48 protein-coding genes and 1 pseudogene (1 of these 49 only partly in view) are annotated in these 41,332 nt (G+C 65.4%); 15 read left to right on the top strand and 34 right to left on the bottom strand.

Annotated elements, in window-relative coordinates; all coding sequences use genetic code 11:
* The 12 genes and pseudogenes from EPD81_RS10695 to EPD81_RS02390 all read right to left on the bottom strand — a co-directional run.
* Window positions 1–385: pseudogene (locus EPD81_RS10695) on the bottom strand (HPr kinase/phosphorylase); the annotation flags it as partial.
* A 9-nt stretch (window positions 386–394) separates the two neighbouring features.
* Window positions 395–847 carry a PTS sugar transporter subunit IIA gene (locus EPD81_RS02440; RefSeq protein WP_142803827.1) on the bottom strand — a complete coding sequence of 151 codons (453 nt, stop codon included), beginning with the start codon at window positions 845–847 and terminating at the stop codon, window positions 395–397.
* 55 nt (window positions 848–902) lie between these two features.
* Window positions 903–1,226 (bottom strand): ribosome hibernation-promoting factor, HPF/YfiA family, encoded by a 324-nt coding sequence (gene hpf, locus EPD81_RS02435; RefSeq protein ID WP_142803826.1) that lies wholly within the window; start codon window positions 1,224–1,226, stop codon window positions 903–905.
* A 21-nt stretch (window positions 1,227–1,247) separates the two neighbouring features.
* Entirely contained in the window at window positions 1,248–2,753 is a 1,506-nt protein-coding gene (locus tag EPD81_RS02430; RefSeq protein WP_142803825.1) for an RNA polymerase factor sigma-54, read from the bottom strand.
* 2 nt (window positions 2,754–2,755) lie between these two features.
* The gene (gene lptB, locus EPD81_RS02425) at window positions 2,756–3,478 is read right to left on the bottom strand and encodes an LPS export ABC transporter ATP-binding protein (protein ID WP_142803824.1); all 723 of its coding nucleotides are present in this window, start codon (window positions 3,476–3,478) and stop codon (window positions 2,756–2,758) included.
* Window positions 3,479–3,485: 7 nt separating this feature from the next.
* Entirely contained in the window at window positions 3,486–3,962 is a 477-nt protein-coding gene (recX, locus tag EPD81_RS02420; RefSeq protein WP_142804243.1) for a recombination regulator RecX, read from the bottom strand.
* A 15-nt stretch (window positions 3,963–3,977) separates the two neighbouring features.
* The gene (gene recA / locus EPD81_RS02415) at window positions 3,978–5,045 is read right to left on the bottom strand and encodes a recombinase RecA (RefSeq protein ID WP_142803823.1); all 1,068 of its coding nucleotides are present in this window, start codon (window positions 5,043–5,045) and stop codon (window positions 3,978–3,980) included.
* A 59-nt stretch (window positions 5,046–5,104) separates the two neighbouring features.
* Complete coding sequence (locus tag EPD81_RS02410; protein WP_255446470.1) at window positions 5,105–5,608, bottom strand: CinA family protein; 504 nt, start codon at window positions 5,606–5,608, stop codon at window positions 5,105–5,107.
* Window positions 5,605–6,108, bottom strand: coding sequence for a phosphatidylglycerophosphatase A (locus tag EPD81_RS02405; RefSeq protein ID WP_142803822.1), 504 nt, complete (start codon window positions 6,106–6,108; stop codon window positions 5,605–5,607). The genes EPD81_RS02410 and EPD81_RS02405 overlap by 4 nt, the downstream gene beginning before the upstream one ends.
* 11 nt (window positions 6,109–6,119) lie before the next feature.
* Window positions 6,120–7,112, bottom strand: coding sequence for a thiamine-phosphate kinase (gene thiL / locus EPD81_RS02400; protein WP_370456496.1), 993 nt, complete (start codon window positions 7,110–7,112; stop codon window positions 6,120–6,122).
* Window positions 7,106–8,116: a threonine-phosphate decarboxylase CobD gene (gene cobD, locus EPD81_RS02395; RefSeq protein WP_142803820.1), complete on the bottom strand. Its 1,011-nt coding sequence runs from the start codon at window positions 8,114–8,116 to the stop codon at window positions 7,106–7,108. The genes thiL and cobD overlap by 7 nt, the downstream gene beginning before the upstream one ends.
* Entirely contained in the window at window positions 8,113–9,030 is a 918-nt protein-coding gene (locus EPD81_RS02390) for a CobD/CbiB family cobalamin biosynthesis protein (RefSeq protein WP_142803819.1), read from the bottom strand. The genes cobD and EPD81_RS02390 overlap by 4 nt, the downstream gene beginning before the upstream one ends.
* A 73-nt stretch (window positions 9,031–9,103) precedes the next feature.
* Between EPD81_RS02390 and EPD81_RS02385 the strand changes: the two genes are divergently transcribed.
* Complete coding sequence (locus EPD81_RS02385; RefSeq protein WP_221929169.1) at window positions 9,104–10,549, top strand: cobyric acid synthase; 1,446 nt, start codon at window positions 9,104–9,106, stop codon at window positions 10,547–10,549.
* Window positions 10,550–10,601: 52 nt separating this feature from the next.
* On the opposite strand, the gene EPD81_RS02380 is transcribed toward EPD81_RS02385, so the two are convergent.
* The 4 genes from EPD81_RS02380 to EPD81_RS02365 all read right to left on the bottom strand — a co-directional run bounded on the left by EPD81_RS02380 (window position 10,602) and on the right by EPD81_RS02365 (window position 13,257).
* Window positions 10,602–11,132: a FlgO family outer membrane protein gene (locus EPD81_RS02380; RefSeq protein WP_142803818.1), complete on the bottom strand. Its 531-nt coding sequence runs from the start codon at window positions 11,130–11,132 to the stop codon at window positions 10,602–10,604.
* Between the two features lie 2 nt (window positions 11,133–11,134).
* Complete coding sequence (locus EPD81_RS02375; RefSeq protein WP_142803817.1) at window positions 11,135–11,680, bottom strand: hypothetical protein; 546 nt, start codon at window positions 11,678–11,680, stop codon at window positions 11,135–11,137.
* A 66-nt stretch (window positions 11,681–11,746) separates the two neighbouring features.
* Window positions 11,747–12,571, bottom strand: coding sequence for an enoyl-CoA hydratase/isomerase family protein (locus EPD81_RS02370; protein WP_142803816.1), 825 nt, complete (start codon window positions 12,569–12,571; stop codon window positions 11,747–11,749).
* Window positions 12,568–13,257 carry a GntR family transcriptional regulator gene (locus EPD81_RS02365; protein WP_142803815.1) on the bottom strand — a complete coding sequence of 230 codons (690 nt, stop codon included), beginning with the start codon at window positions 13,255–13,257 and terminating at the stop codon, window positions 12,568–12,570. Before EPD81_RS02365 ends, EPD81_RS02370 begins: the two co-directional genes overlap by 4 nt.
* 139 nt (window positions 13,258–13,396) lie before the next feature.
* Here EPD81_RS02365 and scpA point away from each other — a divergent pair, with 139 nt between their 5' ends.
* The 10 genes from scpA (at window position 13,397) to EPD81_RS02315 (ending at window position 22,664) form a co-directional block, all read left to right on the top strand.
* The gene (gene scpA / locus EPD81_RS02360; RefSeq protein WP_142803814.1) at window positions 13,397–15,562 is read left to right on the top strand and encodes a methylmalonyl-CoA mutase; all 2,166 of its coding nucleotides are present in this window, start codon (window positions 13,397–13,399) and stop codon (window positions 15,560–15,562) included.
* A 3-nt stretch (window positions 15,563–15,565) separates the two neighbouring features.
* Window positions 15,566–16,597, top strand: a complete 1,032-nt coding sequence (gene meaB, locus EPD81_RS02355) for a methylmalonyl Co-A mutase-associated GTPase MeaB (protein ID WP_142803813.1) — start codon at window positions 15,566–15,568, stop codon at window positions 16,595–16,597.
* A gap of 9 nt (window positions 16,598–16,606) precedes the next feature.
* A complete protein-coding gene (locus EPD81_RS02350; RefSeq protein ID WP_142803812.1) occupies window positions 16,607–18,139 on the top strand; it encodes an acyl-CoA carboxylase subunit beta in 1,533 nt (510 codons plus the stop codon).
* A 43-nt stretch (window positions 18,140–18,182) separates the two neighbouring features.
* Entirely contained in the window at window positions 18,183–20,180 is a 1,998-nt protein-coding gene (gene accC, locus EPD81_RS02345) for an acetyl-CoA carboxylase biotin carboxylase subunit (protein ID WP_142803811.1), read from the top strand.
* Window positions 20,181–20,315: 135 nt separating this feature from the next.
* Complete coding sequence (locus EPD81_RS02340) at window positions 20,316–20,555, top strand: ribbon-helix-helix domain-containing protein (protein WP_142803810.1); 240 nt, start codon at window positions 20,316–20,318, stop codon at window positions 20,553–20,555.
* Window positions 20,555–20,980, top strand: a complete 426-nt coding sequence (locus EPD81_RS02335) for a putative toxin-antitoxin system toxin component, PIN family (RefSeq protein ID WP_142803809.1) — start codon at window positions 20,555–20,557, stop codon at window positions 20,978–20,980. The genes EPD81_RS02340 and EPD81_RS02335 overlap by 1 nt, the downstream gene beginning before the upstream one ends.
* 75 nt (window positions 20,981–21,055) lie before the next feature.
* Window positions 21,056–21,331, top strand: a complete 276-nt coding sequence (locus EPD81_RS02330; protein ID WP_028873967.1) for a DUF1778 domain-containing protein — start codon at window positions 21,056–21,058, stop codon at window positions 21,329–21,331.
* Window positions 21,332–21,832 carry a GNAT family N-acetyltransferase gene (locus EPD81_RS02325; RefSeq protein ID WP_142803808.1) on the top strand — a complete coding sequence of 167 codons (501 nt, stop codon included), beginning with the start codon at window positions 21,332–21,334 and terminating at the stop codon, window positions 21,830–21,832.
* A gap of 137 nt (window positions 21,833–21,969) precedes the next feature.
* Window positions 21,970–22,194, top strand: coding sequence for an AbrB/MazE/SpoVT family DNA-binding domain-containing protein (locus EPD81_RS02320; protein ID WP_142803807.1), 225 nt, complete (start codon window positions 21,970–21,972; stop codon window positions 22,192–22,194).
* Window positions 22,191–22,664 carry a putative toxin-antitoxin system toxin component, PIN family gene (locus EPD81_RS02315; RefSeq protein ID WP_185955323.1) on the top strand — a complete coding sequence of 158 codons (474 nt, stop codon included), beginning with the start codon at window positions 22,191–22,193 and terminating at the stop codon, window positions 22,662–22,664. Before EPD81_RS02320 ends, EPD81_RS02315 begins: the two co-directional genes overlap by 4 nt.
* Before the next feature lie 147 nt (window positions 22,665–22,811).
* On the opposite strand, the gene EPD81_RS02310 is transcribed toward EPD81_RS02315, so the two are convergent.
* The 16 genes from EPD81_RS02310 to ybgC all read right to left on the bottom strand — a co-directional run bounded on the left by EPD81_RS02310 (window position 22,812) and on the right by ybgC (window position 36,423).
* Window positions 22,812–23,102 carry a hypothetical protein gene (locus EPD81_RS02310; protein WP_142803806.1) on the bottom strand — a complete coding sequence of 97 codons (291 nt, stop codon included), beginning with the start codon at window positions 23,100–23,102 and terminating at the stop codon, window positions 22,812–22,814.
* 167 nt (window positions 23,103–23,269) lie between these two features.
* On the bottom strand, window positions 23,270–24,409 hold the full coding sequence (locus EPD81_RS02305; RefSeq protein ID WP_221929168.1) for an ISNCY family transposase: 1,140 nt from the start codon (window positions 24,407–24,409) through the stop codon (window positions 23,270–23,272).
* A gap of 81 nt (window positions 24,410–24,490) precedes the next feature.
* Window positions 24,491–24,871 carry a hypothetical protein gene (locus EPD81_RS02300; protein WP_142803804.1) on the bottom strand — a complete coding sequence of 127 codons (381 nt, stop codon included), beginning with the start codon at window positions 24,869–24,871 and terminating at the stop codon, window positions 24,491–24,493.
* 92 nt (window positions 24,872–24,963) lie between these two features.
* Window positions 24,964–26,256, bottom strand: a complete 1,293-nt coding sequence (locus EPD81_RS02295; protein WP_142803803.1) for a glycosyltransferase family 4 protein — start codon at window positions 26,254–26,256, stop codon at window positions 24,964–24,966.
* A gap of 141 nt (window positions 26,257–26,397) precedes the next feature.
* Window positions 26,398–26,889, bottom strand: a complete 492-nt coding sequence (locus EPD81_RS02290; protein ID WP_142804239.1) for a VOC family protein — start codon at window positions 26,887–26,889, stop codon at window positions 26,398–26,400.
* A gap of 60 nt (window positions 26,890–26,949) precedes the next feature.
* Window positions 26,950–27,663, bottom strand: a complete 714-nt coding sequence (locus tag EPD81_RS02285) for a response regulator transcription factor (protein WP_142803802.1) — start codon at window positions 27,661–27,663, stop codon at window positions 26,950–26,952.
* Entirely contained in the window at window positions 27,660–29,735 is a 2,076-nt protein-coding gene (locus tag EPD81_RS02280) for a PAS-domain containing protein (RefSeq protein ID WP_142803801.1), read from the bottom strand. Before EPD81_RS02280 ends, EPD81_RS02285 begins: the two co-directional genes overlap by 4 nt.
* Window positions 29,736–29,809: 74 nt before the next feature.
* A complete protein-coding gene (gene queC / locus EPD81_RS02275) occupies window positions 29,810–30,493 on the bottom strand; it encodes a 7-cyano-7-deazaguanine synthase QueC (RefSeq protein WP_142803800.1) in 684 nt (227 codons plus the stop codon).
* Between the two features lie 40 nt (window positions 30,494–30,533).
* Window positions 30,534–31,184, bottom strand: coding sequence for a 7-carboxy-7-deazaguanine synthase QueE (queE, locus tag EPD81_RS02270; RefSeq protein WP_142803799.1), 651 nt, complete (start codon window positions 31,182–31,184; stop codon window positions 30,534–30,536).
* The gene (ybgF, locus tag EPD81_RS02265) at window positions 31,181–31,945 is read right to left on the bottom strand and encodes a tol-pal system protein YbgF (RefSeq protein ID WP_142803798.1); all 765 of its coding nucleotides are present in this window, start codon (window positions 31,943–31,945) and stop codon (window positions 31,181–31,183) included. Before ybgF ends, queE begins: the two co-directional genes overlap by 4 nt.
* Before the next feature lie 14 nt (window positions 31,946–31,959).
* The gene (gene pal / locus EPD81_RS02260) at window positions 31,960–32,484 is read right to left on the bottom strand and encodes a peptidoglycan-associated lipoprotein Pal (RefSeq protein ID WP_142803797.1); all 525 of its coding nucleotides are present in this window, start codon (window positions 32,482–32,484) and stop codon (window positions 31,960–31,962) included.
* 52 nt (window positions 32,485–32,536) lie between these two features.
* Window positions 32,537–33,829 (bottom strand): Tol-Pal system beta propeller repeat protein TolB, encoded by a 1,293-nt coding sequence (gene tolB, locus EPD81_RS02255; protein ID WP_142803796.1) that lies wholly within the window; start codon window positions 33,827–33,829, stop codon window positions 32,537–32,539.
* 71 nt (window positions 33,830–33,900) lie between these two features.
* Window positions 33,901–34,851, bottom strand: a complete 951-nt coding sequence (locus tag EPD81_RS02250) for an energy transducer TonB (protein WP_142803795.1) — start codon at window positions 34,849–34,851, stop codon at window positions 33,901–33,903.
* A 7-nt stretch (window positions 34,852–34,858) separates the two neighbouring features.
* Window positions 34,859–35,293: an ExbD/TolR family protein gene (locus EPD81_RS02245; RefSeq protein WP_142803794.1), complete on the bottom strand. Its 435-nt coding sequence runs from the start codon at window positions 35,291–35,293 to the stop codon at window positions 34,859–34,861.
* Between the two features lie 16 nt (window positions 35,294–35,309).
* On the bottom strand, window positions 35,310–35,984 hold the full coding sequence (gene tolQ / locus EPD81_RS02240; protein ID WP_142803793.1) for a protein TolQ: 675 nt from the start codon (window positions 35,982–35,984) through the stop codon (window positions 35,310–35,312).
* 19 nt (window positions 35,985–36,003) lie between these two features.
* Window positions 36,004–36,423: a tol-pal system-associated acyl-CoA thioesterase gene (gene ybgC, locus EPD81_RS02235; protein WP_142803792.1), complete on the bottom strand. Its 420-nt coding sequence runs from the start codon at window positions 36,421–36,423 to the stop codon at window positions 36,004–36,006.
* Between the two features lie 173 nt (window positions 36,424–36,596).
* Between ybgC and EPD81_RS02230 the strand changes: the two genes are divergently transcribed.
* From EPD81_RS02230 to EPD81_RS02215, 4 genes are read left to right on the top strand one after another with little or no spacing between them, the layout of a single operon-like run.
* On the top strand, window positions 36,597–37,661 hold the full coding sequence (locus tag EPD81_RS02230; RefSeq protein WP_142803791.1) for an STAS domain-containing protein: 1,065 nt from the start codon (window positions 36,597–36,599) through the stop codon (window positions 37,659–37,661).
* Window positions 37,662–37,674: 13 nt separating this feature from the next.
* The gene (gene hslV / locus EPD81_RS02225; RefSeq protein WP_142803790.1) at window positions 37,675–38,211 is read left to right on the top strand and encodes an ATP-dependent protease subunit HslV; all 537 of its coding nucleotides are present in this window, start codon (window positions 37,675–37,677) and stop codon (window positions 38,209–38,211) included.
* The gene (hslU, locus tag EPD81_RS02220; protein ID WP_142803789.1) at window positions 38,208–39,533 is read left to right on the top strand and encodes an ATP-dependent protease ATPase subunit HslU; all 1,326 of its coding nucleotides are present in this window, start codon (window positions 38,208–38,210) and stop codon (window positions 39,531–39,533) included. The genes hslV and hslU overlap by 4 nt, the downstream gene beginning before the upstream one ends.
* Before the next feature lie 9 nt (window positions 39,534–39,542).
* Complete coding sequence (locus EPD81_RS02215; protein WP_142803788.1) at window positions 39,543–40,451, top strand: AEC family transporter; 909 nt, start codon at window positions 39,543–39,545, stop codon at window positions 40,449–40,451.
* A 144-nt stretch (window positions 40,452–40,595) separates the two neighbouring features.
* Here EPD81_RS02215 and ruvA read toward each other — a convergent pair whose 3' ends face one another.
* Both ruvA and EPD81_RS02205 read right to left on the bottom strand, forming a co-directional pair.
* Window positions 40,596–41,210, bottom strand: a complete 615-nt coding sequence (gene ruvA / locus EPD81_RS02210; protein WP_142803787.1) for a Holliday junction branch migration protein RuvA — start codon at window positions 41,208–41,210, stop codon at window positions 40,596–40,598.
* A protein-coding gene (locus EPD81_RS02205) for a prenyltransferase (protein ID WP_142803786.1) crosses the window boundary here: on the bottom strand, window positions 41,207–41,332 show its final stretch. It continues 816 nt past the right edge of the window; only the last 126 of its 942 coding nucleotides appear in the window; its start codon lies beyond the right edge, outside the window — the gene reads right to left on this strand; the stop codon is at window positions 41,207–41,209. The genes ruvA and EPD81_RS02205 overlap by 4 nt, the downstream gene beginning before the upstream one ends.

Below are 41,332 nucleotides of genomic sequence, written 5' to 3'. Positions count from 1 at the left end.
GGTGGTGTCGCAGGCGGTCGATGACTTCGGCCGATGGGCGCTCGGTGGTGAAGAGTGCCACGTCGTGCGTGCGGCATAGGGCTACGAGGATGGGCGGGGGGGTGCAGCCGTCGGCGACGATGAGGGCGGGGGGTTTGGCGGTGAAGATTTCCTCGAGGTGGCGGGCGATGCGCTTTTGTCCGAGGCGTCGGGCCCAGGTCATCTCGGCGGCGCCGATGATCTGGACGCGCCCCGGGTGGATGAGGTTGAGGTGGCCGACGAGGTCGGCCGGCCATAGGCGCTCGTCGAGGACGGCGAGGGTGCGTTCGAGCGAGCCGGTGACGTGGGTGAGGTGCAGTTCGGGGTCGATCGCCTCGATGACGGCACGCAGCGAGGTCTCTCTCATCTCGCGGGTTCAGCCATCGGCGCCGGTCAGCAGACCAAGGGCGGATTCCGGATCGGAAACGGTCATGAGCGCCTGACGTACGTCCGGGTCGCTGAAACGTTCGGCGAGCTGGGAGAGGATTTGCAGGTGTTCTTCGGTGGCCTGCTCGGGTACGAGGAGGACGAACATGAACCGTACGGGACGACCGTCGCAGGCGTCGAACGGCACGGGGGTGGCGAGCCGCACGAAGGCGCCACGGGGGGCGGCGAGGCCTTTGAGTCGGCCGTGCGGGATGGCCACGCCCTCGCCAATGCCGGTCGAACCCAGCCGTTCGCGCTCGGCGAGCGCCGCCTGCACCTTGGCCGGGTCGAGCCCGTCGCGTGCGAAGAGCAGGGCGGCGGCTCCCAGGGCCTGCTGCTTGTCGGCGGCGGGGATGTCGAGGGCGATGTGCTCGACGTCGAGGAGGCTGGCAATGAGGTTCATGGCCGAGTCGAGGGTGAGGGCACCAGGGTGGCGGCTGGGGCCACCCCAGGGACGGTCACTCGCCTTGAGCGGCCGGGGCGGCCGGCTGGTGGTGGTTGGTGACGATTTCCTTGTGCTTGCGCACTTGACGGTCGAGTTTGTCGATCATCGCGTCGATGGCGGCGTAGAGGTCGGCCGGATCGGTGGCTTCGGCGAAGAAGTCTTTGCCCTTGACGTGTACGGTGACTTCGGCCTTGTGGGTGTTGCGCTCGACACGCAGGATGATCTGCGCCGAGGTGGCGTGGTCGAAGTGCCGCAGCACCCGTTCGACTTTTTCCGTGACATAGTCGTGCAGCGCGGGGGTGACTTCGACGTGATGGCCGGTGATGGTGAAGTTCATCGCACACTCCTGTGGTGGTGATTACAAGGCTTTGCGCCGGTTCGCCGGCGGGATTTGCATCTGCTCGCGGTATTTTGCCACGGTTCGGCGGGCGATGGGGATACCTTCTGCCGCAAGTAGCTCGGCGAGGCGGGTGTCCGACAGCGGTTTTGTCCGGTTTTCACGTTCGATCAGGGCTCGCAGCCGGGCCTTGATGGCGGTGGCCGAGGCGATTTCACCGTCTTCACCGGCGATGCCGCCGCCGAAGAAGTGGCGGAATTCGAAGACGCCCCGTGGGCACTGCAGGTATTTGCCCTGAGTGACGCGCGAGATGGTGGATTCGTGCAGTTCGAGCGCTTCGGCGAGCGTGCGCAGGGTGAGCGGCTTCATGGCGGCTTCGCCGTGCTCGAAGAAGTCTTGCTGGCGCTCGACGATCTCCTGGGCGACGCGCAGGATGGTGCGGCCGCGCTGTTCGAGCTGGCGGATGAGGTTCTTCGCTTCGGCGAGCCGCTCGCGCAGGGATTCGGTGCCGTCGCGCCGCTCGCTGAGGATCTGGGCGTAGCGCTGGTTGAGGGTGAGCCGGGGGGCGACGGCCGGGTTGAGCTCGGCTTGCCAGCGGCCGTCGCGCCGGCGCACGATGACGTCGGGGATGACGTAGGGGGGTGGTTCGCCGCCGATGCGGCTGCCCGGGTGGGGGTCGAGGGCGGCGATGAGGACGAGCGCCTCGCGCAGCAAGACGTCGTCGCAGGCGTATTGGCGCTTGAGGGCGGTGTAGTCTTTGCGGGCGAGCGGTTCGAGCGCTTCGCTCACCAGCCGTTCGGCCAGGCGCCGTGCCGGCGTATCGGGGCGTTCGCGCAGTTGTAGCCGCAGGCATTCGCCGAGATCCCGCGCCCCGACCCCGGGGGGATCGAAACTTTGGATGAGCTTGAGGGCGATCTCGAGGTCTTCACGGCCGACTTCGAGTTCGGGCGGGATGCTGGCGAGCAGTTCGTCGAGGTCTTCGTGCAGGTAACCGTCGTCGTCGAGCGCTTCGATCATGAAGGCGACGAGGGCCCGGTCGCGTTCGGCGAGCGGCGTGAGCGCGGCCTGTTCGTGCAGGTAGTGGTGCAGATCGGTGGCGGCGGCGTGCCACTCGGTGAAGTCGGGCGCCTCGTCGTCGTCGCGCGCGGGGCGGGCGTCCTGCCACAGGAGCTCGTCGTCGAAGGATTCGGTGTCGTTGGCGCTCGTTTGTTCTTCGGGCGCGGACTGGAGGGCGTCTTCGGTGTGCTCGTGCGCTTCGCCGGGCGACTCCGCGCTGGGACGCTCGAGGAGTTGCGCCTGCCAGTCGTCGGATTCATTGCCTTCGTTGGTTGCGATGGGAAGCGTTTCTTCGGGGGATTCTTCGTCGGTCTCCGCCACTTCGAGGAGGGGGTTCGCCTGCAGGGCTTCTTCGAGGGTCTGCTGCAGTTCGACGGCCGACAGCGTCAGGAGCTTGAGCGCCTGCGCCATCTGCGGGGAGAGGGCGAGCGTGGTGCTGGCACGAAGGTGTAGGCGGGGCTCGAGGCTCATGGCTACAGGCGGAAATGTTCGCCGAGATAGACGCGGCGCACGTGCGGGTCGTCGATGATCTCCTCGGGGCGGCCCGAGGCGATGACCCGGCCGTCGGCGAGGATGGAGGCGCGGTTGCAGATGCCGAGCGTTTCACGCACGTTGTGGTCGGTGATGAGTACGCTGATGCCGCGCTCTTGCAGGAACCGCACGATGCGCTGGATCTCGATCACGGCGATGGGATCGACGCCGGCGAAGGGTTCGTCGAGCAGGATGATCTTCGGGTCGGTGGCGAGCGCCCGGGCGATTTCGAGGCGGCGCCGTTCGCCGCCGGAGAGCGACACCGAGGGCTGATCGGCCAGATGCGCGATTCCGAGTTCGGCGAGCAGTTCGTCTTCTTTCTGCCGAATCTCCTCTTTGGGTAGCCCCCGCAGTTCGAGTACGGCACGCACGTTTTCCCGCACCGACAGGCGGCGGAAGATGCTCGCTTCCTGCGGCAGGTAAGAGAGGCCATGCCGGGCGCGGCGGTGGATGGGCTCGTGGGTGACGTCCTGACCGTCGAGCTCGATCTTGCCGTCGTCGGCGCGCACGAGCCCGACGATCATGTAGAAACAGGTGGTCTTGCCCGCCCCGTTGGGACCGAGCAGCCCCACGATCTCGCCGGCTTCGACGGTGAGATCGACCGAGGCGACGACGGTGCGTTTGCCGTAGGTTTTGCGCAGGCGTTCGACGTGCAGCAGCGACATGGAGGACTCAGGGTTCGGTGTCAGGGAAAGGTTCGGTGAAGTCTTCGGGCGGGTCGCGCAGCAGCCGGGTGACGAGGGACGGGGAGAATCCGCGGCCGGCGAGAAATCGTGCCTGCCGGGCCCATTCCCTGGCGTCGGCGGGCGGCGTGCCGAAGCGTTTGCGCCACAGGGCGGCGGCGCGCTCGGCTTCGCTCGATTCGGCTTCCAGCGCGTCGAGGACGTCGTCGATGAGGGCGTCGTCCAGCCCGCGCTCGCGCAGCCGCAGCTCCAGAAGGCGCCGGCCGCTGCGCTCGGCCCGGGCGGCGACGAAGGCGCGGGCGCAGCGCTCGTCGGACAGGAGTCCCGTGCGCTCGAGGCGGGCGAGCGCCTCTGCGATTTCCTCGGGCGTGCCGTGGGGGGCGAGCTTGCGCGCGAGCTCGGCGCGGCTGTGTTCGCGGCGCGCGAGCAGCCGCAGCGCTCTTTGCCACACGCTCGGCCCGCTCATCGCCATGACGTAGGCTTATTCGGCCGCCGGAGCGGCAAGGGCGGATTCGCTCGGGGCGGCGCTGGGCGCGGCGGATGCGATCTCGGGCAGCGGGGGCAAGCCCACCTTGGCCCGGATCTGATTCTCGATGCGCCGCGCGAGCTCGGGGCGCTGGCGCAGGAATTCGCGCGCGTTGTCCTTGCCCTGACCGATCTTCTCGCCCTCGTAGGCGTACCAGGAGCCGGATTTGTCGATGAGCTTGTGCTCCACGCCCAGGTCGATGATCTCTCCCTCACGCGAGATGCCCTCGCCGTAGAGGATGTCGAACATCGCTTCGCGGAAGGGTGGGGCGACCTTGTTCTTGACGACCTTGACGCGGGTCTCGGAGCCGACGACCTCGTCGGCTTTCTTGATCGTGCCGGTCTTGCGGATGTCGAGCCGCACCGAGGAATAGAACTTGAGCGCGTTGCCGCCGGTGGTGGTTTCGGGGTTGCCGAACATGACGCCGATCTTCATGCGGATCTGGTTGATGAAGATGACGAGCGTGTTGGTCTTGTTGATGCTGGCGGTGAGCTTCCTCAGCGCCTGGCTCATGAGCCGCGCTTGCAGGCCGGGGAGCGAGTCGCCCATTTCCCCCTCGATCTCGGCTTTGGGGGTGAGCGCGGCCACCGAGTCGATCACCACGATGTCGACCCCGCCCGAGCGCACCAGCATGTCGGCGATCTCGAGCGCCTGCTCGCCGGTGTCGGGCTGCGACACGAGGAGATCGTCGATATCGACGCCCAGCTTCTTCGCATACTGTACGTCGAGGGCGTGTTCGGCGTCGATGAAGGCGGCCACGCCGCCGAGTTTCTGCATTTCGGCGATCACGTGCAGCGTGAGGGTGGTCTTGCCCGAGGATTCGGGGCCGTAGATCTCCACCACCCGCCCGCGCGGCAGCCCGCCGATGCCCAGCGCGATGTCCAGCCCGAGCGAGCCGGTGGAGACGGTCTGGATGTCGCGCACCACTTGGGCGTCGCCCATGCGCATCACCGAGCCTTTGCCGAACTGTTTGTCGATCTGCGCGAGCGCCGCCTGCAGCGCCTTGAGTTTGTTGTCGTCCATCGAAAATTCCTTGGCTGGCAAGTACGAAAACGCTTCGACCGATTATGGCACAGGATGGTTCAGGGGTGGCACAGGGCGATGGCACCGGAGAGCGCCGTGCGCACGGCCTGGGCGCGCACGGCGATGCGGTCGCCAGCGAAGTGGCGCCGTTCGCTGCGTACCCGCGGCCGGGTCCGATCCCAGGCCCAGCCGAAACAGACGGTACCCACGGGCTTGTCCGGCGTGCCGCCGTCGGGCCCGGCGATACCGGTAATGGACAAGGCCAGCTCGGCCTGGCTGTGCGTGAGTGCACCGAGCGCCATTTCGCGCGCCACGGCTTCCGACACGGCCCCGTGGCGTTCGAGGGTGAGGGGGTCGACGCCGAGCACTTCGATCTTGGCGGCATTGGAGTAGGTGACGAAACCGCGTTCGAACCAGCCGGAGCTGCCGGCGATCGCCGTGATCGCTTCGGCGACGGCCCCGCCGGTACAGGATTCGGCGGTGGCGAGCATCCAGCCGCGGGCAGCAAGCAGCATGCCCAACTCCCGGGCGAGCCGTCCCAGCGGATCTTCGGGGTGGATCACGCGCCTTCTCCCAGGAAGTGCACCGCAAGGGCGAGCACGAGCAGTACGTAGCCGGCGGCGGCCAGATCGTCGATCATGATGCCCAAGCCACCGCGGAAGCGCCGCTCCAGGGTGGCGATGGGTTCGGGTTTGGCGATGTCGAACAGGCGAAAGAGCGCCACGCCCGCCGCCTGCCAGGCAAGCCCCGGCGGGCAGAAGAAGAGTACGAGCCAGACGGCGATCATCTCGTCCCAGACCACGGCGCCGGGATCCTTGGTGCCCAGCGCCTTGGCCGTACGGTCACAGGCGATGACGCCGGCAAGGAAAAAGGAGGTGAGCAGCAGCAGGAAGAGCCCCTCGGAGACCGGGGCGCGCAGCAGGGGGTAGAGCGCCCAGGCAAGGAGCGAACCGACCGTGCCCGGAGCCCGGGGAGAGAGACCCGCCCCGAATCCGAGCGCGATGAAGTGCGCCGGATGCTGGAGGAGGAAGGCGACGGAGGGGCGTGTGCGCTCGGCGGACATGGGCGCTCCTTTCATGGGCGGAAATGATCATAGCCCAAAACTTCGGGCAGGGTACGCCGCTCATCGGGCTCGATGAGCACGATGGGCGGTTGCTCCGTTGATACGATCCGCCCGATGCGGGAAAGCGGCAGGTCGAGTTCCCTGCCGAGAAGGATGATTCGGTCGCGTGATCCCGGCGCGGCGGTGAAGAGGAGTTCGTAGTCGTCGCCACCGGCGAGCAAGGCGGTCCGTGCCCGCTCCGGCGGCGCCCCGCCGGCGATGAGCGGGGCGAGCGGCAGTCTGGCCACCTCGATCTCGGCCGTGAGGAGGGGCGGTGCCGAGCGTTCGAGGAGGTGCCGGAGGTCGCCGAGCAATCCGTCCGAGACGTCGAGCATCGCGTGCGCGAGTCGCCGCAAGCGGCGTCCCAAGGCAAGGCGCGGTTCGGGACGATCGAGCGCGGCGCGCCATTCACCGGCGCCGGGCAAGTTCGGCGAGAGTTCCCCGAATCGCACGGCGAGACCCAAGGCAGCGCGTCCGGGTTGTCCGCTCACCCAAACGTCGTCCCCTTCGCGCGCGCCGCTGCGCAATATCGCCTCGCCCGCCGGTACCCGCCCGAGCGCCGTGATCGTGATCGCCCGTGGGCCGCGGGTGGTGTCCCCGCCGACGAGCCGGGCGCCGTGCCGCCGGGCGCAGGCGAAGAGCCCCCGGGCGAAAGCCGTGAGCCAGGCTTCATCGGCCTCGGGCAGAGTGAGCGCGAGCAGGAACCCCGTGGGGACGGCGCCCATGGCCGCCAGATCGGAGAGGTTCACCGCCAGCGCTTTCCAGCCGAGCGCTTCCGGATCGGTTCCGGCCAGGAAGTGCCGCCCTTCGACCAGGGTGTCGCAGGTGATCGCCGTCTCCCAGCCGTTTTCCTCGACGAGCAGCGCCGCGTCGTCGCCGATGCCCAGCCGCAGCCAAGGCGGGGTGGGTTCGTGCGCGGCGGGATCGGCGAAGAAATGCTCGATCAGGGCGAATTCGTTCATGATGAAATCCTTGAAGTCTCGGCGATTGCTTCGAGGAGCGCCGCCCGCAGCCGCTCTGACTGGGCCGCGTCGGCGGGCAGTCCGAAGCGCAACCCCGGCGGGTCGTCGAAACGGCGCACCAGGATGGCGCGGCGCTCGAGCGCCGCGGCGAGCGTCGGTGCCCGCGGCGTCTCGACCCAGGCAAAAAGGGCGGTGCGACCGCTCACTTCGAGACCGGATCTTTCCAGCATTGTCGCCAGGGCAAGCGAGGCAGCGGCAAGACGCTCGCGCTGCCGTTCCTGCCAAGCGGAATCGGCGAGCGCGAGCCGGGCCGCCCAACGCGCCGGATGGCTCACCGCCCACGGGTCGAGCAAGGCGGCGAGGCGCTCGTGCAGCAGTTCGGGGGCGAAGACGAGGCCGAAGCGCAGACCCGCGAGCCCCCAGAATTTGCCCAGCGAACGCAAGACGACGAGGCCGGGCGACCCGGTCTCGGTCACGAGGCTGCCCTCTTCGCCCGGTTCGAGGAAAGCTTCGTCCACGATCAACCAGCCGCCGCGCCCGGCGAGCCGCTGATGCCATGCGTAGAGGTTCTGGGAGGGAAAGCGCGCCCCGGTGGGGTTGTTCGGATGGACGAGCACCAGCGCGTCGACTTCGTCGAGCCGTGTGTCGATCTCGTCGGTGGCGGGGGCGCAGCGCACGAGGCAGTGCGCGCGCCAGGCATGGGCATGCTCGCCGTAGCTGGGATGCGGCACCAGCACGCGGCGCACGTCGGGCAAGAGGGCCGGCAGGCGGGAAATGGCCGCCTGGGTGCCGGGTACCGCCAGGGCGGGGCGGCCGAAGACGGCATGCACGAGTTCATCGAGCCCGTCGTCCTCTTCCGGCAGGCGCCGCCAGACTTCCTCGGGGACCGGCGGCAGGGGGTAGGACCAGGGGCTGATGCCGGTGGAGAGGTCGAGCCAGCACTCGGGCGGCAGACCGTGGCGACGCGCCGCCTCGCGCAGGCGCCCGCCGTGTACCGGTCGGCTCATCGCGCACCTCCCGCCAGGGTGAGGAGCGCGAGCAGGAGCAGCCAGCTCCAGACGGCCCGTTCGACGAGTTCCATGGCGGCGGCCACGCTGGCCGCGCCCGGCGCGGGGCCTTCGCCGAGCAGGGGGCGCTCGTGCCGCGTTCCGCCATAAGAGGCTTCGCCGCCCAGAGTGACGCCCAGCGCGCCGGCGCCGCTCGCCATCACTGGGCCGGCGTTGGGGCTCTCCCACTGCGGGGCTTGGCGACGCCAGCACCGCAACGCCGCCGTCGTGCGTCCGCCCAGGGCATAGAGGAGCGCCGTGACCCGTGCGCTCGGCCAGCCGAGCGCGTCGTCGATGCGGGCGGCGCACTTGCCGAAACGCTCGTAGCGCGGCGTGCGATAGCCCCACATGGCATCGAGCGTGTTGGCCAGGCGATGCAGCACCACGCCGGGCGCGCCGAGCAGCGCGAACCACACCAGCGGGGCGAGCACGGCGTCGTGGCCGTTTTCCAGCGCCGATTCCGTGGCAGCGCGCGCCACCTCTTCGCCCGTCATTGCCGCCGTGTCCCGGCTCACAAGGAAGGCCACCCGCGCCCGGGCGGTGGGCAGATCTGCGGCGGCGAGCGCGTCGCGCACCGGTTCGAGGTGCTCGCGCAGGCTGCGTGCCCCGAGGGCGAGCGCCAGGCAGCCGACCGCGAGCGCTTCTTCGACGAAGGGATGCACTCGCCCCAAAGCGGCGACGAACCCCACCCAGGGCAGCACCGCCAGCGCCCAGGCGAGCATTCCTGCACCCACGCCCTCGCCGAGGTGCCGGCGCACGAAGGTTTCGAGCGCGGCAGCCCAGCGGCCGAAGCCGACGAGCGGGTGCCGGCGCGGCGGCTCGCCGAGCAACCGATCGAGCGCGAGCGCGAGCACGGTGGCCAAAAGGACGGACATGGAAGGGGAGCCGGGCAGAGATCGGACGAAGTCGCCCATTATAATCGGGCGCTTTCCGGCCGCGGAGGCGAGCATGGCGCACGCGTTGATGATCCAGGGGACCACGTCGGATGCCGGCAAGAGCACGCTGGTGGCAGGATTGTGCCGCCTGCTCGCGCGTGCCGGCGTGCGTGTGGCCCCGTTCAAGCCGCAGAACATGGCCAACAACGCCGCCGTGACGGCCGACGGCGGCGAGATCGGGCGCGCCCAGGCGCTGCAGGCGTTCGCCGCCGGACTCGAACCTCGGGTGGATTTCAACCCGGTCTTGCTCAAGCCTACCACCGACATCGGCGCCCAGGTCGTGATCCACGGGAGGGCGGTGCATACCCTGTCGGCGCGGGATTATCACGCCTACAAGCCGGTGGCGCTACGGGCGGTGCTCGAATCCTGGGCGCGACTGCAGGAGGAATTCGAGTGGATCCTCGTCGAGGGCGCGGGCAGTCCGGCGGAGGTGAATCTGCGCGCGCGCGACATCGCCAACATGGGGTTCGCCGAAGCGGTCGACATCCCGGTGGCGCTGGTGGCCGACATCGACCGCGGCGGCGTCTTCGCCCAGATCGTCGGCACGCTCGAATGTCTCTCGCCGAGCGAGCGTGCGCGCATGCGCGGTTTCGTCATCAACCGCTTTCGCGGGGACCTCTCGCTCCTTGCACCGGGCCTGCAGTGGCTGGAGGAGCGTACCGGCAAACCGGTCTTCGGCGTGCTGCCGCATTTGGGGAAGCTCGCGCTGGAGGCCGAGGACGGCCTCGCGCCGGCGGAGCGCGCCGAAGGCGCGCGGCTGCGGGTGGCGGCGATCGCCTGGCCGCGCGTGAGCAATCACACCGACCTCGACGCCTGGCGCCTGCACCCCGAGGTCAACTTCCACTGGTGGCACGGCGGTCCCTGGCCCGGAGCCGACCTGGTGGTGTTGCCCGGCTCCAAGGCGGTGCAGGCGGATCTGGCTTGGTTCGAATCCCATGGCGGCCCGGCGCTGCTGCGCCGACATCTGCGCTACGGCGGCAAGCTCATCGGCCTGTGCGGAGGGTTTCAGATGCTGGGTGAGTGGCTCGACGACCCTTTGGGATTGGAAGGTGCGCCGGGCGGCCGGCCCGGCCTGGGGTTGCTCTCCTTGCGCACGCGGCTAGATTCCCGGAAGGTGCTGCGCCGCTGTCGCGGGCGGCTTGCTGCCACACTGGGCGGTGCGGAGGTCGAAGGCTACGAGATTCACCTCGGCGTGAGCGAAGGGCCGGCGCTCGCGCATCCTGCCGTGATCGGCGAGGACGGCGTTCCCGACGGGGCGATCGGGGAAGACGGGCAGATCCTCGGCACTTACTGGCACGGACTCTTCGACTCGGGCCCCGCCTTCGCCGCGCTCGCGCACTGGGCCGGGGCGGCGCTATCCACCGAGGATGCGGTGCAACGGCGCGAAGCGGCGATCGAACGCTTGGCCGCGGCGATCGAGGCGCACTGCGACTGGCGGCGGATGCTGGGCGTGTCCTGAAGTTGATGCGAAAACGCCGCCCTTCGGGCGGCGTTTCTTCGTCCGCTCGAACTCAGCGCAACAGGCTTTTCACGTTGCTGTCCATGGGGACGATGGTGTCCTGAGCCGCGAGCACCTGACCCGTGCCCGGATTGATCGCCTTGACGCTCAGATAGACGGCTTCCTTGGCCGGTGCATAGGTGCCGACCACGACGAGGCGGGCGTCGTGGTCGCGGGCGATCTGGTCGACTTCGCGCGCGAGCATGAGCTCGCCCGTGTCGCGCTTGACGAAGACGGCCGTGCGCAGTTTGAGCTCGGTGACGACGAAGCCGCGCTGCACGAAGCGGTTGGCGACTTGCTCGGTGAGCGTGCGCCCCAAGGTGGTGGAGCGATCGAGTGCATCGACGTCGACGAAGGTGGCGAAGAGCACGGGGCCGGCGCGCAGATCGGGCGGGAGTTGGTCGATCAGGGTGTCGGCCGTCTCATAGGCTTTGTTGATGATTACGGCGGGATCGGCCTTGGGTAGGGGTGGGAGGGTCTCGGTGGCACAAGCGGACAGGGCGAGGGCGCCGGAGAACATGAGGATCGAGAGCGAATGCCGCATGGTCAGTCTCCTTGCACCGTCAGCCAAGTGGGTTCGTACGAGGGGTTGGAAGAGGCCATTTTGGCGTAGAGCTCGGGGCTGGTGATGTAATAGACGTCGGAGATACGGGCGAGATAGCGGTCACCGCGCCGCGCCGATGCCGTGACCATCACTTCGACCTCGGGAGCGGTGGAGAGCTTGGCGTAGCGGCTGTCGAGGTCGATCTCGATGTCGGCCGGCCCTTGCTGGGCGACGTTCCAGCCGCGCCCGACGAGATAGCTGACGAAGGCTTCGCGGAAGGCGGCATCGAAGGTCGAGGAGTAGGCTGCCGGGTGCACGTAGAGGGTGTCGCACAGGGCGGCTTGCGGCGTGCAGGCATTGTCCCGGATCATCATGACGCTCAGCCGCTCGGCCAGGCTCGTGGCCACCGTTTGCCATTGCCGTACTGCCTGGATTTTTTGCTGCGGTTCTTGGGCGAAATCGGTGGGAAGCGGTGCGCCGGGGTTGGTGCAGCCGCCGAGCAGGACGGCACCCAGCGCGGCGGCGATGGGCAGGGGATCGAAGCGCATGATGCTATCTCCTGGGAATGACAAGGGCGATTCCATGATCTTAGCGTGAAGCGGATGCGAACGCAATCAATGTTCGTCGGGATTTCCTTCGTTCTCGCTTTGGCCGTGGCGTCCGAAACACGGTGGCCGTTTCTCCAGGAAGGCACTGAGCCCTTCGCGGTAGTCGGGATCGTCGAGGAAGGCCAGCCCGGTGCGTTTTTCTTCCTCGGATAGCGGCGTGCACCGTCGTAGGCGGCGCAGCCAATATTTGTGCATTCGCGCCACGCGCGGTGCTCCGGTGGCGATGCGTCGCGCCACGGCCAGCGCCTCTTTGAGCGCCCGACCGTCCTCGACGCAGTGATGCAGCACGCCGAGTCGCCACATGCGATCGGCATCGAGCACGGCCCCTTCGAGCAGCATCTGCGCGAGCAGACCTTCCGGCAGACGCTCGTGCAGCAGGGCGAGTTCGCCGGGGTACATCCAGAAGCCGAGCCGGGCGATGGGGGCACCGAAGCGGGCGCCGTGTCCGGCCACGCGCAGATCGCATAGCGCGGCGATCTCCAGCCCGCCGCCGATACAGGGGCCCTCGATCGCCGCGATCACCGGCAGCGGGCACTCGGCGATCGCGCGCAGCGCCCGTCCGACTTTGCCTTCGTGGTAGTCGAGCGCCGAGGCGAGGTCGGCGCGGACGCGGGGGAATTCTTCCAGATCGCCCCCGGCGGCGAAGGCGTTGCCTGCACCCGTGAGGATCACGCTGCGCCAGGGAAGATTTTCGGCGGTGAGTTCGAGAAAGAGATCGCCCAGCGCCTGCCACAGGGCGGCATCGAGCGCATTGCGTTTTCCCGGATTCTCGAGGGTGACGACCAGGCAGGCCGATTCGGGGTGTGGGGTCGTGTGCAGGGTTCCGCTCATGAGGATTCTTCAGTATCTAGGGTGGGGGTGGCATCGCGGCGCAGGTGGGCGATCGCCTCGCGTCCGGAGCGCAGATGCTCGCGCATGCACCGTTCGGCGGCCGCGGCCTCGCCCTCGAGCAGGGCGGCGAGCAGCTCGCGGTGTTCCTGCAGGCTGCGTTCCAGGCGCCCTTCGTCGTAGAGCGAATGGTGACGGCTCAACCGTATCTTTTGACGCAGATCTTGGATCGTGCTCGACAGGAAAGGGTTGTTCGCGAGCCGCAAGACTTCGGCGTGGAACGCCTGGTTCGCCTCGAAGAATTCGTCGATCGCGCCGGGGTGTGCCGTTTCCTCCAGACGCTGGTGTAGTCGCCGTAGCCGCTGGGCAGCTCCTTCGTCCAACCGCTCGGCGGCGCGGCGCGCGGCGTGCCCCTCGAGCACCGCGAGTACGTCGAAGATCGCATCCAGCTCCGAGGCGGAGATCTGACTGACGAAAGCGCCGCGCCGCGGGATCAGGGTCACCAGCCCCTCGGCGGCGAGCACTTTCAGGGCCTCGCGCAAGGGGGTACGCGAAATCCCGTATTCGGCCGCCAGGCCCAGCTCGTCGATCGGCTGTCCCGGTGGTAATTCGTGCGCGAAAATGCGCTGACGCAGCCTCTCGGCCACTTCCTGGTAAAGTGCTTGGGGCGCGATGCGTTGTGGAGTCATCGGCGAGGGCTCCCAGGGGCTTCCATAATTATGGATTACATATTATATTTTCTGTTTTCGTTTTTTTTGTCTCCTCAGCTGAAGCTCGCCGTCTCGCTGGCGCGAAGGCGCAGCCATCATCCTCGTCGAGGGTCGTTTCATGTCCAAATCCGCACCTAGCTATCCCAAACCCGATCTCGAAGCCTGGAAAAAAGCCGCGGCCAAGCAGGCGCCCGACGGCGACTTGAGCCGGCTCGACTGGCACACGCCCGAAGGCATCGTCGTTCATCCCCTCTATGTGCGCGCCGATCTCGACCGCCTGCCGCACGCCGACACGCTGCCCGGGTTCGAGCCCTTCATCCGCGGGCCGCAGCCGACGATGTATACGGTCAAACCCTGGACCATCCGCCAGTACGCGGGCTTTTCCACGGCCGAGGAATCGAACGCCTTCTACAAGAAGACGCTCGCCGGCGGCGGGCAGGGCATCTCGGTAGCCTTCGATCTGGCCACGCACCGCGGTTACGATTCCGACAATCCCCGCGTGATCGGCGACGTCGGCAAGGCGGGGGTGGCGATCGACTCGGTCGAGGACATGAAGATCCTTTTCGACGGTATACCGCTCGACAAGGTCTCGGTGTCCATGACCATGAACGGGGCGGTGCTGCCGGTACTCGCCGGCTACGTCGTGGCCGCCGAGGAGCAGGGGGTGCGGCAGGATCAGCTCTCGGGCACAATCCAGAACGACATCCTCAAAGAATTCATGGTGCGCAACACCTATATCTACCCGCCCGAGCCGTCGATGCGCATCGTCGCCGACATCATCGCCTACACGGCCGAGCACATGCCCAAGTTCAACTCCATCTCGATCTCGGGCTACCACATCCAGGAGGCGGGGGCCACGCAGGCGCTCGAGCTCGCCTTCACCCTGGCCGACGGCATGGAATACGTGCGCACCGCCATGAAGCGCGGCCTGGACATCGACAAGTTCGCCGGGCGGCTGTCGTTCTTCTTCGCCATTGGCATGAACTTCTACCTCGAGATCGCCAAGCTGCGCGCGGCGCGCTACCTGTGGTGGCGCATCATGAAGGAGTTCGGCGCCAAGAATCCGCGCTCGATGATGCTGCGCACCCACTGCCAGACCTCCGGCTGGTCGCTCACCGCCCAGGATCCCTACAACAACATCATCCGCACCACGATCGAGGCCATGGCCGCGGTCTTCGGCGGCACGCAGTCGCTGCACACCAACGCGCTCGACGAGGCGATCGCGCTGCCCACCGAGTTCTCGGCCCGCATCGCCCGTAACACGCAGCTCATCTTGCAGGAAGAGACCCACATCACCAACGTCATCGACCCCTGGGCCGGCTCCTACATGATGGAGACGCTCACGCAGGAGATGATCGACAAGGCCTGGGCCATCATCGAAGAAGTCGAAGCGATGGGCGGCATGACCAAGGCGGTCGAATCCGGCTGGGCGAAGATGAAGATCGAGGAGTGCGCCGCCGAGAAGCAGGCGCGCATCGACGCCGGGCTCGACGTGATCGTGGGTGTGAACAAATACCGTCTGGAGAAGGAAGACCACCCTATCGAGGTGCTGGAGATCGACAACCGCGCCGTGCGCGAGAAGCAGATCGAGCGGCTGAAGAAACTGCGCGCCGAGCGCGATCCAGTGCGCGTGCAGCAGGCGCTCGAGGCCCTCACGCGCTGTGCCGCCACGGGCGAAGGAAACCTGCTCGCCCTCGCGATCGAAGCGGTGCGCGCCCGCGCCACCGTGGGGGAAGTGTCCGATGCCCTGGAGAAAGTGTGGGGCCGCTATCAGGCCAACCCGCAGACGGTCACCGGCGTCTATGGCGCCGTGGTCGAAGGACGGGAGGAGTGGCGTATGCTCAAGGACGAGATCGAGCGCTTCATCGAGGAAGAGGGCCGTCGCCCGCGCATCATGATCGCCAAGCTCGGCCAGGATGGGCACGACCGGGGGGCCAAGGTGGTCGCCTCCGCTTTTGCCGATCTCGGGTTCGACATCGACATCGGTCCCATGTTCCAGACACCCGAAGAGGCGGCGCGCCACGCGGTGGAGAACGACGTCCACGCCGTGGGGGTGTCGACGCTCGCTGCCGGCCACAAGACCTTGGTGCCCGCGCTCATCGACGAGCTCAAGCGCCTGGGGGCCGAGGACATCATCGTCTTCGTCGGCGGGGTCATTCCGTCGCAGGATTACGATTTCCTCTATGCGGCCGGCGCCAAGGGCATCTTCGGGCCGGGCACGCCCATTCCCGAAGCGGCGCGTCAGGTACTCGCGGCGATCCGTGCCGCCCGTGGCCGAGGGTGAGCCGTGTCGCAGCAGGAAGCGGTACCGGAGCGTTTTGACGGGCAGCCCGAACTCGGCGAGGAGGATCGCGCCCTCGTCGAAGGCGTGCTCGACCGCCAGCTACGGCCGCTCGCCAAGGCGATCACCCTCATCGAATCGAGCCGGCCCGATCATCAGCGTCGGGCCGAGGCCGTGCTGCAGGCGTTGCTGCCGTACACGGGCGGGGCGCTGCGCCTGGGTATCTCCGGCGTGCCGGGGGTGGGCAAGTCGACCTTCATCGAGGCGCTCGGCCTCTATCTCATCGAGCGCGGGCATCGCGTCGCCGTGCTCGCCGTCGATCCTTCCTCCAGCGTCTCGGGCGGCTCCATCCTGGGCGACAAGACGCGCATGGAGCGCCTGAGTCGCGATCCGCGCGCCTTCATCCGCCCCAGCCCTTCGGCGGGCAGCCTCGGGGGCGTGGCCGAGAAGACGCGCGAGACGATGCTGGTGTGCGAGGCGGCGGGGTTCGACGTCGTCATCGTCGAAACCGTGGGCGTGGGGCAATCGGAGACGGCGGTCGCCAACATGACCGACATGTTCGTCCTGCTGCAGCTGCCCAACGCTGGCGACGATCTCCAGGGCATCAAGAAGGGGATCATGGAGCTCGCCGACCTCATCGTCATCAACAAGGCCGACGCCGATTCGGCCGCGGCGATGCGGGCCAAGGCCCAGCTCGAGACGGCGTTGCACATGCTGCGCCCGACGCATCCCGACTGGCGCGTGCCGGTGCTGCTCGTGTCGGCGCTCAAGCGCGAGGGGCTCGATCGCTTCTGGGAGACGGTGCTCGCCTTTCGCGACACGATGCAGAAAAACGGAGCACTTGCCGAAAAACGCCGCCGTCAGGCGCTCGCCTGGATGTGGGAACGGATCGACGCCGAACTCAAGCGCCGTTTCCGACAACACCCTGCCGTGCGCACGATGCTGCCGGCGATCGAACGGGACGTGGAGAGCGGGCGGCTTGCGCCGGTGGTTGCGGCGCGGCGCCTGCTCGATGCGAGCCAGACCATCAGTCAGTGAGGATAAACCATGCAGGACATCATCCGTCGATTGGAAGAGCAACGCGCCCGCGCCCGGCTGGGCGGCGGCGAGCGGCGTATCGCCGCCCAGCACGCCAAGGGCAAGCTCACCGCGCGCGAGCGCATCGAGGTGCTGCTCGACGAGGGCAGCTTCGAAGAGTGGGACATGTTCAAGGAGCACCGCTGCACCGATTTCGGGATGGACGAGGAGCACATCCCCGGTGACGGCGTGGTGACCGGCTACGGCACCATCAACGGCCGGCTCGTCTTCGTCTTCAGCCAGGACTTCACCGTCTTCGGCGGGTCGCTGTCGGAAGCGCACGCCGAGAAGATCTGCAAGATCATGGATCAGGCGATGAAGGTCGGCGCTCCCGTGATCGGTCTGAACGACTCGGGCGGGGCGCGCATCCAGGAAGGGGTGGCCTCGCTCGGCGGCTATGCAGACGTGTTCCAGAGAAACGTGCTCGCCTCCGGCGTGATCCCGCAGATCTCCATGATCATGGGGCCGTGCGCGGGCGGCGCGGTCTATTCGCCGGCGATGACCGACTTCATCTTCATGGTGAAGGACACCTCCTACATGTTCGTCACCGGTCCGGACGTGGTCAAGACCGTCACGCACGAAGAAGTCACGGCCGAAGAGCTCGGCGGCGCGATCACCCACACCACGCGCTCGGGCGTGGCCGATGCGGCCTTCGAGAACGACATCGAGGCGCTCTTGCAGCTGCGCCGCTTCTTCGACTTCCTGCCGCTCAACAACCGCGAGAAACCGCCGGTGCGTCCCACCAGCGACGTGGCCGAGCGCATGGAACCCTCGCTCGACACCCTCGTGCCCGACAACCCCAACCAACCCTACGACATCAAGGAGCTCATCCTCAAGGTGGTCGATGAGGGGGACTTCTTCGAGATCCAGCCCGACTACGCCAAGAACATCGTCGTCGGCTTCGGGCGCATGGAAGGCAAAACCGTCGGGTTCGTGGCCAACCAGCCCATGGTGCTCGCCGGCTGCCTCGACATCAAATCCTCGATCAAGGCGGCGCGTTTCGTGCGCTTCTGCGATGCCTTCAATATCCCCATCGTCACCTTCGTCGACGTGCCCGGTTTTCTCCCCGGTACGGCCCAGGAATACGGCGGCATCATCAAGCACGGCGCCAAGCTCCTCTATGCCTATGCCGAAGCCACGGTGCCCAAGATCACCGTCATCACCCGCAAAGCCTATGGCGGTGCCTACGACGTGATGGCCTCCAAGCACCTGCGCGGCGACGTCAACTTCGCCTGGCCCACCGCCGAGATCGCGGTCATGGGGCCGAAGGGCGCGGTCGAGATCATCTTCCGCGACGAGAAGAACGACCCCGAGAAGATCGCGGCCCGCGAAGCGGAATACCGCGAGAAGTTCGCCAACCCCTTCGTGGCGGCGCGGCGCGGCTACATCGACGACGTCATCATGCCGCACGCCACGCGCAAGCGCATCTGCCGCTCGCTGGCCATGCTCGAGGACAAGAAACTCGAAAACCCCTGGCGCAAGCACGGCAACATCCCGCTGTGAGGCGGCACGCCAACGGTTCATCGCAATGAGGGAAAACACCACCATGTTCAAAAAGATTCTGATCGCCAACCGGGGTGAAATCGCCTGCCGGGTGATCAAGACCGCGCGCAAGATGGGAATCGCCACCGTGGCGGTCTATTCCGAGGCCGACCGGCGCGCGCTGCACGTGCAGCTCGCCGACGAGGCGGTATGCATCGGCCCGGCGCCTTCCAAGGAATCCTACCTGGCGATGGACAAAATCATCGCCGTGTGCAAACAGACCGGCGCCGAGGCGGTCCATCCCGGTTACGGCTTTCTCTCCGAAAACGAGGAATTCGCCCGTCGGCTCGAAGAAGAAGGCATCGTCTTCATCGGCCCGAAACACACCGCGATCGCCGCGATGGGCGACAAGATCGCCTCGAAGAAGCTCGCCATGCAGGCCGGCGTCAATACCATTCCCGGTTACAACGATCCGATCGAATCGGCAGAGGAGGCGGTGCGCATCGCCCGCGATATCGGCTACCCGGTGATGATCAAGGCTTCGGCCGGCGGCGGGGGCAAGGGGCTGCGCGTGGCCTACGACGACGCCCAGTGCCGCGAAGGGTTCGAATCCTGCCGCAACGAGGCGCGCAACGCCTTCGGAGACGATCGCGTCTTCATCGAGAAGTTCGTCGAGGAGCCGCGCCACATCGAGATCCAGGTCTTCGGCGACGCCTATGGCAACTACGTCTATCTCTTCGAGCGCGAATGCTCGGTGCAACGTCGCCACCAGAAAGTCGTGGAAGAGGCGCCCAGCCCCTTCATCGACCCCGACACCCGCCGCGCCATGGGTGAGCAGGCGGTGGCGCTCGCGCGCGCGGTCCAGTACCAGTCCGCCGGCACGGTGGAATTCGTCGTCGGCAAGGACAAGTCCTTCTACTTCCTCGAAATGAACACGCGGCTACAGGTCGAGCACCCGGTCACCGAGATGATCACCGGGCTCGATCTGGTCGAGTGGATGATTCGCATCGCCGCTGGCGAGAAACTGCCGCTGTCGCAATCCGAGCTGCGCATCGACGGTTGGGCGATGGAATGCCGCATCAACGCCGAGGATCCTTTCCGCGGATTCCTGCCTTCCACCGGGCGCTTGGTGAAGTTCCGTCCGCCCGCCGAAGTGTCGGGCCAAGTGCGCGTCGACACCGGCGTCTATGAAGGCGGCGAAATCTCGATGTACTACGACTCGATGATCGCCAAGCTCATCGTGCACGGGCGCGACCGGCTGGAGGCGATCGAGCGAATGCAGGAGGCACTCGACGCCTTCGTCATCCGCGGCATCCACTCGAACATCCCCTTCCAGGCGGCGCTCATGCAGCATCCGCGCTTCCGCGAGGGGCGGCTCACCACCGGTTTCATTGCCGAGGAGTTTCCTGACGGATTTACGCCGGAGATGGTGCCGCACGAAGACCCCTTGATGCTGCGCCTCATCCTCGCGGCGGTCGAACACAAGCTGCGCCTGCGTAACGCCCACCTCTCGGGTCAGATGAACGGCCATCGCTACACGCCCTCGCCGAACTACCAGGTGATCGACGCGCAGGGTGCCACGGCGGCCACGGTCGAGGAACTCTCGGACACCCGCTTCGTGGTGCGCTCGGGTGATCGGGTGCTGCAGATCGACTTCGACCCGCGCTGGCGCCTGGGCGAGATCGTGCTCCAGGTGCGCATCGGCGATGCGCCGATGACGGTGCAGCTCGAACGCGAGGGCATCCTCTACGTCCTGCGCCACCACGGCGCCGAGCTGCGTGCCCGCGTTCTGCCGGCCCACATCGCCGCTCTCTGGTCGCTGATGCCGGTCAAGACGCCGCCCGACATGTCCAAATTCCTCCTCTCGCCCATGCCGGGGCTGCTGCGTGAGATCGCGGTCGCCGAAGGGCAGGAGGTCAAGGCCGGGGAGAAACTCGCCGTGATCGAGGCGATGAAGATGGAGAACATCCTGCGCGCCGAGCAGGACGGCAAAGTGAAGAAAATCGTCGCCAAACCGGGCGCCAGCCTGGCGGTGGACGAAGTGATCCTCGAATTCGAGTGATCCTCCTCCCTCGCGAGGGTGAAGAGAAAGAGCCGGCCTCTGGGGGTCGGCTTTTTGCTTTCTGGCAACCATTGCGGGGATTCTTCTCAAGGTGTATAAACACCTATGTGCTCAAACACTGATTTGGAGGGCATCATGAATACCGTGCGTTGGAACATCACCGTGTCGTCGGACGTCGATCAATCCGTGCGCATGTTCCTTGCCGCACAAGGCGGCGGGCGCAAGGGCGATCTGTCGCGCTTCATCGAGGAAGCCGTGCGCGCCTATCTCCTGGAGCGCGCCGTCGAGCAGGCCAAGGCCGCTGCTTCTGGCATGGGCGAGGCCGATCTCGACGATCTCATCGACGAGGCGGTACAGTGGGCACGTGAGCACTGATGCGTGTCATCCTGGACACCAACGTTTTGCTCGGTGCGCTGATCTCTCCACACGGTCCGCCCGACATCATATATCGCGCCTGGCGTGCGGCGCGTTTCGAACTGGTGACCTCGAGGGCGCAGCTCGACGAGCTGCGGCGTGTGAGCCGCTACCCGAAGCTCAAGACCATCCTGCCTGCGCACCGCATCGGCACGATGCTCAACAACATGCAGCATGCCATCGTTCTGGAAGTGCTGCCGACCTTGCCGGAAAACCTCGAGGCGAACGATCCGAACGATACCTTCCTGCTGGCGATGGCCCTCGCCGGTGCGGCCGACTACCTGGTAACCGGCGACCGCCGCGCCGGGCTGTTGCAACGCGGCAGCATCGGCCGGGCGCGTATCGTCACGCCGACGACTTTCGCATTGGCAATCCTAAACCGTTGAAGTATTCTGTTTTGGGCTTGAATTGTGCGCACAAATGGCGCACAATTTAGTGCCAAGTGCCATCAGGAGTCGACCATGACAACCCTTGCCAAAAATACCCGGTTGCACATCCGCTGCGATCAGGAAATGCGTCGCTTGCTCGACAAGGCGGCTGCGTATGCGCATATGAGCGTGTCGGAGTTCGTGCTCAGGAACGCGATCGAGCAAGCCAAGTCGGTCGTGCAGGCGCACGAAAGCATCACCTTGTCTCAGGATGATTTCGCTGCGTTTCTCGATGCGTTGGATACGCAGCCCCAAGCCAATGCGGCACTGCAGCGCGCATTCGCCCGTCACGCCGAGCACGTGAAGTAAATGGCTTATTCCATTCGCGCGCTCGACGGCGATGCACGGACGGCTGATTTCGCTTGTGGTGAGAAAGCGCTCGACGAATACCTGCAGCGCTACGCCAGTCAGGACATCAAGCGTGGCGTGGCACGGGTTTTTGTAGCGAGCCCGGCCGCGCAACCCCGGGTGGTTGCCGGTTTCTACACGCTCAGTGCCGCCAGCATCGCCGCTGAGACGCTGCCCGAGAAGTGGCGTAAAAAACTGCCCCGTTACCCCGTGCCTGTGGCATTACTCGGCCGTTTGGCCGTGGGCCAGCAGTTTCAGGGACAGGGACTCGGTTCGATCCTGCTGGCCGATGCGTGCAAGCGCGTTGCGGCCGCCAGCAAAACCCTCGCGGTGGCTGCCCTCGTCGTCGACGCCAAGTCGCCCAAAGCGGCTGCGTTCTACCAGCACTTCGGTTTCATTGAACTTCCCGGCCAGCCCGGCCGCTGGATGCTGCCGCGCGCACACTTTGCGGGGTTCGCTTGAGTTGTCACCAGGGTCGGTGACGATCCAGTAAATAAGTGGGTGTCCCTTTGGTGACAGGGTGCCTTTTTGTTGGGGTGGCATCGGCCTGAAAACTCGCTAAAATTTGATTTCTTACTTCATTACTTTCGGAGATTGTCATGCTGACCAAGCGCACGAGCAAGAACCAGGTCACCTTGCCCAAGGCCATCGTCCAGACCGTGGGCGAGGCCGACTACTACGACGTCACGGTTCAGGACGGCAAGATCGTGCTGACGCCGGTTCGCCTGCAGCAGGCCGACGCGGTACGCGCCAAGTTGGAGGAACTGGGCATCACGCAAGATGACGTGGCTGAGGCCATCGCCTGGGCGAGAAAGCGCACATGAGCAGTATCCCGCGCGTTATCCTCGACACCAACTGCCTGGTTTCGGCCCTGATCTTCTCGCGGGGTAAGTTTGCTTGGCTGCGCGAGGCATGGCAGGCCAAGCACTTCATCGCGTTGGCCAGTCGCGACACGGTCAGCGAACTGCTGCATGTCCTTGCCTACCCCAAGTTCAATCTGAGTCAGGACGAGCAAGAAACGTTACTGGCTGAATTTCTGCCGTTCGTGGAAACCGTTAAGGTCGAGGCAAGGCCCGGGGGGTTGCCGGAGATTCGTGATCCCGACGATGTGATCTTCCTGGCGCTCGCCGCCGTGGCTCAGGCTGATGCACTGGTCAGTGGCGACAGCGACATTCAGGCGGTCAGAGGCCAGTTTCACATTCCCATCTTCACGGTGGCTGAGTTCGCCGACTGGCTGCAGGCCCACCACCAGCTGTTCGCCAAAAAGAGCGGTCGCCGCCGTCCAAGTCGGTGACCTTGGGGCTGGAAACCAGCTCGTGCAAATAAGTGCAAATAAGTGGGTGTCCCTTTGTGTGTGTCTTGGAAGCCACTGGCGGGCTTTGCCTCCAATTTTCTGCCGGCTTCGTCCCGGCGCACTGGGTGTCCCTTTGTTTCGCCGCGGTCAGACCTGCAGATGGCTGAGAATAGTTTCCACGTCATCGTTGCTCAGCCGATCAACAAGAGCAAGCTTCAAACCGAGCCCATTCAGTGATGTACCAAAAACTATCCCTCGTTTCTCGTCCGGGTCAATCCAGAATCGGTCGTGCAAGTCAGTCTGGACACGGTCATCAAAACTGACTGATGCCCGTGCTGAAGCCACAGCCAGCTGAAGTTGATGCTTTACCTGGGACTGACCATTACCATTGGTATAGGTAATTATTTCTTCAAGCTCATCACCAAGCCAGCCAATCATCTTCGCAAAGCGACTGGATACCGATGCCAGATCGTTGCTGTGTTGTCAACAAATAGAACTGTCCGGTTTCGTAGCACATAAACTGTCCGCTTTTTCGAGCCGGGGTGGGAAGGCGTGAAGGGCGTAGCCCGGAGCGCCTTCCCACCCCGGAAGGCGCCGCGGCGGACCTACGCGACGACCTGTAGTTCGGGGGGTTGCAGCTGACCGTCCGCCGTGTAGCGCGCGAGCCTTCGCGGGCCATGGAAGATCGCCAACCGTCCGTCCAGGTAGCGATGCACCCGCACCTTGACCTTCACGTAGTGCATGCGATAGCGATCCGGCGGGATTTGCAACTTCAGCCCCTCGAACGCGACACAATTGTCCTTGCCCACCACCCGCTCGTAGTGCTCACACAGGAAGTCGTCGAGCTCATCCCCGACCCAGGCCACGAAGGCCGATCCTTCCTCCTGTGCCGGCTGCATGAACTCGGCGTTGAACGCGGGCATATAGACCTCCTTCAGGTAGCGATTGGCTGAGGCCATGTCGGTGATCCCGGCCGCGGCCAGCTCCTTGGGCAGCCGGTCTTGATGCGTGCGAAACATCCGCTCCGAGCGCCCTCGCGCCTCCGGGGAATAGGCCGGGATCATCTCGATGCCCAGTCGCGCCATGGCCTGCCCGAACTGGGTGAGATGGACCTTGTCCACCTTGCCGCCCGCCTGCGGCGTGTGCCAGTAGTGGCTGCCCCGATCGGTGTAGAGCGCCGAGAACAAGCCGCGCGCCTCGATCACTTCCTTGACACCGCGCAATGACGAGGCCGTCCCTTCTTCCTCGACGAAGAACATCGAGTAGTGCTCGTTGGTGGCATCGTCCATAGTGACGATCAAATCCCAATACTGCCCAGGCACCCATTCGTGCCGCGAGCCGTCCTGATGCAACAGCATCCCCGGCCAAGCGGCGCGTTCCCGCCGCTTGCGGTGCTTGCCCCGGCCCGGGGCCTTCTCAACCACCCCGGCCTCCTGCAACCGGTTCTTCACCCAGGTGTAGCTGCGCTTGCCGCCCTCGCGCTGGTACCAGGCGTGAAAGTGCTTGACGTTCCAGCCCATATGCCGACTACGGTAGCGCTCCACCAGCGCCATCACTTCATCGACCGGCGCCTTGCGGTGCGAGACCTGCGTCAGACGCCGATCAACCAAGCCCTCCAACCCCTCCTCTTCGTAGCGGGCGATGTAGCGCCGAAATGTCCGGTCACACACCCCCAGGAGCCTGGCCGCCTCTTCCTGCGTCAGCCGACCCGACTGCCAGCCCTCGTACGCTTCCTCAAACCGCATCTTCCGTACCTCCTGTAGCAACTGCGTCCGTCTCATTAGGCACCTCCTTCCATACCTAATGAAAACCGGACAAACCTCGTGCTACAAGTCCGGACAGTTTATTTGTTCGCTACATGCCAGATCGTTGCTGTTGCCATACAAGTAAGGATCAACAATAATCAAACGTCGCGCGCCTGCGAGGGATCGGACGAACTTTTCAATTACTTTCTCAAGTTCGTCGACATTCATTCTTGGTGTCGTTATGTCCTCCATAGCAAAGGAGGTTATGAAGAGTGATGTTAATCCATGCTCATAGATATAATCGGCAATCTCGTGGCGAAAGTAATGAACAGGTAGAGCTATCTGCGCCACTTCAAAGTACTCGAAAAGTCCCATTTTGCGCAGTGCTTCTTGAAAATCCCTGTATGTGGCACCGGTCCCTGGCTTTCCGGAGACAGAAATCACGACAGAATCTTTCTGCATTTTTCATCTCTTTCTAAAGGCCCTGGGCATCGACAATGCCCTTGAGGAAAATCCCCCGCCCCTCTGGCGAAGGACGGGGGAAGGTTAGCACATCAGCCACCCGCCGGAGCGGGGGCAGAAAGAAACGGGTGTCCTCTCGTTCTACCCAGGTCTCGCACCCACGCCATCTGCTTGGGCAGGCAGACCGTGGCCAGATCGTAGTGCGCCTGGGCAAATGCCCGCGCATTTGCGCCCAGTCTTTGCCGCGCCGCCGGATCGTCGAGCAGGGCGCACACTTCGTTTGCGAGCCCCTCGAGGTCGAAGAAATCCACCAGCCGGCCGGTGTCGCCGTGGCGGATCGCCTCGCGCACCGGGGCGGTGTCGCTTGCCACGATCGCGCAGCCCACGCTCATCGCTTCCAGCAGGCTCCAGGAGAGCACGAAGGGGTAGGTGAGATAGACATGGACGGAAGAGAGCTGCAAGAGCGCCACGAACTGGGGATAGGGGATGTTGCCGAGGAAATGCACCCGCGCCCAGTCGGCGTCGGGCAGCTGCGGACGCACTTCTTCGAAGAAGATTTCGCGCCAGGTGCGTTTGCCGCCATAACGCGCCGGGTCGGGCCGGGCGCCGTAGCTCACGTCGTTGCCGCCCACGAGGAAGACCCGCGCCTTGGGGCGGCGGCGCAGGATGGCAGGCAGCGCCCGCATGAAGACGTGGTAGCCGCGATAGGGTTCGAGATTGCGATTGACGAAGGTGATGACTTCATCGCTGCGGGTCAGGGTGAGCTCGCCGTTGACCGTCAGGCGCACCTGCGGGTTGGGCACGAGGGTGCGGGTGTCGATGCCGTCGTGCACCTCGGTGATCCTGTCGCGAAAGCGCGGCGGAAAGGTGCTCGCCTGCCAGTGCGTGGGGCTGATGCCGGCATCGGCCACCTCGAAGTGCATGAGGTTGTTGAGATTCTTCAAACGGATGCGGCAGACTTCGCCCGGGTCGGTGGCGGGAAACTCGGGATCGAAGCCGACGTCGGTGCCTTGCGGATGGTAGTAGAACTCGCAATAGAGCCCCAGTTTGACCTGCGGCCAGACGTCCTTGAGAAAGAGGCTCTCGCCCCAACCGGGGTGGGCGATGATCACGTCGGGCGTAAAGCCCTGGGCTTTCAGCTGCAACGCGGCGCGAAAACACGCCTCGCCCCGGATCACCTTGGTCTCGAAGTCCGATACCCACGGGTGCACGCCCGGCGTGGTGCCGCGCGTCACGCCATAGGGAATGAGCCGCACCCCTTGCCATTGGCGCACGGGCACTTGCGGCATCGTCATCGCCACCACTTCGTGCCCCTGCCGCGCGAGCGCCGGGGCGAGGTGCTTGAACTGGCCGGGGAAATGCCGCTGGATGAAGAGCAGTTTCATGCGACGATCCGTAGCCGTCCGGGTTTGAGGAACCTGGCGCGCGTGCACACGCGCGCTAGACCCGTGCGCTGGAGGGCGACCCAGGGGTAAAAAATGGGTGTCCCTTGGTTCCTGCCAGCACTCGACAGCTTCCAGACAAAATCAGCGTGCCGCAGCGGCGATCGTCGCGTACGCTTCGATCACTTCCGGCGGAGCCTGGACGAGCTCGATGAGCACGCCTTCGCCGCTCACGGGGAATTCGTCGTTGCCCTTGGGGTGGATGAAGCAGATGTCGTAGCCGGCCGCGCCGCGGCGAATGCCGCCGGGGGCGAAGCGCACGCCATGCGCCGAGAGCCACTCGACCGCCTTGGGTAGGTCGTCGACCCACAACCCGACGTGGTTGAGTGGGGTGGCGTGCACTGCCGGTTTTTTCTCCGGATCGAGCGGCTGCATCAGATCGACCTCGACCTTGAAGGGGCCCGCGCCCAGGGCGACGATGTCTTCATCCACGTTTTCGCGCTCGGAGCGGAAAGTGCCGGTCACCGGCAGGCCGAAGAGCTCGACCCACAGGCGGGCGAGCCGCGTTTTGTCCAGCGCACCGAGGGCGATCTGCTGAATGCCGAGGATGCGGAATGGGCGGGAAGGATCGTTCATGGTCATGGTATGGGTTCGGTCGCGGGGAAGGAAAAAAAATAATTTTACTCCCAGCGGATTCTACTCCCAGCGCACGGGAGCGGCGAAGAGATAGCCCGCGCCATAGACCGTCTTGATGAGGCGCGGGTCGTGCGGATCGTCGCGCAGCTTGCGCCGTAGCCGGGAGATGCGCACGTCGATGCTGCGATCGTACGATTCGACGGGTCGATTTCCCACGAGACGCTCGCGCGAGAGGATGCGGTTGGGGTGGCTGAGAAAGAGCATCAGCAGCTGCGCCTCGGCGGTGGAGAGCCTCGTGCTGTCTCCTTGCGGATCGGTGAGGGTGTGGCTTGCCGGGTCGTAGCGCCAGCCGGAGAAATGTGCGATGCCCCGTGCCGCGTCGGAGGAGGGGGTGGCGGTCTTCTGATAGCGGCGCAGGATGGAGCGGACCCGGGCCACCAGCTCACGCGGCTCGAAGGGTTTGACGAGATAGTCGTCCGCTCCCAGCTCCAGTCCCAGCACGCGGTCGGCCACGCCTGCGCGGCCGGTGAGAATCAGCACGGCGCAGGGATGCAGGCGTTGCATCTCGGCGATCAGCGCCAGCCCGTCCATGTCCGGTAGCCCCAGGTCGACGATGGCCAATTCCGGCGTACGGGTGCGCACGGCGTCGAGCGCGGCCCGGCCGCTCGCAGCCACGTCACACGCGAAGCCGAATTCGCTCAGGCTGCGACAGATGAGACGGGCGACGTCGGGGTCGTCTTCGACGACGAGCAGATGGGCGTCGGGAGCGTTCATCGGGGCATTCCTGCGGCAAGGCGCTGGGCGGCGACGAGCGCCCGGGAGAGTTGGGCCTGGGTACAGGGTTTGGGCAGGACGATGTAGCCATCCACCGGGGGGCCATCGTCGTGGGCATAGCCCGTGACCAGCACGGTAGGCAGTGCCGATCGTAGCATACGAGCACGGGCGATGAGACGGCGCCCGTCGAGTTCCCCCGGCATGACGGCATCGGTGACGAGGAGTTCGATCTCCTCCACGTGTTCGAGCAATTCCAGCGCTTCGTGCGCGTTGGCCGCTTCCAGCACGGTGTGTCCCAACGCCATGAGCTGCTGGCGCAGGACGTGGCGCACCGGCAGTTCGTCTTCCACCAGCAACACCATGCGGGGAGGAGAGGGCGGGGTCTCGGCCTCTTCCTCTCGGTTTGCTCCTCGAACGTCGGCCGCTGCCGGTGCCAGGGGTAGGGCAAAGGAGAAGGTCGTGCCGCGGCCGGGTTCGCTGCGTACCTGGATGTCGCCACCGGACTGACGTACGAAGCCATAGACCATCGCCAGCCCCAGGCCGCTTCCCTGGCCGAACGGCTTGGTGGTGTAGAACGGCTCGAAGACACGGGTCAGTTGCTCTGGGGCCATCCCGCATCCCGTGTCGCTGACGTCGAAGCGCACATAGTCGCCGACGGGGATGTCGGAGGCCACGCCTTCATCGCGGTGCCAGGGGCGGACTCGGATCGTCAGTGTGCCGCCGCGCTCGGCCATGGCGTCGCGGGCGTTCAAGGCGAGATTGAGGAGCGCATTCTCGAGCTGATGCGCGTCGGCGTAGGCGTAAAGAGGAGCCGAGGGGAGGTCGAGCACGATGGCGATGGTCTCCCCCAGGGTGCGCTCGAGGATCACACCCATGGAGCGTACCAGCTCGCCGACTTCGACCGCCTGCGGTGCGAGCGGCTGCGAGCGTGCGAAGGTGAGCAGGCGGCGGATGAGCGCCACGCCCCGGGTGCTCGCCGCGAGGGCCGGTTCCAGGTATTCGCGTACGGCGCTGGAGTCGCCGAGATAGCGTTTGAGTCCTTCGAGGTTGCCGATGAGGGTGGTGAGGAGGTTGTTGAAATCATGCGCGACCCCACCCGTGAGCTGCCCGATCGCTTCCATCTTCTGCGCCTGGATGAGGGCGTTCTGATGTGCTTTCTGCTCGGTGATGTCGATCGAGAGCACGAAGAAACCCACGACCGCGCCATGCTCGTCGCATTCAGGCACGACGGTGCTACGGGCATGGACCAGCCGGCCCTGGGCGTTGCGGCGGGCGTATTCGTAGCTGACGGTCTCGCCGGCGTGGGCGCGGGTCAAGTGGGCCGCGATCTGGGTGTAGGTGTCGGGTCCGGTGATTTCGGCCACTGGGCGGCCCACGATCTCGTCCTGTTCGAGACCGAACCATTCGGCGTAGACCCGGTTGGCGAAACGGTAGCGCTCGTCGGCATCCAGATAGGCCACCATGGCCGGGATCGAGTCGAGGATGAGTCGCAGACGCTCTTCCGAGCGGCGCAAGGCCTCGGCGGTCTGATCGAGTTCGACCTGGGCGGCGCGCAGCTCTTCGTTGGCCCGCGCGAGCGCCGTCGTGCGCTCGGCTACCCGGGCTTCCAAGGTCTGGTTCTGCTCTTCGATGAGGCGCTCGTAGCGCCGCTGCTCGGTGATGTCGGTCCACAGCGACACGAACCCGAGGTTGGGGATGGGCACGCCGCGTACCGCCAGGATGCGGCCGTTGGGGCGTTCGCGTTCGAAATAGTGCGGCTGGAAGGCGCGCGCGGCCATCACCCGTTCGGCCACCAGGCGCTCAATGTCGCCCTCGCCGTATTCGCCGCGCTCGGCGTTGAAACGGGCGAAGGCTTCGAAAGGCGTGCCTTCATGGACGAGGTTTTCGGGGAAATCGAGCAGACGCTGCATGGCCCGGTTCCAGGCCACGAGTTTGGGGGTGGCATCGAATACAGCGATCGCCTGGTCGAGTAGGTCGAGCCCGGCGAGCAGCAGGTCGAGCCGGCGCCGATCGCCGGGACCGACGAGGCTGGAAGCAGTGGGCAGTTCCGGTGGAGTAGGAGTACGGGCCATCGTGCGCTAGACCGTGCGGTTTGGTGTCAATGCTACGACGATCGCCGCGTGTTTGCCAAGCAACGACCGTGTCCTTAGCGATAAGGGGTCGGATCCGGGACCCCCGCTTTGGCGAACCCTTGGGCGCGCAGCCGGCAGGCATCGCAGCGGCCGCAGGCACGCCCCGCTTCATCGGCTTGGTAGCAGGAAACGGTGAGGGAATAATCCACGCCGAGTTCCAGCCCGCGGCGGATGATCTCGGCTTTCGAGAGCCGCATGAGCGGGGTGTGGACGCGAAAACGCGCCCCTTCGACCCCGGCCTTGGTGGCGACGTTGGCCAGTGCCTCGAAGGCGGCGATGAATTCCGGCCGACAGTCGGGATAGCCGGAATAGTCCACGGCATTGACCCCAATGAAGATGTCGTAAGCCCCGATCACCTCGGCCCAGGCGAGCGCCACCGACAGGAGCACGGTGTTGCGCGCTGGCACATAAGTGACGGGAATGCCTTCGCTCGGTGTCTCGGGCACGGCGATCGCCGCATCCGTGAGCGCCGAGCCGCCAAATACGCCCAGATCGACCCGGGCGACGCGGTGCTCGACGGCGCCCAATGCTTGGGCCACGCGCGCCGCGGCCGCGAGTTCCGCGTCGTGCCGCTGGCCGTAGGCCACCGACAGGGCATAGGGACGAAAGCCTTCGGTGCGGGCGATGGCGAGCACCGTGCTCGAGTCGAGCCCGCCGGAGAGCAGCACCACGGCGTTGCGGGAGGGGACATCATTCATCACAGGGGTCCTCGCTCAAGAGGCGATGGGCGATGAGGCGTTACTTGCCGCGCGTGTCGCCCCAAAGAATTTTGTGCAATTGCAGCTGGAAACGCACCGGCAGGCGGTCGGCCAGGATCCACTCGGCCAGCAGCGCGGGCGGCAGCGACCCGGCTACCGGTGAGAAGAGCACGGTGGCACGGCGGGCGAGCCCGTGGCGCTCGAGCACATCCTTGGCCCACTCATAGTCGGTGCGGTCGGCGAGCACGAACTTCACCTCGTCGTGCGCGCGCAGGTGTTGGAGGTTGTCCCACAGGTTCTTGTCGGCTTCGCCCGAACCGGGGGCTTTGAGATCCATCACGCAGCGCACGCGGGGGTCGAGTCCGACGATGGAGATCGCCCCGCTCGTCTCGAGCGAGACGCGATGCCCCGCATCGAGTAGCGCCGTGAGCAGCTCGTGGCAGGCCGGCTGTGCCAGAGGCTCTCCGCCGGTGACGCAGACTTCGGATAGCCCCAGGGCGCCCACCCGCTCGAGGATTTCGTCGATCGAGAGACGATCGCCGCCGCTGAAGGCGTAGGTCGTGTCGCACCAATGGCAGCGTAGAGGACAGCCGGTGAGGCGCACGAAGACGGTAGGCACGCCCACCGTCGTCGATTCTCCCTGAATGGAGGCGAAGATCTCGCTGACCCGCAGACGATCTCGCGTTTTCATCGCCCCAGACGTTGGCGGGCAACTTGACCCGCCGGGGTATTGGGATGACGTTCCACGAGACGCTTGAGCATGTCGATGGAGCCGACTTCATCGCCCATGCCTTGCAGAGCATTGGCTAGCCCCAGCATGGCGTCTGGGGCGAGCTCGTGTTTGGGGTGATCGAACACCACGCGGGCGAAATGGCGGCGTGCGGTCTCGTATTCCTTGAGCTGTAAAGCAGCCGTGCCGGCCCAGAAATGCGCTTGAGGAATCTGCGGATCGTTGGGATGTTGGCGCAGGAAGTCCTGGAATGCCGCAAGCGCTCCTTTGGCGTCCCTCGACTGGAGTTTTCCGAGGGCTGCATCGAAATCGGCTTTCGCATTGCCAGACGAGGCGGGGGCGCCTTGGGTGGTGGGCTGGGCAGGCGGAGTGGCGGCGGGCGCGGCCGATCCCGTGGCGCCGGCACCCAGGGCCGTGAGACGGGCATCGAGATCGAGATAAAAATCCCTCTGCCGTTTTTCGATCTGTTCGAGTTTGTATTGCAGCTCTTCGATGCGGCCGGTGAGGCGGCGCATCTCTTCACGCAAGCGCTCGAGGTCGTTGCTCTGGGTAACTTGCGCGCGCGCCAGGTTGTCGACGCGCTCGCCGAGGGTCTGCACCTGTTGGCGTAACTCGGCCACCCCCTGCCGCGCCTGATCGTCGGAGAAGATCGCGAATGCCGGACGGCAAAAAGCCGCCGAGGCGATAAGGACGTAGAGCAGCCAGACAGGGGGCTTGGGCATCGAACGCGCCTCCGTCAAAATTCACCCGAATATAGAATGTCGGCACGACGGTTTTGCGCGTAGCATTCTTCGGTGCGATCGGTGCAGATGGGCTTCTCCTCGCCCAGGCTCACCGCTTCGACCTGATCTTCGCGCGCACCGAAGGTCAGCAGTGCGTTCTTGACCGCCTCGGCGCGTTTTTGACCCAGCGCCAAGTTGTACTCACGGCTACCGCGCTCGTCGGCGTTGCCCTGGATCAGGACTTTGAAATCCGGGTTTTGCGCGAGGAAGCGACCATGGGCCTGCACCAGCGACTGGAACTCCGGCTTGACGACGTAGCTGTCGAAGTCGAAGTAGATGCTGCGCTTGGACAGGGGGCTGTTGGGGTCGCGCAGGGCGGCCAGTGCGGCGCTGCGTGGGGAGGTCGGCGTCACCGTGGTCACGGCGCCCACGTTGCGGTCTTCGACGCTTCCCGTGCCTTCTTCCACGGTGCCGGTCGAGGAACAGGCCGAAAGGATGATCCCGAGACAAAAGACCGCGGGAGTGAGTAGTTTTTTCATTTGTTTCACGGTTCCTGTGCAATGGTTGAAAAGGGAACGAACACAAAGGACCTCAGCGCGGTAGCGGCCCCCAGGCCGGTTCCCGCACGTCGGCTCCCTCGGCCGAGAGGCGAAGGCGAACTTTGCCATCGGTCGAGACGGCGAAGAGGGATCCTCGTCCGCCGAATTCTGAAGCATAGACGATCATGCGTCCGTTGGGCGCGAACGAAGGCGATTCGTCGCGCGTGGAATCGGAGAGGATGAGCTGCTGGCGCGTTTGCAGGTCGAGGAGCGCCACCTGATAACGCCCTTGGTTGCGCGTGACGAAGGTGAGCAGCTTGCCGTCGGACGAGACGTCGGGGCTGACGTTGTATTCGCCTTCGAACGTGATTCGTTCGGCCGCGCCGCCGCTCGCCGGCATGCGGTAGATCTGGGGCGAGCCGCCGCGATCGGAGGTGAAATAGATATGGCGGCCGTCGGGGGAAAAGACCGGTTCGGTGTCGATGGCATGGCTGCGCGACAGACGGACGGGCGTGCCACCCATGACCGGTACGAGGTAGATCTGGGAGATGCCGTCGCGAGTGAGCGCCAGGGCGATGCTTTGCCCATCGGGAGAAAAGGCCGGTGCGGAGTTCGAGCCCTTGAAATTGGCCACCACGCGGCGCTGGCCGGTGGCGAGCTCATGCACGTATACGATTGGTTTCTTCGCCTCGAACGAGACGTAGGCCACCTTGGTGCCGTCAGGGCTCCAGGTCGGCGAGATGATTGGTTCCTGCGAGATGAGCGCCGGGACCGAGTTGCTGCCGTCGGCCTCACTGATGCGAAGTTCGTATCGATTCCCCTGTTTGACGACGTAGGCGAGCCGTGAGGCGAAGTAGCCGGGGATTCCGGTGAGCTTTTCATAGACGAAGTCGGCGATGCGGTGCGCGGTGGCCCGGGTTTGCGAGGGGGTGAAGCGGTAAAGGATGCCGCCGAGATCGGCCTGGCGCCGCGTGTCGAATACCCGCACCCGAACCTCGTATTGACCCGCGCCCAGGACGGTAGCGCTACCGGCGAGCACGGCATCGGCGCCGCGCGCGGCGAGGTTGGCATAATCTGGGATCTGATCCTCGGGCAGCCGTAGGAGGCCGACATCGACCAACTGGAAGATGCCGCTCTTGGCGAGATCCTGACCGACGATCTGGGAAATCGGGGTCGGCAAGAGCTCTTCACCGGCCAAATAGGGGATGGCGATGGGAATGCGTTGACCGCCGGCGCCGGTGATTTCGACGGTCAGCTGCGCCCGTGCAGGCAGCGCCGCGCAGGTGGCGAGCAACAGCGTGACGACTAGACGCCAGTGGAAGAGGTGATGAGCGAATCCCCGCATCGCGATCATCCGTAAGATTCGAAGCGGCAAGTTTTGCACAAATTCCCTTTGCTGGCAACGCATTCACGTGCTCATTGCGCCAATGGCCGCAGCTTGAGAGTGAGGGTGCGCTCGAAGAGCCGCTTGTCTTCGGGTAGCGGCAGGGGGCTGGAGCGCCGGATCGCGCGCTCGAGGGCGGCGTCGAGCGCCGGATTGCCGGAGGATTGTACCAGGCGGACGTTGATGACCGTCCCGTCCGGCAGCTGGTCGACGATGAATACCGCTTCCGGGTTTCCTTGCACGCCCGGTGGAACGACGATGTTGCCTCGCACCTTGGCGCGGATCTGGTCGATGTAGGTGGCGCGGGCCTGCTCCGACGGGCCACCGGGGGCGCCACCGGTGCTCGGAGTCTGCGCTGGCGCGTTGGGGCTTTGCTGGCGCAAGCGCGCCTCGGCGAGCTTGGCGAAGTCGTCGAGCGGCGGTTCCTTCTTCGGTTCGGGTTTCTTCGGCTCGGGCTTGGGGGGCTCTTTTTCCGGTTTGGGCGGCTCTTTCTTCGGTTCTTCCTTGGGCGGTTCTTTCTTGGGTTCGGGTTTTTTCGCCTCTTCCTTGAGCGCGATGTCGGGTTTCTCCAGCGCGGAGGGCTTGGGTTCGGCTTTGGGCGGCTCGGGCTTGGGCGGAGGCGCCGGCGCCGGCTTGGGCGGTTCCGGTTTGGGCTCGGGTTTCGGTTCCGGCAGGGGCTTGGGGGGCTCCGGACGAGGTTCCGGTTTGGGTGGAGCGGGTTCCGGTTTGGGCTCGGGCTTGGGTGCCGGCTGAGGACCCGGGGTGGGGTCCGGGTTTTTGGCGAGCTGTGTGTGGGCGGCCTGTGGTGCGGCCACGAGATCGACGAGCAAGGGCGAGGGCTCGCCGACTTTCCATCGAACCGAGAAAGCGATGAAGGATAGGAGCAGCAGGTGCAGCCCCACGGCAAGCATCATGGCAAGCAGTTTGCCTTGCCTGCTGCGACGGGGCGAGGGGGCGGAGGAGCGGAAAAAAGGCTCTGCCATGAGGGGCTCAGGGCGCGGTGGCGCCTCCGGTCGGCGATCGCGGGGAACTGCTCGTCTGCAAGCTGATGCGGGTGTAGCCTTCGTTGCGCAGCCGGTCGAGCGTGTCCATGATTTTCTCGTAGGTGGCACGACGATCTCCGGCCACGACGATCGCCAGGTTCGGATCCTTGGCTTTGAGCGCCTGTAGCTCGCGCAGAAGCGTCGGCCCGTCGACGTTCTTTTCGGGCGCGGCGGGGTTCGGCTTGAGTGCAAGGCTACCGTCGGCCCGCACGATCACGATCGCTGCTTGCGAGGGAGGTGCAGGCAGATTGCCCACGCTGGGCAGCTCGACGTTGCCCAGCTGGATCATGGGGGCGGTGACCATGAAGATCACCAGGAGCACCAACATGACGTCGATGTAGGGTACGACGTTCATCTGGTTCATCAACTTGCGTTTGGCCATCGGAATGCCTCCGGCGTCAGCGCAGCTGCCGTTGCAGCAGGTTCGTCAGTTCTTCCATGAAAGTCTCGATGCGTACCGACAGGCGCTCGATGTCATGGGTGAAGTGGTTGTAGGCCACCGCTGCGGGAATGGCGGCGAAGAGGCCGATCGCCGTGGCGATGAGCGCCTCGGCGATGCCCGGTGCAACGTGCGACAGCGTGGCCGAAGTCATGTTCGCCAGGCCGCGGAAGGAGTTCATGATGCCCCAGACCGTGCCGAGCAAGCCGATGTAGGGTGCCACCGAAGCGGTGGAGGCGAGGAAGGACAGGTGTGCCTCCAGTTCGTCCATTTCGCGCTGATAGGCAGCGCGCATGGCCCGGCGAACGCTCTCGAGTTCGGCCGCAGGGTCGAGCGAGCGACTGCGCTGGCGCAGGAATTCGCGCCATGCGGCAAGGAAGACGAGCTCCATGGGACCGGCATGTTGTAGGCGTGTTTCGGTCATGCGCGCGAGCGTTTCGAGGTCGCTACCCTGCCAGAAACTCGTCTCGAAGGCATCGGTGCGTCGGCGTGCGTGCCGGACTTGGAAAATCTTGCGGAAAATCCAGTACCAGGACATGACCGACAACAGGACGAGGATGAGCATGACCAGTTGGACCGGCACGCTGGCTTGCAGGATCAGATGGGTAAACGACAAATCGGTGGTGACGTTCATGGTGGACGGAATGGTGGGCTCAGGAAAGGGGGATCTGCGTGCGTAAGACGGCTGGAAGCGCGACTGGCCGGCCACGCTGCAGATCGACGCAGGCCACGGTGACCTCGGCGTCGAAGATCGGCAGCGTATCGCGCCAGAGCCGTTGTGTAAAGACGATGCTGGCGCGCGCCAAGGCGTGTACGCGGGTTACCAGTTGTAACCGGTCGTCGAGCCGTGCCGGGTGGCGATAGTGCGCCTGCAGCCGATGCACGACGAACCCGATTCCGTGTTCGCGCATCAGCCGACTTTGCGAGAAACCGAGGGCGCGCAAAAATTCGGTGCGCCCGCGCTCGCAAAAACGGAGATAGTTGGCATAATAGACGACACCGGCGCAATCGGTGTCTTCGTAATAGACGCGGATCTCGAGCGTGTGGGCAGCGGCAGGGGCAGAGGGATCCATGATGAAGCCGATTATAGCGTATCGGCCGGGGGCCAGACCCTTGAAGAATCGCCGAGCGCCGCGGTCGGCAAACCTGTGGTTGCGCCGCAGGGAAGATCGTTCGCCGTGCCTCTGGAGATTGGCGTGGCGCGATTCTGCAGGTAGACTGCAAAGATCGGGAGGAGCCCTGCGGTATGAACCACGATCCGGACGATCCGTTCGCCTTCGAAGAGGACGCCTTGGCCGCGACGGCCCTGGCAGTCGAAGACCTGTTCATGGGGCGAGACGCCGTGCAGGAGGCGGGGATGTATTGGGCGCGAGGGGACGAGGTCTCTGCTCTCTCGACCCTGGAGCGCTTTCTCGCCGATAGCGCCGCGCCCAAAGAGGCGTGGTGGGTGCTGTTCGACATGCTTGCGGCCCGTGGGGATCGCAAACGATTCGAGGAGGCGGCGCTGGCCTACGCCGTGCACTTCGGATGCTCTCCCCCCGTGCTCGGTGACGACGGCGAGGCTCATGGATCCAAGCTGCCTGGTGCCCCTCTGGTCGTCTTGCCCATGAACCTGGATGCTTCTGCGTTCGCTCCGTTACAGGAGCGGCTGTTGCGCTTGACCAAAGCGGCCTCGGAAATTCGTCTGGATGCTGCCCGATTGCGTCGGATCGAGCCCTCGGGGGCGGCCTTGTTGTTGGCCTTGCTAAAAAAATTGCTCGACAAAGGGGTCAAGATTCGATGGCTACGCCTCGATGTCGCCCTTTCGGTGCTGGAGCAAGCGCGCCGCAAGGCAGGTGACGACCGTGCCCTATGGGAGTTGGAGATCGTTTGGCGTACTGCAGCGGGGCAAATGGAGCGGGCCGAATCGCTGGTGGTCGATTTTGCCGGAACCTTCGAGGCCATTCCGCCCGTATGGATGAGCGATCCGGCCTGTGTCGGAGCCGAATCCTCTCCTGCCGGCGATGCCTCTGCCGTGCCCGATGTTCCGGAAGGCGAGTTGGCGCTGACGGGAGACGTAGACGAGCGCTCGATCAGCGACCTGGTACAGGAGATCCTGAATCATTCTCGCGATCACGACTCCATCGTCATCGATTGTCGCGACCTCCGTCGTGTGGATTTCGTCGCTGCGGGCATGCTCTACAATGCCTTCGCCGCGCTCAAGGGGCAAGGCAAGCAGGTGATCCTGCGCAACGTCAGCCAAGTGGTGAACGCCCTCTTCGATGTACTGAGCATGAGTCAAGTCGCCACGATCCAAACGAAAGTCTATTAACCGAAGGAGTCTCATGGAACCCTATCACGGCACCACGATCCTGTCGGTGCGCCGCGGCACCATGGTGGCGCTGGGGGGCGACGGGCAGGTCACTCTGGGTAACGTGGTCGTCAAGGCCACGGCGCGCAAGGTGCGCACGCTCTATCACGGCAAGGTCCTCGCCGGTTTCGCCGGGGCCACGGCCGACGCCTTCACCCTTTTCGAGCGCTTCGAGTCCAAGCTCGAGAAGCACCAAGGACATCTGCTGCGCGCCGCGGTCGAGCTCTCCAAGGATTGGCGCACCGATCGCATGCTGCGCCGGCTGGAGGCCATGCTCGCGGTGGCCGACCGCGAGCATTCCCTCATCCTGACTGGCAATGGTGACGTACTCGAACCCGAGGAGGGGATCGTCGCCATCGGCTCGGGTGGAGCTTATGCCCAGGCGGCGGCCCAGGCGCTATTGCGCCACACCGCGCTGCCGCCACGAGAGATCGTCGCCGAATCCTTGCGCATCGCCGGTGATCTGTGCATCTACACCAATCAAAACCACGTCATCGAGGTGCTGGAATGACCCCGCTCACCTGCCGCGAGATCGTCTCGGAACTCGACAAGTACATCGTCGGCCAGCACGAGGCCAAGCGCGCCGTGGCCGTGGCGCTCAGAAACCGCTGGCGCCGCGCCCAGGTGCCCGAGCCGCTGCGCCACGAGATCACCCCCAAGAACATCCTCATGATCGGTCCCACCGGCGTGGGCAAGACCGAGATCGCCCGACGGCTCGCGCGGCTTGCCAATGCACCTTTCATCAAGATCGAGGCCACGAAATTCACCGAGGTCGGCTACGTGGGGCGCGACGTCGACACCATCATCCGTGATTTGGTCGAAATCGCCATGAAAGAGGCCAAGGAGCGGGCCATGCGTCGAGTGCGCGACCGAGCGCGTGACGCCGCCGAGGATCGCATCCTGGACGTGTTGCTGCCGCCGGCGCGTTCCTTCGGCGACGAGCCGGTGCCGACCGAGAGCGCCACGCGGCAGAAATTCCGCAAGATGCTGCGCGAAGGCCAGCTCGACGAAAAAGAGATCGAAATCGAGGTGGTCTCACCCGCCGTGCGTGCCGAGATCTTCGGCCCGCCAGGCATGGAAGAGCTCACTCAGCAGCTGCAGGGGCTTTTTCAGACGCTGGGCAGCGGCAAGCGGCGCACGCGCAAGATGCGGGTGTGCGAGGCGATGGAAGTGCTCACGGAAGAAGAGGCCGCCAAGCTGGTCGATGACGAAGAGCTCAAGCAGGAAGCACTGCAGGCCGTGGAGCAAAACGGCATCGTCTTTCTCGACGAGATCGACAAGATCGCCGCGCGCCAGGAATCGGCAGGGACCGACGTCTCGCGCCAGGGTGTGCAGCGCGATTTGCTACCGCTGGTGGAAGGAACCACCGTGGCCACCAAGTATGGCATGGTGCGCACCGACCATATCCTCTTCATCGCTTCGGGCGCTTTCCACCTGAGCAAACCGAGCGACCTCATTCCCGAGCTGCAGGGGCGCTTCCCCATCCGGGTCGAGCTCGACAGCCTCACGGTAGACGACTTCGTGCGCATCCTCACCGAGACGGAAGCGAGCCTGGTGGAGCAGTACCGGGCGCTGTTGGCCACCGACGGGGTGGAACTCGAATTCGCCCCCGACGGTGTGCGACGGCTCGCCGAGATCGCCTGGGCGGTGAACGAGCGCGTCGAGAACATCGGTGCGCGGCGTCTATACACGGTGATGGAGAAACTCCTCGAAGAAGTTTCTTTCCGTGCCGGAGGGGAGCCGCTGCCACCGGTGGTGATCGATGCTGCCTACGTCGATGGGCGGCTGGCCGATTTGGCTGGCGACGAGGATCTGGCACGCTACGTGCTGTGAGGCACGGTCGTGCTCGCACAGCGCATCGTCGAAATCCTCTTCCCCCTCTTCGCCTTGGTGGCGTTGGGCTACGTCGTCGGCAAGCGCCACCGCCCCGAGCTCTCGGGAGCGAACCGGCTCAACATGGACGTCTTCACCCCGGCGCTCGTCTTCGCCGCGCTCGCCGGCCGGCATGTCGATGTCAGGGAGTATCTGTCCCTCGTGCTTGCTGCCGCGGTCCTCGTGTGCGGCTCGGGGCTGATGGGGTGGGGACTTGCCCGTCACCTGCGGCAGGAGGTGCGGACGCTCGCCCCTCCGATGATGTTCAACAATTGCGGTAATCTCGGCTTGCCTCTCGCCTTGTTGACCTTTGGTGAGGTGGCTTTGCCCCCCATGGTGGTGCTCTTCATCGTCAGCAACTTGTTGCACTTCAGCCTGGGAGTGTGGTTGCTCGATCGCCGTGCCCGGCTGTTCCATCTCTGGCGCGTGCCCACGCTGCTGGCCGCTTTCGCCGGGCTTGCCGTGGGCGCGGCGGGTTGGACGGTTTGGCCGCCCTTGCTCACCACCATCAAGATGTTGGGTGACATTTCGATTCCGCTCATGCTCTTCGGCCTCGGCGTGCGCCTGGCCGAGACGCCCATTCGCGCTTGGCGTTTGGGGACGATCGTCGCCGTGGCCCGCCCCCTCGCGGGCATGGCGCTCGCCGCGGCGATGATCGGTCTCTACCGGTTGATGGGGGTGCGCCTGGAGCCGCTCGAGTCGGCGCTGTTGGTGATCTTCGGTGCTCTGCCGCCAGCGGTGCTCAATTACCTGTTCGCTGAACGCTATGGCCAAGAACCGGACAAGGTCGCGTCCATCGTTCTGGTCGGCAACCTGGCCGCGGTGCTCTTTCTGCCGCTTGCCTTGGCGATGGTGCTGGCGCTCTTCCCTCCGGGCTAAGGAAACGCTGAATGATTGGCTGCGCGGGCGAATCGCTGCGTTGCGCGGTGCTTGCTCCCTCGCCTATCCACTCAATATGTCTCGGTCGCTGCGCTACCTTCCGCCTTGCGCTTCATCCCGCTCGCTCATTTCTTCAGCGTCTCCCTAACCCACCGGCGCCAAGGACTTGAGCGCGAGCCGTATGCCGGAGGCTGTGTCGGTCTGCGGCGGGAGGTCTGCCACGGCGCGCAGCGCCTCGCGCTCGGAGTAACCCAGCGCCAAGAGTGCGGCGACGATCTCGGTGCGCACGGTCTCTTCTACGGCGCAGGCACCGATCGAACCGGCCTCGGTCGATGGGGTCGTGCCGCTGGGTTGGAGCGATCCCGTCTTGTCCTTGAGCTCGAGCAGCAAGCGCTCGGCGGTCTTCTTGCCGATGCCGGGAATTTTGACGAGCCGACCGCCGTCTTGCAGCAAAACGGCTTCGCGCAGCTCGCGCACGCTCAGGCCCGAGAGGATGGCGAGCGCCGTACGCGCACCGATGCCGGCGATGCGAATGAGCTGGCGGAAGGCATGGCGCTCTTCTTCCGTGGCAAAGCCATAGAGCTGGTGTTCGTCCTCGCGCACCAGGAGATGCGTGCGCAGCGTCACTTCCTGCCCGATCGCCGGTAGGGTGTAAAAGGTGCTCATGGGTACGAGCAGCTCGTAGCCGAGGGGTCCGGTATCGACGAGGATCCGAGGCGGGGCCTTTTCGCGGACGATACCGCGCACGAGTCCGATCATGCCGAAATCCACAGGGTGAGGGTGAGCACGACGCCGTAGCCGATGGTGGCGGCAAGCGTGCGGGTGATGGCCGGACGCAGTTTTGCCGGCTCGCCGGCATGCTTTTTCAAATGGTCCGTGGC

This window comes from Tepidiphilus sp. J10 (assembly GCF_006980785.1).
In the GTDB taxonomy this organism is placed as follows: Bacteria; Pseudomonadota; Gammaproteobacteria; order Burkholderiales; family Rhodocyclaceae; genus Tepidiphilus; species Tepidiphilus olei.
Note: the sequence above shows the minus strand (reverse complement) of the source record. Positions and strands in the feature narration are given on the sequence as shown.

What these genes read in the sequence shown, in the direction of transcription:
- EPD81_RS02440 (WP_142803827.1), bottom strand. Translation starts at nt 847, where the DNA reads ATGAACCTCATTGCCAGCCTCCTCGACGTCGAGCACATCGCCCTCGAC.
- queE (WP_142803799.1), bottom strand. Translation starts at nt 31,184, where the DNA reads ATGAAAACGCGAGATCGTCTGCGGGTCAGCGAGATCTTCGCCTCCATT.
- EPD81_RS02310 (WP_142803806.1), bottom strand. Translation starts at nt 23,102, where the DNA reads ATGATTGGCTGGCTTGGTGATGAGCTTGAAGAAATAATTACCTATACC.
- tolQ (WP_142803793.1), bottom strand. Translation starts at nt 35,984, where the DNA reads ATGAACGTCACCACCGATTTGTCGTTTACCCATCTGATCCTGCAAGCC.
- EPD81_RS02340 (WP_142803810.1), top strand. Translation starts at nt 20,316, where the DNA reads ATGAATACCGTGCGTTGGAACATCACCGTGTCGTCGGACGTCGATCAA.
- EPD81_RS02280 (WP_142803801.1), bottom strand. Translation starts at nt 29,735, where the DNA reads ATGGCCCGTACTCCTACTCCACCGGAACTGCCCACTGCTTCCAGCCTC.
- hpf (WP_142803826.1), bottom strand. Translation starts at nt 1,226, where the DNA reads ATGAACTTCACCATCACCGGCCATCACGTCGAAGTCACCCCCGCGCTG.
- lptB (WP_142803824.1), bottom strand. Translation starts at nt 3,478, where the DNA reads ATGTCGCTGCTGCACGTCGAACGCCTGCGCAAAACCTACGGCAAACGC.
- accC (WP_142803811.1), top strand. Translation starts at nt 18,183, where the DNA reads ATGTTCAAAAAGATTCTGATCGCCAACCGGGGTGAAATCGCCTGCCGG.
- pal (WP_142803797.1), bottom strand. Translation starts at nt 32,484, where the DNA reads ATGAAAAAACTACTCACTCCCGCGGTCTTTTGTCTCGGGATCATCCTT.
- EPD81_RS02230 (WP_142803791.1), top strand. Translation starts at nt 36,597, where the DNA reads ATGAACCACGATCCGGACGATCCGTTCGCCTTCGAAGAGGACGCCTTG.
- EPD81_RS02305 (WP_221929168.1), bottom strand. Translation starts at nt 24,409, where the DNA reads ATGCGGTTTGAGGAAGCGTACGAGGGCTGGCAGTCGGGTCGGCTGACG.
- ruvA (WP_142803787.1), bottom strand. Translation starts at nt 41,210, where the DNA reads ATGATCGGACTCGTGCGCGGTATCGTCCGCGAAAAGGCCCCGCCTCGG.
- hslU (WP_142803789.1), top strand. Translation starts at nt 38,208, where the DNA reads ATGACCCCGCTCACCTGCCGCGAGATCGTCTCGGAACTCGACAAGTAC.
- EPD81_RS02385 (WP_221929169.1), top strand. Translation starts at nt 9,104, where the DNA reads ATGGCGCACGCGTTGATGATCCAGGGGACCACGTCGGATGCCGGCAAG.
- EPD81_RS02380 (WP_142803818.1), bottom strand. Translation starts at nt 11,132, where the DNA reads ATGCGGCATTCGCTCTCGATCCTCATGTTCTCCGGCGCCCTCGCCCTG.
- hslV (WP_142803790.1), top strand. Translation starts at nt 37,675, where the DNA reads ATGGAACCCTATCACGGCACCACGATCCTGTCGGTGCGCCGCGGCACC.
- EPD81_RS02430 (WP_142803825.1), bottom strand. Translation starts at nt 2,753, where the DNA reads ATGAGCCTCGAGCCCCGCCTACACCTTCGTGCCAGCACCACGCTCGCC.
- recA (WP_142803823.1), bottom strand. Translation starts at nt 5,045, where the DNA reads ATGGACGACAACAAACTCAAGGCGCTGCAGGCGGCGCTCGCGCAGATC.
- EPD81_RS02320 (WP_142803807.1), top strand. Translation starts at nt 21,970, where the DNA reads ATGCTGACCAAGCGCACGAGCAAGAACCAGGTCACCTTGCCCAAGGCC.
- EPD81_RS02250 (WP_142803795.1), bottom strand. Translation starts at nt 34,851, where the DNA reads ATGGCAGAGCCTTTTTTCCGCTCCTCCGCCCCCTCGCCCCGTCGCAGC.
- EPD81_RS02300 (WP_142803804.1), bottom strand. Translation starts at nt 24,871, where the DNA reads ATGCAGAAAGATTCTGTCGTGATTTCTGTCTCCGGAAAGCCAGGGACC.
- EPD81_RS02375 (WP_142803817.1), bottom strand. Translation starts at nt 11,680, where the DNA reads ATGCGCTTCGATCCCCTGCCCATCGCCGCCGCGCTGGGTGCCGTCCTG.
- EPD81_RS02350 (WP_142803812.1), top strand. Translation starts at nt 16,607, where the DNA reads ATGCAGGACATCATCCGTCGATTGGAAGAGCAACGCGCCCGCGCCCGG.
- scpA (WP_142803814.1), top strand. Translation starts at nt 13,397, where the DNA reads ATGTCCAAATCCGCACCTAGCTATCCCAAACCCGATCTCGAAGCCTGG.
- EPD81_RS02370 (WP_142803816.1), bottom strand. Translation starts at nt 12,571, where the DNA reads ATGAGCGGAACCCTGCACACGACCCCACACCCCGAATCGGCCTGCCTG.
- cobD (WP_142803820.1), bottom strand. Translation starts at nt 8,116, where the DNA reads ATGAGCCGACCGGTACACGGCGGGCGCCTGCGCGAGGCGGCGCGTCGC.
- tolB (WP_142803796.1), bottom strand. Translation starts at nt 33,829, where the DNA reads ATGCGGGGATTCGCTCATCACCTCTTCCACTGGCGTCTAGTCGTCACG.
- EPD81_RS02295 (WP_142803803.1), bottom strand. Translation starts at nt 26,256, where the DNA reads ATGAAACTGCTCTTCATCCAGCGGCATTTCCCCGGCCAGTTCAAGCAC.
- EPD81_RS02335 (WP_142803809.1), top strand. Translation starts at nt 20,555, where the DNA reads ATGCGTGTCATCCTGGACACCAACGTTTTGCTCGGTGCGCTGATCTCT.
- EPD81_RS02325 (WP_142803808.1), top strand. Translation starts at nt 21,332, where the DNA reads ATGGCTTATTCCATTCGCGCGCTCGACGGCGATGCACGGACGGCTGAT.
- EPD81_RS02315 (WP_185955323.1), top strand. Translation starts at nt 22,191, where the DNA reads ATGAGCAGTATCCCGCGCGTTATCCTCGACACCAACTGCCTGGTTTCG.
- EPD81_RS02290 (WP_142804239.1), bottom strand. Translation starts at nt 26,889, where the DNA reads ATGAACGATCCTTCCCGCCCATTCCGCATCCTCGGCATTCAGCAGATC.
- EPD81_RS02330 (WP_028873967.1), top strand. Translation starts at nt 21,056, where the DNA reads ATGACAACCCTTGCCAAAAATACCCGGTTGCACATCCGCTGCGATCAG.
- EPD81_RS02365 (WP_142803815.1), bottom strand. Translation starts at nt 13,257, where the DNA reads ATGACTCCACAACGCATCGCGCCCCAAGCACTTTACCAGGAAGTGGCC.
- EPD81_RS02285 (WP_142803802.1), bottom strand. Translation starts at nt 27,663, where the DNA reads ATGAACGCTCCCGACGCCCATCTGCTCGTCGTCGAAGACGACCCCGAC.
- EPD81_RS02390 (WP_142803819.1), bottom strand. Translation starts at nt 9,030, where the DNA reads ATGTCCGTCCTTTTGGCCACCGTGCTCGCGCTCGCGCTCGATCGGTTG.
- ybgC (WP_142803792.1), bottom strand. Translation starts at nt 36,423, where the DNA reads ATGGATCCCTCTGCCCCTGCCGCTGCCCACACGCTCGAGATCCGCGTC.
- recX (WP_142804243.1), bottom strand. Translation starts at nt 3,962, where the DNA reads ATGAGCGGGCCGAGCGTGTGGCAAAGAGCGCTGCGGCTGCTCGCGCGC.
- EPD81_RS02405 (WP_142803822.1), bottom strand. Translation starts at nt 6,108, where the DNA reads ATGTCCGCCGAGCGCACACGCCCCTCCGTCGCCTTCCTCCTCCAGCAT.
- queC (WP_142803800.1), bottom strand. Translation starts at nt 30,493, where the DNA reads ATGAATGATGTCCCCTCCCGCAACGCCGTGGTGCTGCTCTCCGGCGGG.
- ybgF (WP_142803798.1), bottom strand. Translation starts at nt 31,945, where the DNA reads ATGCCCAAGCCCCCTGTCTGGCTGCTCTACGTCCTTATCGCCTCGGCG.
- EPD81_RS02245 (WP_142803794.1), bottom strand. Translation starts at nt 35,293, where the DNA reads ATGGCCAAACGCAAGTTGATGAACCAGATGAACGTCGTACCCTACATC.